Genomic DNA, 55128 nt, shown 5'->3' with positions numbered 1-55128 from the left:
ACACCCATGTGGCCGGTGTCGAAGGTCAGGAACAGCGGCTTGTCGCAGGACGCCGACTGCGCGCTGCCGGCGACCAGCACCAGCGCAGCCACCGCCATACCCTGGGCAATCGGAAACTGCATCACGTCCTCACAGCCGTCCGGCGTGCTCCAGCGTCCAGACCCCGTGCGGCGACTTGCCGACGTTGATCTGGCGCACCACCTTCTTCTGCTCGGTGTCGATCACCGTCAGCTTGCCGGCCCAGCGCGAGGCCACATAGATGAACTTGCGGTCGGGCGAGAGGTCCATGCAGTCCGGGCCGCTCGGCGCCGGGTAGTTGTCGACCACGGTGAGCGTCTGCGTGTCGATGCGGCTGATGGTGTTGGCCACGCGGTTGCTGACCAGCACATGCCGCTTGTCGCCCCAGGCGCGGAAGGCGTGGGCGCCGGCGCCGGTCGGGATGCGCTTGACCAGCTTCGGCGGGTTGACGCTCACGTCATAAGCTTCGACGAAGGCGTCGCCCGTCAGGCCGACCAGCAGCGTCTTGTCATCCGCGCTCAGGAACACGTCGGCGGGCATCTTGCCGGACGGCACCGTCCAGCGCGTGGTCTGGGTCGCCAGGTCGATCGACGTGATCTGGTCATCGTCCTGGATGCTGCCGTAGACCACGGAGGACTTGGTGTCGATGATGACGTGGCTGGGCGTCTTGCCGGTGGAGATGCGCTTGGCCAAGGCCAGCTCGAAGCCGCCCGCGGCCGGGCGCGTGACGCGGTAGATGTCGATGTGGTTGAGCCGGTTCGCCGCGGTGACGAACCACTTCATGTCGGGCGAGAAGCGCAGCTGGTAGGGATCGATGATGTTGGTCATCGTGCGCTGGATCTGGCCCGTGCGCGGATCGACCAGCGTGATGGTGTTGCCGACCGCGTTGGCCACCAGCAGCGATTTTTCGTCCGGCGAGAGGTAGAGGTGGTGCGGCTCCTTGCCGGTGGGCAGGCGGCGCAGCTCGGTCATGCTGACGGGATCGATGACGCTGATGGTGGCGTCGAGCGAATTGAGCACGAAGATCGGCGGGCGGGCCGCGGCAGCGGCCGGTGCGGACGCGGGCGCGGAGGCGGCCCCCTGAGCGCGAACATCACAGGCCAGCGCCAGCAGCGCGGCAGCGGAAGAAGAAAGACAACGGCGACGCGAGATCATGCAGCGGGGAGATCCAGGAAACGGTGCGGCAGTGTACTGGTGGCACCTGAAGCCAGGCCCCCTGTCCTCCCCCTTGCTTGATCGCGGTCACATCGGGGGGACTTTGGTCGCGAATCAGGCCACGCCGTTCGCCTTGAACCAGGCCAGGCAGCGCGCCCAGCCGTCCTGCGCCGCGGCCTGGCGGTAGCTCGGGCGGTAGTCGGCGTGGAAGGCGTGCGGTGCGTCCGGGTAGACAACGAACTCCGAGCGCTTCGCCGCCGCGCTGCCCGCGGCGAGTGCGGCCTTCATCTTCTCGACCGTGTCGAGCGGAATGCCGCCGTCCTGCCCACCGTAGAGCCCAAGCACAGCGCCCTTGAGTTCGCCCGTCAGGTCGATCGGGTGCTTCGGCGTGAGAGCCGTCGCGTTGCCGACGAGCCTGCCGTACCACGCCACACCCGCCTTGATCGCCGGGTTGTGGGCCGCGTACAGCCACGTGATGCGGCCGCCCCAGCAGAAGCCGGTGATGCCGACGCGCGCGGGGTTGCCTCCGTTGGCGGCGGCCCAGGCGACGGTGGCATCCAGATCGCCCATGACCTGCGCGTCGGGCACCTTGCCGATGACCTCGCTCATGAGCTTGGCCATCTCGCCGTAGCTGCCCGCGTCGCCCTGGCGCACGAACAGCTCGGGCGCGATTGCCAGGTAGCCCAACCGGGCAAAGCGCTTGGCGACGTCGGCGATGTGCTCGTGCACGCCGAAGATCTCGCTGATCACCAGCACCACGGGCAGGTTCTTGCCCCCCGCCGGCGCCGCGCGGTAGGCCGGCATCTTGAAGCCGGCCACGTCGATCGTGACCTCGCCAACCACCAGCCCGTCGGACGGCGTGGTGATGACGTTCTGCGCAACGACCGGCAGCACCGCGGCGGCGAAACCGCTGCCGATGGCGGTCTGCACGAAGCTGCGCCGGGAGAAGTCCCGGCTGGGGGTGAGGCTGTCGAAGTCGGCGCGGTTCACGGGATCGGTCATGGTGTCTCCTTTGTGCAGGGCAGGCGGAACGCGCATTCTAGGAAGGGGATCGCCTGCGGTACGCCTGGGTGACATGTCCTCGGCCGGGGCATGGACAATGGGGCCATGCCAGCCCAGACCGCCTCCACCGTGCCCCCCTCTTCCTCTGCCGGTCCCTCCTGGCGCGGCGTGCTCGCGTCGATCGACATCGGCTCGAACAGCTTCCGCCTGGAGATCGGCCAGATCACCCGCGGCCGCTACCGCCGCATCGACTACCTCAAGGACACCGTGCGCCTGGGCGCCGGCCTCGACGCGGACGGCCTGCTGAGCGAGGAAGCCGCGCTGCGCGGGCTGGCCTGTCTGGCGCGTTTCCGCACCCGGCTGGCCGGCATCCCGGCGAAGCAGTTGCGCGCCGTCGCCACGCAGACCCTGCGCGAGGCCACCAACCGCAACGCCTTCCTGGCCCGGGCGGGCGAGGCGCTGGGGCATCCGGTCGAAGTGATCTCCGGCCGCGAGGAAGCCCGGCTGATCTACAAGGGCGTGACGCGGCTGCAGCCCTCGGACCGGCAGCGGCTGGTCGTGGACATCGGTGGGCGCTCGACCGAGATGATCATCGGCGTCGGCGCCACGCCGCTACAGGCCGAGTCCTTCCACATCGGCAGCGTCAGCCTGTCGATGCAGTACTTCCCCGACGGCCAGTTCACCGCCGAGCGTTTCCAGGCCGCGCAGATCGCTGCCGGGGCCGAGCTGGAAGAGGCGCTGGCGCAGTTCTCCCAACAGAACTGGGTCGAGGCGCTGGGCTCGTCGGGCACGGCCGGTGCGGTGTCCCAACTGCTGGCCGCCAGCCACATCACCGACGGTGCGATCACCCCCGAGGGCCTGCAATGGTGCATCCAGGAGTGCATCCGCGCCGGGCACCAGGACGCGCTGAAGCTGCCGGGCCTCAAGCCGGAGCGCCGCGCGGTGCTCGGCGGCGGGCTGGCCATCCTGAGCACGCTGGCGGCGCAGTTCGGCATCGCGGCGCTGCAGCCGGCGCGCGGCGCGCTGCGCCAGGGCGTGATCTTCGACCTCGAAGAGCGCCTGGCCGCCGACCGCGACCCGACCCACCACGACCTGCGCGACGACACCGTGGTCGACCTGCAGCAGCGTTTCCACGTCGACGTGGCCCAGGCCCACCGTGTGCAGGAGATCGCCAGCCACTTGTACCGGCAGGTGCAGCCCCGCGCCACGCTCGACCACCAGCGCGAACTCGGCTGGGCCGCCGCGCTGCACGAGATCGGCATGATGGTCTCGCACCACGACCACCACCGCCACAGCGCTTACCTGATCGGCCACGTCGACGCGCCCGGTTTCTCGCAGAACCAGCAGCGCCGGCTGGCCGATCTGGTGCTCGGCCACCGCGGCGGGCTGCGCAAGATCGACGTGGCGCTGGCCGACCCCGTGCTGGCCATGCAGGTGCTGGCCCTGCGGCTCGCCGTTCTGCTCTGTCACGCCCGCAGCGCGCCCGAGCAGCCGCTGCCGAACCTGTCCGCCGACGGCCGCCAGGTCCGCCTGAGCTACACCGCGGACTGGGCCCGGGAACATCCCCGCACGCTGCACCTGCTGCAGGGCGAGGTCGATGCCTGGGCCAAGGTCAGCGCCGTGCGCTTGCAGACCGTGCAGACCGTGTAGACCGGCCGAGACTTCCGGCGCGGCCACACGCACTTGTCACGAACTGGTCATGCAGCAAGCCTAGGATCGGAGCATGTCCGAACCCTCCACGACCACGTCCGATCCGGTCGCCCTGCTCAGCCGCGAGCGCGCGATCCTGGAATTCAACCGACGCGTGCTCGCGCAGGCCCGCCGGTCCGATGTGCCACTGCTGGAGCGCCTGCGCTACATCTGCATCGTCTCGTCCAACATGGACGAGTTCTTCGAGGTGCGCTTCTCGGACGCGCTCGACGCCGCCCGCCTGCCCGACAGCGGCACGAGCCACACCGATCTGGCCGTCGTCGCCGCCGACGCCCATGCGCTGATCGACGAGCAGTACCGCATCTTCAACGACGAGGTGATGCCCGCGCTGGCCGCCGAGCAGATCGTCATCCTCAACCACGCCGACCGCAACGTCGCCCAGCGACACTGGGTGTCACAGTTCTTTCACCGGGAAGTGCAGCCGCTGCTGGTGCCGGTCGGCCTCGACCCGGCACACCCCTTTCCGCAGGTCGCCAACAAGTCGCTGAACTTCATCGCGCAGCTCAGCGGCATCGATGCCTTCGGGCGCGAGAACACCATTGCCATCGTCAAGGTGCCGCGTGTCCTGCCACGGGTGATCCGCCTGCCCGAGCGGCTGTCGGACGGCCGGCAGGTCTTCGTGCTGCTGACCAGCGTGATCCGGGCGCACCTGGGCGAGCTGTTTCCGGAACGCGAGGTCGAGGCCTTCTCGCAGTTCCGCGTGACCCGCGACTCGGACATGGACGTCGACGAGGACGACGTCACCAACCTGCGCCAAGCCCTGCGCAGCGAGCTGACGACGCGCCACTACGGCCGCGCCGTGCGCATCGAGGTGGTCAACACCTGCCCGGCGCGCCTGTCGGACTTCCTGCTCACGCAGTTCGACCTGCCGGCCGCCGCGCTCTACCGCGTCAACGGCCCGGTGAACCTGGTGCGCATGAACACGCTCATCGACCGCGCCGACGCGCCGGCCCTGCGTTTCCCGCCGCACGAGCCCTCGTGGCCGACCGACCAGCTGCCGCTCGGCCGCCGCGTCATGGACTGCATGGCCGAACGTGACATCCTGACCCACCAGCCCTTCGAGTCCTTCGACCCCGTGGTGCAGTTCCTGCGCGAGGCCGTCGAGGATCCGCAGGTGCTCGCCATCAAGCAGACCATCTACCGCACCGGCAGCGAGTCGGTGCTGATGGACCTGCTGATCGAGGCGGCGCGGCGCGGCAAGGAGGTGCTGGCCGTGGTGGAGCTGAAGGCGCGCTTCGACGAAGAGGCCAACATCAACTGGGCGGACCGGCTCGAAGCCGTGGGCGTGCAGGTGGTCTACGGCATCGTCGGGCTGAAGACCCACGCCAAGCTGCTGCTGGTCACCCGCAAGGAAGGCCGCCGGCTGGTGCGCTACGGCCACCTGTCCACCGGCAACTACAACTCGAAGACCGCGCGGCTCTACACCGACGTCGGCTTCCTCACGACCGATCCCGAGATCACCGCCGACGCCGACGCCGTCTTCCTGCACCTCGCCAGCCTGAACATGCTGCGCCCGACGAAGCAGCTGCTGGTGGCGCCGTTCACGCTGCAGTCCACGATGGTGGCGCTGATCGAGCGGGTCGCGGACGCCGCCCAGGCCGGGCAGCCGGCGCGCATCGTCTGCAAGTTCAACGCGCTCACCGACGCCACGCTGATCCGCGCGCTGATCGCCGCCGGTCAGGCCGGCGCGGAGATCGACCTGATCGTGCGCGGCGCCTGTGCCCTGCCGCCGGGCATTCCGGGGCAGACGGACCGCATCCGGGTGCGCTCGGTGGTCGGGCGTTTCCTGGAGCACACGCGGGTGATGTACTTCCGCTGGGGTGAAAAGGAGTCGGAAGAAGACCTCTACTTCAGCAGTGCCGACTGGATGACGCGCAACATGCTGCGCCGCATCGAGATCGCCTGGCCCATCCGCGACGCCGCGCTGCGCCAGCGCGTGATCGACGAATGCCTGGTGCCCTACCTGCGTGACGAGCGCGATGCGTGGACCCTGGACAGCACGGGCCGCTACCACCGCGTCGACGAGACCGGCGTGAGCGCCCAGCAGGCACTGGCGCAGCGCTACCAGCGTTGACCAGCCGCACGCGGCGGGCCCGTGCGGCGTGACTAGAATCAGGGCCGCCAAGGAGCCCTGATGGACACCCAGACCACTGCCGACAAGGAAATCGACACCCGCGGGCTCAATTGCCCGCTGCCCATCCTGAAAGCCAAGAAGGCGCTGGCCGATCTGACCAGCGGCCAGGTGCTCAGGGTGCTGGCGACCGACCCGGGGTCGCTGCGCGACTTCCAGGCCTTCGCGCGCCAGACGGGCCATGCCCTGCTCGGGCAGGAGACGCTGCCCGGCAACGAGTTCGTGCACCTGCTGCGCAGGCGCTGAACCCGCAAGGACTGAGCCTCAGAGTTCCAGACTCTTCAGGTACTGGCGGAACGAGTCGCCAAGCTCGGGGTGCTTCAGGGCCAGCTCGACATTGGCCTGCAGGAAACCTTCCTTGCTGCCACAGTCGTAGCGGCGGCCTTCGTAGCGGTAGGCGAACACCTTCTCGCGGCGCAGCAGCGCGGCGATGCCGTCGGTGAGCTGGATCTCGCCGCCCACGCCACGCGGCTGCGTGGCGATCTCGTGGAACACACCCGGCGTCAGGATGTAGCGGCCGGCCACCCCCCAGCGCGACGGAGCGTCTTCCGGTGCCGGCTTCTCGACGATCTTGCTGACGTCCATCACGCGGTCGTTGACCAGCGTGCCGGCGACGATGCCGTAGCGCTTCGTGTGCTCGGCCGGCACTTCCTGCACGGCCAGGATCGAGGCGCGCCATTCCTTGTACTGCTCGACCATCTGCGCCAGCACCGGCGGCTCGCCCATCATCAGGTCATCGGCCAGCAGCACGGCGAAGGGCTCGTTGCCGATCAGCCGCTGTCCGCACAGCACCGCGTGGCCCAGGCCCAGCGCCTGCGCCTGGCGGACGTAGATGCACTCCATGTCCTTCGGCTTGACGCTGCGCACGACGTTCAGCAGCTCGGTCTTGTTGGCGTTTTCCAGCGCCACTTCCAGCTCGAAGGTCATGTCGAAGTGGTCTTCGATCGGGCGCTTGTGGCGGCCGGTCACGAAGATCATCTCGCGCACACCGGCCGCATAGGCCTCCTCGACCGCGTACTGGATCAGCGGCTTGTCGACCACCGGCATCATTTCCTTGGGCTGCGCCTTGGTGGCGGGCAGGAAACGTGTGCCCAGACCGGCAACGGGAAAGATGGCTTTCTTGATTTGCATGTGCGGTTGTACCCTGTGAAATGCAGTTGAAGTGACGCTCTAATTTGTCTTATAGGACGCAAAAACTGCGTCGACTGCTTCAATTCTGGCATGGGAAAGTGACATTCCGGCGCGTGATCAGGGGGGGCTAAGCCACGGCACCACTGTTTAACATCAGCCCTTGTACATCTCTCACGAAATCATGGACCTGCTCGTTGCCGAACCCCTGGAAGCCGAGGTGCTGCAATGGCTGCAGACGCGCCATGAGCTGCACTACGCCCCGCGGCTGACCGAGGACCGCAAGCGCTTCGCCGAGGCGCTGGCACAGGCTCGTGCGGTGATCCTGCCGGCGCAGATCCCGGTCAACGCCCGGGTGCTGGCGCGCGCACCCTTGCTGCGCGCCATCGGCCGGGTCGTGGGCGGTCAGGAACACATCGATCTGGACGCCTGCAGCCGCGCCGGTGTCGCCGTGCTGCGCAGCCCGGAGGCCAGCGCCCCGGCCGAGGCCGAGTTCATGCTCGGCGCCCTGCTGACCCTGCTGCGGCCGAATCCTCAAGCGCCACACCGGGTGGTCGGCCGGGAGCTGGCCCACTGCACCGTCGGTCTGGTCGGCATGGACGCCGGCGCCCGCCGCCTCGCCACCGTGCTGCAGGCGCTGGGCACGCAGGTGCGCGGCTACGACCCGGCCTTGCACGCCAACAGCGCGCACTGGAGCCGCTGGGGCGTGCAGCCGGTCAGCCTGCGCGAGCTGTTCGAGCAGTCGGACGCGGTGTGCGTGCAGCTGCCCCTCTACAGCCGCTATGTCGGGCTGCTCGGGGACCGCATCCTGCCGTGGTGCAAGCCGGGGCAGGTGCTGGTGAGCGTGGCGCCGATCGAGCTGTTCGACGAGGCGGTGCTGGCCGACATGCTCAACAGCGGCCGGCTGGCCGCCGCCTGGCTGGACAGCGTCGCCCCCGGGCCACTCGCCCCCGGACAGCCGCTGCACGGCGCCACCGGCCTGCAGACCACCCCCCGGCTGGCGGCCTACACCCGCGAGGCGCGCCTGCGCAGCGCCTGGGGCGTGGCGCGGCAGCTGCACGACGTGCTGCGCCGCGCACCCGCCACGGTGCGAACCGGTGCACGGCAGGGCCTGAACACCCCGCCGGTGCTGCGCGACGGGATCAGCCCAGGCGCGCCAGCTGCGTCTGCAGCTTCGCCAGCGTCTCGCTGAACGACGCGATCCGCGCCCGTTCCTGCTCGACCACCGCGGCCGGCGCGCGGGCCACGAAGCTCTCGTTGGCCAGCTTGGCCGTCGCCTTGGCGATCTCGCCGCTCAGGCGGGCGACTTCCTTGCCCAGACGCTCGCGCTCGGCGGCCACGTCGATCTCGACCTTCAGCGCCAGCCGCGCCGCGCCCTGCACCGCCACCGGCGCCATCTCGGTCGCGGCCGCGAATGCCGCCTCGTCGGCGATCACCTGCACCTCGCCGAGCTTGGCGAGCGCGCGGATCACCGGCGCGGCCGAGCCGATGAAGTCCGCATCGCCGAAGGTCAGCAGCGGCACCCGCTCGGCCGGCGACAGGCCCATCTCGCTGCGCAGCGCGCGCACGACGCCGACCAGCTCCTTCAGCCGCGCGACCCAGGCGTCGGCCACCGGATCGACCTTTTCCAGCTGCGCCTTCGGGTAGGCCACCGTCGCCACCGTCTCGGCGGAATCCGCCGCCTTGCGCCCGGCCACCACCGCCACCGTGTTCCACAGCTCGGCCGTGATGAACGGCGCCACCGGGTGCAGCAGGCGCAGCGTCGTCTCCAGCACGCGGATCAGCGTGCGGCGCGTGCCACGGGCGGCGGCCTCGTCACCGGCGTCCTTGGCGACCTGGAGCTGGACCTTGGCGATTTCGAGGTACCAGTCGCAGTACTCGTCCCAGACGAACTGGTAGATGGCGTTGGCAACGTTGTCCAGCCGGTAGTCGGCGAAACCCCGGGCGACCGTGTCCTCGACGCGCTGCAGCTCGCCCGAGATCCAGCGGTCGGCCTGGCTGAAGCGCAGGTAGCCGTGCGCCTTGCCGCCGACCGCGCAATCCGCCTTGCTGTGCTCCATCAGGCCGCAGTCCTGGCCCTCGGTGTTCATCAGCACGAAGCGGGTCGCGTTCCACAGCTTGTTGCAGAAATTACGGTAGCCCTCGCACCGCTTCGAGTCGAAGTTGACCGAGCGGCCCAGCGTCGCCATTGCCGCGAAGGTGAAACGCAGCGCATCAGCCCCGTAAGCGGGAATGCCGTCCGGGAATTCCTTCTCGGTGGCCTTGCGGACCTTGGGTGCGGTTTCCGGCTTGCGCAGACCCTGCGTCCGCTTGTCGAGCAAGGCCGGGAGCTGGATGCCGTCGATCAGGTCCACCGGGTCGAGCACATTGCCCTCGGACTTGGACATCTTCTTGCCCTGCGCGTCGAGCACGAGGCCGTGGATGTAGACGTGCTTGAACGGCACCTGACCGGTGAAGTGCTTGGTCATCATGATCATCCGGGCGACCCAGAAGAAGATGATGTCGTAGCCGGTCACCAGCACGGACGACGGCAGGAAGAGGTCCTGCTCGATCGTCTTTTCGGGCCAGCCCAGCGTGCTGAACGGCACCAGCGCCGACGAGTACCAAGTGTCCAGCACGTCCTCGTCGCGGGTCAGCGCGCCGGTGTAGCCCGCGGCTGTCGCCTTCGCGCGGGCCTCGTCCTCGCTGCGGGCGACGAACAGCTCACCGCTTTCGCCGTACCACGCCGGGATCTGGTGGCCCCACCAGAGCTGGCGCGAGATGCACCAGTCCTGGATGTTCTTCATCCACTGGTTGTAGGTGTTGACCCACTGCTCGGGCACAAACTTCACGTCGCCCGAGTCCACCGCTTCGATGGCTTCCTCGGCGATGGACTTGCCGTTGGCCCCCGCCTTGGTCATCGCGACGAACCACTGGTCGGTCAGCATCGGCTCGATCACCTGCCCGGTGCGGGCGCAGCGCGGCACCATCAGCTTGTGCTTCTTCACCTCGACCAGCAGGCCCTCGGCCTCGAAGCGGGCCACGAGCTGCTTGCGGGCGGCGAAACGGTCCATGCCGACGTACTCGGCCGGGATGTCGGTGGCTTCATGGGCGCTGACCTTGGCTTCCAGGTCGAAGATGGTCAGCATCGGCAGCTGGTGGCGCAGGCCGACCTGGTAGTCGTTCTGGTCGTGCGCGGGCGTGACCTTGACGACGCCGGTGCCGAAGGTCTTGTCCACGTAGTCGTCGGCGATCACCGGTACGAGGCGGCCGGTGATCGGCAGGCGCACTTGCTTGCCAATCAGGTGCGTGTAGCGCTCGTCTTCCGGGTGAACCATCACGGCGGTGTCGCCGAGCATGGTTTCCGGGCGGGTCGTCGCGACCACCAGCGACTCGTCCGAGCCGTCGATGGGGTAGCGGATGTGCCACAGCGAGCCGTCTTCCTCCTCGCTCTCGACCTCCAGATCCGACACCGCCGACTTCAGGATCGGATCCCAGCTCACCAGGCGCTTGCCGCGGTAGATCAGCCCCTCGTCGAACAGGCGCACGAAGGTCTCGGTCACGACCTTGGACAGCTTGTCGTCCATCGTGAAGTATTCGTGCTCCCACGACACCGAGTCGCCCATGCGGCGCATCTGCTGCGTGATGGTGGCGCCGGACTGCTGCTTCCACTCCCAGACCTTGGCGACGAAGTTCTTGCGGCCGAGGTCGTGGCGGCTGACGCCCTGGCCCTGCAACTGGCGCTCGACGACGATCTGCGTGGCGATGCCGGCGTGGTCGGTGCCGGGCACCCACAGCGTGTTGTCGCCCGACATGCGGTGGTAGCGCGTCAGCGAGTCCATGATGGTCTGGTTGAACGCATGGCCCATGTGCAGCGTGCCGGTCACGTTCGGCGGCGGCAACTGGACGCAGAAACTGGGCTTCGCCGGGTCCAGCGTCGGCGCGTAGACACCGCTGGCCTCCCACTGCGGCGCCCACCGGGCTTCGATCGGGGCGGGCTCAAAGGACTTGGAGAGGGCGTTCAGGGCGTCGGTCATGGCTGTTGTGGTGGTCTCGCGGACAAGGGCGTCATTCTATGAACTGTGGCTGCGCCGGCCCGATGCAAAATCCGGGCGGCCTCTGAATGAACAATCCTCGACGCGCCAGCCACTGGCCGATCGACCACCCCGAAAAGGAACACTCCATGACCACCCAGACCATCCAGACCGTCGGCATCATCGGCGCCGGCACCATGGGCAATGGCATCGCGCAGGTCTGCGCACAGTCCGGCATCGATGTCGTGATGGTGGACATCAGCGACGCGGCGGTCAGCAAGGGCCTGGCCGCCATCGCCGGCAGCTTTGATCGCCTGATCAAGAAGGACAAGCTCACCGCCGAGCAGAAGGCCACCGCGCTCGCCCGCATCACCACCTCGACCGACTACGCCGCACTGAACGCCGCCCAGTTCGTCATCGAGGCCGCCACCGAGAACGAGGCGCTGAAGATCCGCATCCTCGGCCAGCTCGACGCGCTGCTGGCCCCGGAAGTGATCGTCGCCACCAACACCAGCTCGATCTCGATCACCCAGCTCGCCGCGACCACGAAACGCGCCGACCGCTTCATCGGCATGCACTTCTTCAACCCGGTGCCGATGATGGCGCTGGTCGAGATCATCCGCGGCCTGCAGACCTCGGACGCGACGCACGCCGCCGTCAAGGACCTGTCCGTGCGCCTGGGCAAGTCGCCGATCACGGTCAAGAACGCGCCCGGCTTCGTCGTCAACCGCATCCTGGTGCCGATGATCAACGAGGCGTTCTTCGTCCTGTCGGAAGGTCTGGCCACGGCCGAGGACATCGACGCCGGCATGAAGCTCGGCTGCAACCAGCCCATCGGTCCGCTCGCGCTGGCGGACATGGTGGGCCTGGACGTGTGCCTGGCGGTGATGGAGGTCTACCTGGCGCAGTTCGGCGACTCGAAGTACCGGCCCTGCCCGTTGCTGAAGGAGTACGTCGCTGCCGGTTATCTCGGCCGCAAGAGCGGACGCGGTGTCTACACCTACTGATCGGACCCGGTGACGCCGTCCACCGCCGTCGCCTTGCTCAATCCGGGGGCCGGTGCGGGCCGCGCGGCGGAACTGCGCCGCCCCATCGCGGCCTGGCTGATGCGCCACGCGCCGGGGGTGTCGCTGCTGATGCCCGACAGCATCCACGAAGCCCGGGCGCTGCTGACCATCCTCGCGCCGCGCACCCGGGTGGTGCTGATCGGTGGTGACGGAACGGTCAATGCCCTGCTGCCGGCGCTGCTCAAGGGGGGGCTGAAGGTCGGCCTCGTGCCGGCCGGCCGGCACAACCTGCTGGCGCGCACGCTGGGCCTGGACGAACTGAGCTGGACGCAGGCGCTGGTGTTCGCGCTGCGCTCGGCGACCGGGCCGGTGGATGTCGGGCTGCTGGACACCGGCGAGACGGTCACCCACTTCATCTCGCAGGTGCGGGTTGACCGTGCTGGCGGGCTGGGGCGCTACGGCGCCGCCGGGTGGTCGGTGTGGGTGGACGGGCAGCGCCTGCCCACGGGCACGGCGCGGCGGGTCCTGCTCTGCAACACGCTGCCGCAGTGGAGCACGCCCGAGGGCCTCCCGGTCCAGCTCAACGACGGACGCTTCGACGCCGTGGTCGTCGGTGGCGCAGGCCGCTGGATGCGCTGGCTGCGGCCCCTGCGCCCGCTCGGCCTGCCCTCGGCCGCCGCGCCGGTGCCGCACCGGCAGGGCCGCCTGCTCCGGGTCGAGAGCGAGCAGCCGATGTCGCTGCGCGTCGATGGCGAAGTGCTGGCCGACAGCCGGCGCGTGCAGATCGAACTGCTGCCGCGGGCGCTGGATCTGGCGGGCTCGCATGTGGCGATCCTGGATCCGCACCGGTTCGTGGACACGACCTGGTGACCGCCTGACCCCGGGGAGCGTCCGCCATGATCCGGATTGCGGCCGCAACAGCAGGCGCCGACAATCCCCGGATGACCCGTGCCGACGACGCCCCTGCCCCCGACCATCTGCCCTCACCGGACCGCCTGCGCGGGCTGCTCGCCACCCTGGAATCCGGTCTGCTGGAACGCGCCACCGAGGTCCGTCTGGCCTTGCTGGGCGCGCTGGCCGGCGAGCACATCCTGCTGATCGGCCCGCCCGGCACCGCCAAGAGCGAACTGGCGCGGCGCCTGCACCGCGTCTTCGAGGGCGCCCCCTACTTCGAGCGCCTGCTGACCCGCTTTTCCACGCCCGAGGAGCTGTTCGGCCCGCTCTCGCTCAAGGCGCTGGAGGACGACCGCTACGAGCGCCTGACCGCCGGTTTCCTGCCCACCGCCGGCATCGCCTTCCTCGACGAAGTCTTCAAGGCGAACTCCGCCATCCTGAACGCGCTGCTGACGCTGCTCAACGAGCGCGAGTTCGACAACGGCGTCGGCCGCACCCGCACGCCGCTCATCAGCGTGATCGCCGCCAGCAACGAGGTGCCCGCGGACGAGGCGCTGCAGGCCTTCCACGACCGCTTTCTGGTGCGCCTGCCGATCGCGCCCGTCAGCGACGCCAGCTTCGAGGCCCTGCTGCGGCTCACCACCACCGACGACGACACCACGCCCACCGAGGCGCTGACCGCCGCCGAACGGGCCGACATCACCCGCGCCAGCGCCCAGGTGCGGCTGAGCGTCGAGGCGGTCGAGGCGCTGCGGGCGCTGCGCCGCTGGCTCGGTGACCAGCAGATCACGCTGTCGGACCGCCGCTGGCGGCTGTGGGTCGGCCTGATGCGCACGGCCGCCGCCACCGAGGGCCGGGCGCAGGTCGACGCGCTCGACCTGTGGCTGGCGCCGTTCGTGGCCAGCCCGACGCCGGAGCTGGTGCCGAAGCTGACGCAGTGGTTCGACACCGAGATCGCCGGTGCCGTGCCGCAGGACGCGCCGTGGCTGACCCGCGCCGTCGAGGCCTTCGAACACCAGTGGGAACTCGAACGCAGCGCCGAGGCCGAACAAGACGACGGCACCGCCGGCAAGCTGGCGCTGGCCCGCGCCATCAGCGGCAGCCAGGACGACGGCGGCATGGCCCGGCTGATGACCGAGTCGCTCGAAGCGCACACGCGCCGCCGCTACAGCCCGGTCCACATCGCCGCCCGGCTGGCGCAGCTTGACGAGATCACCCAGCCCGCCGCGCGGCACTGGGACACCGTGCACCAGGCCGCGACAGCGCTGGCCGACCGGCTGCGCGACCGCGTGTGGGTGCCGGCCCCGGTGCTGGAGCGCCTGCTCGGCGCCCACACCCACACGCTGGCCACGCTCGACGGTCTGCTGGCCCGGCTGGAGGCCACCCGCGCCGGCTTCGCTGCGCTGCCGGTCGAAACCCCCGCGACCGACGCAACCCCCGCGCCGGCACCGGAACCCGTGGCGCTCTAGCGTGACGCCGCTGCCATCGGCGGACCCGCCGTTCCACCACCTCGCCCCGCTGCCCCGCACGCTCTGGCTGCCGGCGCTGATCGCCAGCGTCGGCTCTGCGGAGGCCCGGCTGCTCGACACGCGCCGCTGGGAACAGGCGCTGCTGGCGGGCGACCTGCCGCCCGCCGACGCCGATTTTGGCGATGCGCAGGCGGCCGAGCCGCTGCGGGCGGCGGTCGGGGAACTGGGCCTGCCGGGCTTGAGCCGCAGTGCGCCGGCGCTGGCGGAGCAGGTCTTGCGCACGCTGCTGTGGCACCTCGACCGCATCGCCGACCACCAGCCCCGCCTCGACCGCGCCGCCGCCATCGCGCAGGTGGTGGACGATTTCCGCGGCGCCTGGCAGATCGAGACGCAGGGCTGGGAGGAACACTTCGTGCTGCTGCAGGGCCTGGGCGACCTGAGCGCGCTGCGCTGGGACGACCTGCGTGGCCACCTGCATTCGCGCCCTTGGGCCGAAGCCCGCCGCGCCGCCGCGTGGCTGGAGAAGCTGCCGCAGCTCGCCGAGCTGATCCGCCAGCTCGGCCGCAGCGAACGCCACGACGCCAGCCTGCCCGCACCCGCCATCGCGCCCGAACCCGACCGCCGCCCGGTGCACGGCCTGCGCGCGGTCGAGACGCGGCTGCCGAACATGCCGGGCGAGCTGACCGGCATCCACCTCTCGGGCCGGATCGAGCGGATGCTGGCCAGCGAGGCGGTGATGCTGCGCCACCCGGTGCTCAAGCGGCTGTGGCAGGCGCGCCATGCCGAGTCGCGGCTGCTGAGCTGGGAGTCGCAGGCCGTGCTGACCGACTGGCGCCACGACCCCGCCGCCCCACCCCGCACCAGCGCCACGCCGCCGCAGCCCGAGCCACGCGCCCGCGGGCCGTTCATCCTCTGCCTGGACACCTCCGGCTCGATGCGCGGCGCCCCGGAAACCATCGCCAAGGCCGTCGTCATCGCCGCACTGCGCGCCGCGCACGCCGAGCGGCGCGGCTGCGTGCTGATCGCCTTCGGCGGGCCGGACGAGGTGATCGAGCGCGATCTGGACCTCAGTCCCGCCGGCCTGCAGGCGCTGATGGACCTGATGGGCCAGAGCTTCGACGGCGGCACCGATGTGCAGACGCCGATCGAGCACGCCATCGAACGCGTCCACCAGGCGCGCTGGCAGCAGGCCGATCTGCTCATCGTCAGCGACGGCGAGTTCGGCTGCATGCCGGCGACGCTGGCGCGGCTGGATGACGCCCGCGCGCGCTTCGGGCTCCGGGTGCAGGGCGTGCTGGTCGGCGACCGCGAGACGATGGGGCTGCTCGACGTCTGCGACCACCTGCACTGGGTGCGCGACTGGCGCCGCTACACCGAAACTGCCCAGGGCAGCGAGGGCCGCGGCTACTCGCCGGTGCACAGCAAGAGCCTGACCGCGCTGTATTTCCCCAATGCCCTGTCCCCGCGTGCGGCCAAGCACCGCGACATACCCTGACAGGTATATAGAATGGCGGTATGAACACCGCCGCCACCGCCACCCCCTCCCGCCTGCAGGTCGAGTCCTTCTTCGATGACGCCTCGTCCACCTTCAGCCACCTGGTGCTCGACCGGGCCACCGGCCAGTGCGCGCTGGTCGACAGCGTGCTCGACTACGACCCCAAGTCCGGCCGCACCCGCACGGCCGGCGCCGCGCGGCTGGTGGCCCGCGTACGGGAACTCGGCGCGCAGGTGCAGTGGCTGCTCGAAACCCATGTCCACGCCGACCACCTCTCGGCAGCCCCGTGGCTGCAGGCGCAGCTCGGCGGCCAGATCGCCATCGGCGCGCAGATCACCACGGTACAGAAGACCTTCGGCACCCTGTTCAACGCCGAGCCCGGTTTCTGCCGCGACGGCAGCCAGTTCGACCACCTGTTCCGGGATGGTGACACCTTCGCCATCGGCGGTCTGCGCGCCACGGCGATGCACACGCCCGGCCACACGCCGGCGTGCATGACCTACCTCGTGGAAGACGGCGATGCCCACGCGGCCTTCGTCGGCGACACGCTGTTCATGCCCGACTACGGCACCGCGCGCTGCGACTTCCCCGGCGGTGATGCAGCCACGCTGTTCCGCTCGATCCGCCGCGTGCTGGCCCTGCCCGGCGACACGAAGCTCTACATGTGCCACGACTACCGCCCCGGCGGTCGCCCGCTGGCGCACGTGAGCACCGTCGCCGAGCAGCGCACCGCCAATGTGCACGTGCACGACGGCATCGCCGAAGCGGACTTCGTCGCGATGCGCCAGGCGCGGGACGCGACGCTGGACATGCCCGTGCTGATCCTGCCCTCGGTGCAGGTCAACATGCGCGCCGGCCACCTGCCGCCGCCCGAGGACAACGGCATTTCCTACCTGAAGATCCCGCTGAACGCGCTCTGAGCCCTGCTGCGGAGGCTGTCACGGAATCTGGCATGGCGTCTGCTAGTCTGCGGACCAGACCACCTTCCAGCCAGAGAACCACCATGCAGTCACTCACCGACGCCGGCCAGCAAGCCGTCCAGCAGATCGCCGCCCGCCACGGCTTCAGCCCCGAGGCCGTCACGCACATGCTGTGGGCCGTCTGGAACGGCAACGGCAGCATGGCGCAGTTCAGCCACTGGGAGTTCGGTGGCTCCGGCCAGTGGATGCGCGGCGGCATGACCATGCTGGGCGACATGTTCAACAACCAGCTGAAGGGCCGCGTCGACAGCCTGTGCAGCGAGCTGAGCCAGTTGCTGGCCAGCCGCAGCGACTTGGTCCCGCCCGCACCGGCGGCGGTGACGTGGTGGCCCGCCTGGCTGGGCAGCCCCAATGCCACCGGCGCGCAGAACAACACCCGCTACGCCTACTTCGCCAACAGCCGCCGGCTGGCGGTGGACACGGGCGGCGACGTCTGGGTCTACGACACGCTCGACCACCAGATCGGCGGCTTCTCGCAGCAGCAGGGCTCGGGCGGTGGCATGACCTTCTCCAGCCAGTACGGCACGGTGAACCTCGGCAGCCTGCCGGTGGTGCTGCGCAACGGGCAGGAGGTGCAGGCCGCGCCCATCGCCGCGCCCGCACCGGCCCCCGCCCACGGTGCACCGGCGTTCAACGCGCCGTCCTCCCAGGCCACGGCGCCCCCGGCTGGAGACGCCACGGCGATCTTCGCCGCCATCGAGCGCCTGGGCGATCTGCAGTCCAAGGGTCTGCTGACGGCGGAAGAATTCGCGGCCAAGAAATCGGAACTGCTCGGCAGGCTCTGACGCCTCGCGGGAACTGGAACAATCCGGCCGCTGCGTGGACAATGACCCATGCCACGCACCGTCATCAACACCCAAAGCTTCACCGACGCCGACGCCGCGCTCGCGCACGCCAAGGCCATCTATGACTCGGGCATCGCCCACCTGCGGCAGTCGCTGAAGGACTTTGTCGGCGGACAGGAAGGCATGGCCCATGTGCGCGCCTGCTACCCGTTCGTGCGGGTCAGGGTCGACACCGTGGAGCGCGCCGACTCCCGGCTGTCCTACGGCTTCGTGGCCGGCCCGGGTGTCTACGAGACGACGCTGACGCGGCCAGACCTGTTCCGCCACTACCTGCGCGAGCAGTTCAAGCTGCTGCTGAAGAACCACGGTGTCGCGCTGGAGGTCGGCCTGTCGAACCAGCCGATCCCCGTGCACTTCAGCTTTGCCGAGCACGACCACATCGAAGGCAACATGCCGCCCGAGCGCCGCTCGCGCCTGCGGGACCTGTTCGACCTGCCCAACCTCGCCGCGATGGACGACGGCATCGCCAACGGCAGCCACGAACCCCACCCCAGCGCCGACGGCCTCACCCGCCACCCGCTCGCGCTCTTCACCGCGCCGCGCATCGACTACTCGCTGCACCGCCTGCGCCACTACACCGGCACCGCGCCCGAGCACTTCCAGAACTACGTGCTCTTCACGAACTACCAGTTCTACATCGACGAGTTCGTGCGCCTCGGCCACGAGCTGATGGCGGACGAGAACGGCGAACACACCGCCTTCGTCGAGCCGGGCAATGTGCTGACCCGCCGCGCCGGCCTGTCCGCCGAAGCCGGCGACGAGCTGGGCGCCCCGCCGCCGCGCCTGCCGCAGATGCCGGCCTACCACCTCAAGCGCCACGGCCACAGCGGCATCACGATGGTCAACATCGGCGTCGGCCCCAGCAACGCCAAGACCATCACCGACCACATCGCCGTGCTGCGCCCGCACGCCTGGCTGATGCTCGGCCACTGCGCCGGCCTGCGCAACACGCAGCAGCTCGGCGACTATGTGCTCGCCCACGGCTATGTGCGCGAGGACCACGTGCTCGACGAGGAGCTGCCGCTGTGGGTGCCGATCCCGCCGCTGGCGGAGATCCAGGTCGCCCTGGAGCAGGCCGTGGCCGAGGTGACGCAGCTCTCCGGCTACGAGCTGAAGAAGATCATGCGCACCGGCACCGTGGCCTCCACCGACAACCGCAACTGGGAGCTGCTGCCGCACCCGGGTCCGGAGCGCCGCTTCAGCCAGAGCCGTGCCGTGGCACTCGACATGGAAAGCGCCACGATCGCGGCCAATGGATTCCGTTTCCGGGTTCCTTACGGTACCCTGCTGTGCGTTTCCGACAAACCGCTCCACGGCGAAATCAAGCTCCCCGGCATGGCCAACCATTTCTACCGCGAGCGGGTCGACCAGCACCTGCGCATCGGCATCCGTGCCATCGAGATCCTGCGCCACCAGGGCCTGGACCACCTGCACAGCCGCAAGCTGCGCAGCTTCGCCGAAGTCGCGTTCCAGTAAATGGAGCTGGATGTCCGCACCCTGATGGTCGTGTTCACGGTGAACGTCTTCGCCGTGGCACTGGCCCTGCCCGCCATCATGGGCTGGCGCGTCGGACCGGCCGCACGCCAGGCCGTGCTGTCGACCGTGCTGCAGGCCGGCGGGTGGTTCTTTCTGGTGCTCTCGACCTTCTGGCGCAACCAGTGGGAAGACCAGGTCTGCTCCGTGCTGGCGATGGCAGGGATGTCGGCCAGCCTCGTACTGCTCTGGCGCTCGATCGGCCTGTGGACCGGGCGCCCGCAGCAGGCCTGGCCGATGTGGACCCTGACGGTGCTGATGACCCTCGGCTACGGGTTCGGCTTCGAGAACTACCCCTGGCGCGTCGGACTGGCCAATGGTGTGCTGGGCACGCAGATGCTGGCGATCGTGCTCGCCGTCAGCCGGCACAGCCAAACCGGCTGGCGCTGGCGGGCGCTGATCGGGCTGTGCATGGGCGCCACCGCGACCGTGACCTTCTGGCGCGGCATCCTCGGCGCCTTCTTCACCGCGTCCTACCCCTTCCTGACCGCGCCGCACCCGGTCAACAAGGCCGCGGCGCTGGTCAGCAACCTCTCGCTGGTGCTGACGACCGCCGCCATCCTGATGGCCTACCGCGAAGAAGCCGAGCGCGAACTGCAGGCCCAGGCCATCACCGACGACCTCACCCGGCTGCTCAACCGCCGCGCCTGGACGGAGCGGGCCGAAGCACAACTGGCCGACGCACGCCGCTACGGCCATCCCCTGGTGGTGGTCATGCTCGACATCGACCACTTCAAGCGCGTCAACGATGCCCACGGCCACGCCAAGGGCGACCACGCGCTGCAGCTGCTCGCCCGCCTGCTGCGCGAGGAGCTGCGCGGCGGCGATCTGGCCGGCCGCTACGGCGGCGAGGAGTTCTGCGTCATCCTGACCCACACCCGCGAAGGGCAGGCGCTCTCGTTCGACCAGCGCCTGCGCCACTGCCTGCGCCTGCAGTCGGAGCAGGAACTGGGCTTCCTGCTCGAATACAGCGCCGGCCTGGCCGCACGCGGCCCGAACGACCAGTCGCTCGACGACCTGCTGCGCCGTGCCGACGCGGCGCTCTACGAAGCCAAGCGGGCCGGGCGCGGGCAGGTCGTGCTGGCTCCGCGGGCGGCCGTCGGCGCGGCCAACATGGCCCTGCCGGCCTGATCCAGATCAAGCCCGAGGCGCACCGCCGCGGCCCTCCACCGAACTTTACGTTCAGCGCACAGACGCGTCACCTCGGCTTGGTACACCCTTGCCGCATGACATGGACTGCGCGCGATGAATTCCGACGATCTGCCTGACAAGCGCCCCGGCGGCGCGCTTCGCCTCCTGCGGCGGCCGTGGCTGGTGCTGCTGCCGCTGGTGCTCACCGCCTGTGCCACGACGGCACCGCAGGCCGACCGCCAGCCCATCGCGGCACCTGCAGCGCCTTCGGCAGACACCGTCCAGCTGCTCGCCCAGACGCCGTGGTGGACCCGCTTCGACGACCCCCTGCTGGGCGCACTGGTCACCGACGCGCTGCAGGCCAACCTGGACCTCGGCATCGCCCGCACGCGGCTGTTGCAGGCCCGTGCGCTGCGCGACCAGACGGCCGCCAGCCGCGCCCCACAACTCGGCAGCAGCGCCAGCGTGTCGCGCAACCGCAGCAGCGACCGGACCACCTCGTCCTTCAGCCTCGGGCTCGATGCGAGCTGGGAAGCCGACCTGTTCGGCGAACTCGCCTCGGCCGAACGGGGCGCCCGCGCCGACATCGCCACCGCCAGCGCCAACCTCGCGGCGACGCGCCTGGCGGTGGCGGGCGAAGTCGGGCTGGCCTATGTGCAGCTGCGCGCCAACCGCGTCCGGCGGGCGCTGACCCTGTCCAGCCTCGCAGCCCAGGACGAGACGCTGCAGCTCACCGGCTGGCGCACGCAGGCGGGGCTGGCCAGTTCGCTGGAGGTCGAGCAGGCCCGCGCCAGCGCCGAGCAGACCCGCGCCCAGATCCCCGCCTACGACACCGCCATCGCGCAGGGCGAACATGCGCTGGCGATCCTGCTCGGCCAGGAACCCGCGGCCCTGCGCACCCGCCTGGGCGACAGCACCCGCGTGCCGGTGCCCGCTGCCGCCACCGGCTTCGACGACCTCGTGCGCCACGGCCTGCCCGCCGACCTGCTGCGCCAGCGTCCGGACGTGCAGGCCGCCGAATCGGCCATCACCGCCGAACTCGCCCGGCTCGACCAGACGCAGGCCGCCCGCCGCCCCGCCTTCCGCCTGAGCGGCGCGCTGGGCTGGCAGGCACTGACGCTGGCGGCTCTCGGCAGCCCCGGCGCGCTGGCGGCGAGCCTGGCTGCGGCGGTCGACTGGCCGATCCTCGACGGGGGCCGCGGCGCCGCGCAGGTGCAGGCGCAGCAGGCCGTGCTCGCCCGCACCCGCCTCAGCTACCAGGCCACGGCGCTGGTCGCGGCGCAGGATGTCGCCGACGCGGTCAGCGCCCTGGACGGCAGCCGCCGCCAGACCACCGCGCTCGACGCCGCCACCGACGCCGCCCGCAACGCCAACCGCATGGCCCGCCAGCGCTACGAGGCCGGCCTGATCGACTTCACCACCCTGCTCGACACCCAGCGCACCCTGCTGAGCGTCGACAGCAGCCGCGCAGCCGCAGCCGCCGACACCAGCCTGAACCTGATCCGCCTGCACAAGGCGCTCGGGGGCGACTGGACTGCCCAGGATCCGGCCGGACACACCGCCCCATGACGACACCCACCTCCGCTTCCCCTGCCCCGCTGGTCCCGGCCTCCGGCAACACCCCGGCCGCGCTGACCGCCCTGCTCGGCGCCGATGCGGTGGCCACGCCGTGGTGGCGCCGGCGCGCCGTCTGGATCGGCGTCGCGCTGCTCGCCGCCGCGGGCGCAGGCTTTCTCTGGTGGCAGAACCGCCAGGTCGCCCAGGCCGCGCCCCGCTACGTCACCGAGCCGGTCACCCGCGGCAATCTGGCGATCACCGTCACCGCCAACGGCACGCTCCAGCCCACCCGCCAGGTCTCCATCGGCAGCGAACTCTCCGGCACGATCAAGCGCGTGCACGTCGACGTGAACGACCCCGTGCGCGCCGGGCAGGTGCTGATCGAGCTGGACACGAGCAAGCTCGACGACCAGCTCACCCGCTCGCGCGCGGCACTCGCCTCGGCGCAGTCCGGCGTGCTGCAGGCCGAGGCCACCGCGGCGGAACAGCGCAGCACCCTCGCCCGCCTCGAGGAGGTCGCCCGGCTCTCCGGCGGCAAGGTGCCGTCCAAGGCGGAACTCGACACCGGCCGCGCCGGCGTCGCCCGCGCCAATGCCGCGCTGGCCATGGCCCGCTCCAGCGTGGCCGATGCGCGCGCGGCCGTCCGCCTCGACGAGACCAGCCTGTCCAAGGCCTCCATCCGCTCGCCGATCAACGGCGTCGTGCTGACCCGCACGGCCGAGCCGGGCAACGCCGTCGCCGCCTCGCTGCAGGCCGTCACGCTGCTGACGCTGGCGGAGGACCTGCGCCAGCTCAAGCTGCAGGTCAAGGTCGACGAGGCCGACGTCGGCATGGTCAAGGCCGGGCAGACTGCCCAGTTCACCGTCAGCGCCTGGCCCGCGCGCACCTGGCCGGCCACCATCCGCCGCGTCGCCTTCGGCTCGACCATCACCGACAACGTCGTGACTTACCCGACCGACCTGCAGGTCGCCAACGACGACCTGAGCCTGCGCCCCGGCATGACCGCCACCGCCACCATCGCCGCCACCGAGCACCGGGGCGTGCTGATGGTGCCCAACGCCGCGCTGCGCTTCACGCCGGGTGTGGCCGCGGGCGCGGCGGCCAGCAGCGGCAGTCTGGTCTCGAAGCTCATGCCACGCCCACCCGGCAACAACGTGCCCAAGCGCGCCGGCAACAGCGCCACCCGCGAAGGCAGCCAGCGCCAGATCTGGATCCTCCAGGGCCAGCAGGCGACGCCGCTCACCGTCACCACCGGCCTGTCCAACGGCCGCATGACCGAGGTCACCGGCGCCGGCCTGAGCGCCGGCCAAGCCGTCATCGTCAGCCAGGCCAGCGCCGCACCATGAGCGGGCCGCTGATCCGCCTGCGCGGCATCGTCAAGGTCTACGGCGAAGGCACGGCCGCCTTCCAGGCGCTGCGCGGCATCGACCTCGATGTCGACGCCGGGGACTTCGTCGCCATCATGGGTCCGAGCGGCTCGGGCAAGTCGACGGCGATGAACCTGATCGGCTGCCTCGACGTGCCCTCGGCCGGCCAGTACCTGTTCGACGGCGTGCACGTCGAACAGCTCGACCGCGACCAGCGCGCCCGCCTGCGCCGGCGCCACCTCGGCTTCGTCTTCCAGGGCTTCAACCTGCTGGCGCGCACCACGGCGCAGGAAAACGTCGAGCTGCCGCTGCTCTACCGCGGCGAGTCGGTCGCCGACCGCCACCGCAACGCCCGCGAGGCACTGGCCGCCGTCGGGCTGGCCGGCTGGGAAACGCACACGCCGGCCGAGCTGTCCGGCGGCCAGCAGCAGCGCGTGGCCATCGCCCGCGCCATCGTCAGCAAGCCGACCGTGCTGCTCGCCGACGAGCCGACCGGCAACCTCGACACCGCCCGCAGCCGCGAGATCATGGACCTGCTGGTCGGCCTGAACCGCGACCGCGGCATCACCGTGCTGATGGTCACCCACGAACCCGACATGGCCGTCTACGCGCGGCGCACCGTGCGCTTCGTCGACGGCCGGGTCGACAGCGATGTACGCCAGAGCGGGATGCCGACATGATCTGGAACACCCTGCTGCTCGCGCTGCGCGAGATCCGCCGCAACCTGCTGCGCTCCTTCCTCACCATCCTGGGCATCGTGATCGGCGTGAGCGCCGTCATCACCATGGTCACGCTCGGCCGTGGTGCCACCAGCGCCGTGCAGGCGCAGATCGCCAGCCTCGGCACCAACCTGCTGCAGGTGCGGCCCGGCCAGCGCCTGGGGGCCGGGCGCGACAGCGCAGGGGCACCCTCGTTCCGCGAGGCCGACCTGGACGCCATCGCCACCCAGGTGGCCGGCATCGCCGCCGTGGCCCCCGAGGCCCGCACCGGGGCCACGGTCGTCGCCGGCGCGCGCAACTGGTCGACCAGCGTGGTCGGCACGACCAACAGCTACTTCCAGACCGGCAACTGGACCCTGGCCGCCGGCCGCAACTTCGAGGACACCGAGCTGCGCTCCGGCGCCGCGGTCTGCGTCATCGGCACGACCGTGCGGCGCGAGCTGTTCGGCGCCACCGTCGACCCGCTCGGCCAGAGCCTGCGCATCAAGCAGTTCTCGTGCACCGTCATCGGCCTGCTCGCCTCCAAGGGCCAGGCCGCGATGGGCAACGACCAGGACGACACCGTGCTCATCCCGCTGCACACCCTGCAGCGCCGCGTCACCGGCAGCCTGAACATCAACACCCTGCTCGTCTCGGTGCAGGACGGTGTCGACACCGCCAGCGTGCAGTCCGGCTTGCGCCAGCTGCTGCGCGAGCGCCGCAAGCTCGGCCCCGCCGACGACGACAACTTCAACGTCCTCGATACCCGGCAACTCGCCGACACCCTGTCCGGCACGACCCAGCTCATGACCTCGCTGCTCGGCGCCGTCGCCGCGGTGAGCCTGCTGGTGGGCGGCATCGGCATCATGAACATCATGCTGGTCAGCGTCACCGAGCGCACCCGCGAGATCGGCGTCCGGCTGGCCATCGGCGCGCTGGAAAACGAGGTGCTGCTGCAGTTCCTGATCGAGGCCGTGGTGCTCTCCAGCTTCGGCGGACTGGTCGGCATCGTGCTGGCCACGGCGGCGTCCATCGGGTTGTCCTCGCTGATGGGCCTGCCCTACACCTTCCAGTGGGGCATCAACCTGCTGTCCTTCGTGTTCTCGGCGGCGATCGGGGTGGTGTTCGGCTATGTGCCGGCGCGGCGGGCGGCGCGGCTGGATCCGATCGAGGCGCTGCGGCACGAGTGAGACGCGTGAAAATGCGGCCATGACACTCACCAACCTCCTCGGCATCGATCTCCCAGTCCTGCAGGCCCCGATGGCCGGCGTGCAAGGCAGCGCGCTCGCGGTGGCCGTGTCGAACGCGGGCGGGCTCGGCGCCCTGCCCTGCGCGATGCTCGGCCCGGATGCACTGCGGCAGGAACTCGCGGCCATCCGCGCCCAGACCGACCGGCCGTTCAACGTCAACTTCTTCTGCCACACGCCGCCCGCGCCGGACGCCGCCCGCGAGGCCGCCTGGCGCGCCACGCTGGCCCCCGCCTACGCCGAGTTCGGCATCGACCCGGCCGGGATCCCCGCCGGACCGGGGCGGCGGCCGTTCGATGCGGAAACGGCCGAGTTGCTCGCGGCGTTCGCGCCGCCGGTGGTGAGCTTCCATTTCGGCCTGCCATCGGCGGAGCTGCTGGCGCGGGTGCGGGGCTGGGGCGCCAAGGTGCTGTCGTCGGCGACCACGGTCGAGGAAGCGCGCTGGCTGGAGGCGCACGGCGTCGATGCCGTCATCGCACAGGGGCTGGAGGCGGGTGGGCACCGCGGCCATTTCCTCTCGGACGACCTGAGCCGGCAGATGGGCACCTTCGCGCTGCTGCCGCAGATCGTGGCCGCCGTGCGCGTGCCGGTGATCGCCGCGGGCGGCATCGCGGACGCGGCGGGTGTGGCCGCGGCGATGACGCTCGGCGCGGCGGGGGTCCAGGTCGGCACGGCCTATCTGCTGTGCCCGGAGGCGAGCACCAGCGCCGTCCACCGCGCCGCGCTGCGCAGCGATGCAGCGCGCCACACGGCGCTCACCAACCTGTTCACCGGCCGGCCGGCACGTGGCATCGTCAACCGGTTCATCACCGAATTCGGACCGTTGCACGGTGATGCCCCGAGGTTTCCGCTGGCCACCGCTGCCTCGGCGCCGTTGCGGGCGGCGGCCGAGGCGCGGGGCAGCGGCGCGTTCTCGCCGCTGTGGGCGGGTCAGAACACCCGCGGTTGCCGCGCCGTTCCCGCCGCGGACCTCACGCGGGCGCTGGCCACCGGGCTGCGCCGCTGATGAGTGGACAATCGACGCCACCGCAGCACCACCGCCCGGAACACGCCATGCACGTCATCATCTTCCGCAGCCGCCTGAAACCCGATGCGGTCGCCGACTACACCGGCTGGGCCGAGCGCATGAGCGCGCTGGCGCGGACCATGCCGGGCTACGTCTCGCACAAGGGCTTCACCGCCGCGGACGGCGAGCGGGTCACCATCGTCGAGTTCGAGTCCGAAGCAGCGATGCGCGGCTGGGCCACCCACCCGGACCACGTCGCAGCGAAGAAAAAGGGCCGCGCCGAGTTCTACACCGAGTACTCGATCCAGATCTGCACCGAGCAGCGCGCTACGCGCTTCACGGCGGACTGATTCAGGCGCGCTTCATGCGCGCTCCTGCCAGGCCGACCAGCCGTACCACGCCAGCGCGGTCCACAGCGCGATGACCAGCGCCGCGCCGAACAGGCTGCGCGGCTGGTCCTTGCGCGCATCGAGCCAGGCGACCGCCTGCGGGCGGCAGTCGGCCAGCACCGCCTCCGGCAGCAGGCGCAGCGTCAGCCAGATCAGGCCCGGCAGCAGCAGCAGATCGTCCAGATAGCCGAGCACCGGGATGAAATCCGGGATCAGGTCGATCGGGCTCAGCGCGTAGGCCACGACCAGCCACGCCAGGGCGCGGGCCAGCCAGGGCGTGCGCGGATCACGCAGGGCGAACCAGAGGGTCAGGCCGTCGCGCTTGATGCGGCCGGCCCAGGCATGGAGAGTGGAGAGGAGGCTCATGGGAGCTGTGATGGTTGCACAGCTCCCGCCGCCTGGTTCAGAAATCGCCGCGCGATCCCTTTTCCAGCATCATCCAGAGGGCTTCGCGCACCTTCAGGGCATCGGCCTTCAGGTCCGGCGGCAGCTTGCGGCCCATCCGGATCATCATGTCCATGTTGAGCGTGTAGAGCCACAAGCCGTCGTCGCGCTCGACCAGCGTCACCCGGCACGGCAGGTAGGCGGCCATGTGCGGCGAGAAGTCGACCATCTTGCGCGCCGTGAAGGGGTTGCAGTAGTTGTAGACCTTCAGCAGCTTCTGGGGCTTGCCGGTGCGTGCCTCGAGTTCCTTGGACAGGGGAAGCTCCCCCACCGCGCGGATGTTCATCTCGCTCGACACGCTGGCCAGCGACTGCTCGATCTGGTCGACGGTCACCCCGGGGCGGACCTTGCGCTCCCAGGTGGTGGCCACGGCGATGTCGCCCTTGCTCTCGACCCACCGGTCCCACATGCGGCCGGCCTCGGCGCCAGCGCCGTCCTCCAGATTGCCGAGGGCACCGATGGTGCCGCAACCCGACAGCAACACGCCCAGCACCAGGGCACCGAGACCGGCGCGCGCCGGGCGTACAAATCGTTGAAAAGTCATGTCGGTTCCCTTCAGAAACGGTGGCTGTACATCAGTTGCAGATTGAGCTGGCGGTGCCGGATCTCGACACCCGAGCCGGACAACACCGTCACCGTCGGGGCATAGGCCACCGAGGTGTTCAGCTCGCCGGCCGCGCTGGTGGCGACGCCGAAACCAGCGGTGTAGTGCCGCTTGACGATGGCCGGGAACAGCGGATTGACGTAGGCGGCCGGCACCGGGTTGGTCGACAGGTTCATCCCGCCGCGCAGCACCAGCGCGTCCGACACCCGCCAGGCCGCGCCCAGGTTGGTGACGGTCTGGTCGTTCCACTGCTGCGGCAGCGCGAAACTGACGTTGCCGCCCATGCCGGCGCTCTCGTAGCGCATCTTGAAACTCGACATCACGTCGGACCAGTAGATGCGCTTCAGGTCGGCCGCGAGCTGCAGCGCCGGCGTGGCTTGCCACGACAGGCCGACACCCAGCTGCGCCGGCATCTGGAAGTCCTCGATCACCATCCGGCCGGTGTCGGAAAAACCGCCCTGCGCGCTGAGTTGCGCGCCGCGCTCCGACGTGCGCATGTCGCGCAGGTGGGTCTTGGTGTGGAAGGCCGCGCCGACGCTCAGGGTCGGGTCGACCCGGTACAGCAGTCCGAGCTTGCCGGCAAGGCCGCTGGACCGTGCCGCGCCGGAGAACTTGTTGTCGTCGGAGAAGTCCAGCCGCGCCCAGCTGGCGCCGCCCAGCGCCGGCAGTGCCGCGGCGAGATTGCCCCCCGCGCCGGTGACCATGCCGCCCAGCTGTGCGCCACTGGCGGCCATGCGCAGGTCCAGGGTCGACCAGACATAGTCGATCGAGCCACCCACCACGAGGTCCGGCGCGGCCGTGAACGCCAGCGGCAGCATCACCCGACCGACACCCAGCTCCGAGCGCACGGGCGACCCGGACCCCATCGCCAGGAAGGAGTCGGCGCCGTAGTCGGTGCCCATGCCCCCTTGGGCGAAGACGGCCAGACCGAAGACCAGATCGCCGTGGCGGCGGGCGTAGCCGATCGCAGGCATCACGTAGCTCGTTCCGCTGGAGTCGGCCACCATGCCGCCGACGCGCGAGGAAACGTGCGGGCCGAGCAGGCCCGCGGCCACGTCCAGCCGCGCACCGTCGCCCATGAGCCCCAGCGTGGCCGGGTTGTTGGCGGCCGCGGCCGTGCCGTTGTCCAGCGCGAGCGAGGTCCCGCCCATGCCGGTGGCCACCGGGCCATAGCCTTCCATCAACATGCCGTTGGTGGCCTGTGCCAACGCAGGGACTGCCACAGCGATCGCGGCGATAAGGTGTTTGTTCATCGCTTGTCTCTTGTCTTCTTGGTCTTGCAGTGGGAATGGGTCGTCCGATGGGGCCCGAATAGCCGCCTTCCGGCTGCCGCCGCTGGTCAGGCCAGGACGATCTCGTCCGTGCGTGTGTCGCCCTTGTTGTCGAGCCAGCGCACGGACACCTTGTCGCCTGCCTTGCAGTCCGTCAGCCGAAACCAGACGAAGGGATTCTGCGATACCGCCACGCCCCATTTGCCGGAGAGCACGACGCGCCCGTTGAGGGAGGCCTCGTAGTTGGTGATGTAGTGCGCCGGCACCAGTTGTCCGGCGTTGTCCTTGCGGACACCGGTTTCCATCGGGTGGGAGACGAGCGTGCGCACGTCAGCGGTGTTGTCCTTGAGCTGGGCACGGATGCGGATCGGGTCGGCCATGGTGGCGGTCTCCTGGAGAGGTCGTCGGGTGGGGTGGAAGGTGCAGGCGGCGAAACGAGGCGGATCAGCCGCCGCAGCCGCCGAGCGTGACCTTGGATTCCTTGCTGGCCGAGTACCAGCGTCCATCGGCCTTCACCAGCGCCCAGACCAGGGTGGACTGGCCCATGCGGACACGGGTCTGCACGAACGGGGCAACGCCCTCGTTCAGCGTGAAGCTGGCCACCAGCGGGTTGACGTTCTTTTCGACCAGCAGGTGGATTTCCTGCGTCGCGGGCAGCTTGCTCTGGACCCCGACCTGCACCACGGCGCCGTTTTCGGCGATGTCGGGCGACGTCAGCAGGATGTCGGCACTGGGGGTGGGCGTGGCGCCGAGCAGCTTCAGCGCGTCCTCCAGCGATTTGGCGGCAAAGGCAGGGTCCGAGGACGCCAGAACCTGCGTCGGGCTCAGCAGGCCAATCCCTGCAAGGACGCCCAGCAGGCCGGAGAATTTCAGCGCCTCGCGCCGGGTAGGGGTACCGGAAACAGACATGTTGATTCCTTGCATAAGGATTTACGGAAGTTATGGCTGGAAAAACACGGCAATGCCCTGCCCCGATGGCGTCAGCGCAGGTGGCTGGCCATCTGGTCAAGACCCTCGCGCAGGTCGCGCACACCATCCAGTTCGCTGGACACTCGCTGGCAGACGCTGCGGCACATCTCCATCAGCGTCGGATCTCCGAGGCGGTAGAAGACCTGGCTGCCTTCGCGGCGCCGCACCAGCGCGCCCCGCTCGTGCATCAGGCCGAGATGGCGGGAAATATTGGTCTGCGTTCCGCCCGTGGACTGGACGATCTCGTTGACCGAACGCTCTTCCTGACACAGCGCGTGGACGATGCGCAGCCGGGTCGGGTCGGCCAGCAGCGCGAAGTAGCGCGCCACCGCCGCATAGACCGGGGCAAAGTCCGTTTCGGAAGAGGCTTCGGGGGTGTCGGGAATCATGTCGGGCCAGTGCTTGATGTACATACCGCAAGGACTGACATGACGATATGCGTTAAAGCGCATACGCTGGCGAGCGTTTACCCGCATCACAGGGAATTCCCGGGCCAGGGCGGGGTGCCCCTCAGGTGCAGCCCCATGCCCTCCGGCCGGCTTGTTACGGCCCGTCAATCGGCGTACGCTGGCGTTTCCCACCCACCCACCCACCCACCCACCCAGACAGTGCTTGACCGCTGTCAGCGGCCCGGCGCTGAGGAGACAGACCATGTCAAGCCCAGCCCACGGCGGCCCCGTGTCCGGTGTCGCCGTTTCCTCTGCCGCATCCGCATCCCCCACCTCCCCGGTTCCCCACCTCCGCACCCTCGCGCTCGTCGGCCCCGCCGCGGCCGGCAAGACCACCCTCGCTGAAGCGCTGCTGGTGCAGGCCGGCATGGTCGGCGCCGCCGGCAGCGTCGAGCGCGGCAGCACCACCAGCGACTTCGACCCGATCGAGCGCCGGATGCAGCACTCGCTCAACACCAGCGTGCTGCACCTCGACCACCAGGGCCTGCGCATCCACCTGCTCGACACGCCCGGCAGCGCCGATTGCCTAGGACAGTCGCTGCCCGCGCTCGAAGCGGTGGAGACCGCCGCCATCGTCATCAACGCCACCTCGGGCATCGAGCCGATGGCGGTGCGGATGATGGCCTGGGCCGCCGAACGGCAGCTCGACCGGATGCTCATCGTCAACCGCATCGACGCCCCCGGCTTCGACGCCGCCGCGCTGCTGGCCCAGATCCAGGCCACCTTCGGCCGCGAATGCCTGCCGCTGAACCTGCCGGCCAACGGCGGCCGCGAGGTGGTGGACTGCTGGTTCGCGCCCGAGGCGACGCCGGGGCACGAGGCGGACTTCTCCTCGGTGGCGGCCGCGCACCGGGCGCTGGTCGAGCAGGTCGTCGAGGTCGACAGCGCGTTTGTCGAGCGTTACCTGAAAGAAGGCGATGTCGACGCCCGCGAGTTGCACGCGCCGCTGGAGCAGGCGCTGCGCGAGGGACACTTGATCCCCGTCGTGTTCGTCTCGGCCAAGCTGGGCACCGGGGTGTCCGCACTGCTGGACGTGATCGCGCAGCTGCTGCCCGATCCGTCCGAGGGCAATCTGCCGGACTTCTACAAGGGTGAAGGCGCAACGGCCCGGCTGATGCACGCCCGGGTCGATCCGCACGCGCATGTGCTGGCGCAGGTCTTCAAGGTGACGATCGACCCCTACGTCGGCAAGCTCGGCATCTTCCGCATCCACCAGGGCACGGTGACGCCCAGCAGCCTGCTCTACGTGGGCGACGGGCGCAAGCCGTTCAAGGTCGGGCACCTGTTCCTGCTGCAAGGCAAGACGCACACCGAGATCCCGAGCGCCGGACCGGGTGACATCGTGGCGGTGGCCAAGGTGGACGAGATCGCCTTCGACGCGGTGCTGCACGACGCCGCCGAGGACGACCACATCCACCTGAAGCCGCTGCCCTTCCCGGTGCCGGTGCACGGTCTGGCGCTGAAGCCCAGGCGCCACGGCGACGAGCAGCGGCTGTCGGAGGTGCTCGCCAAGCTGGCGGCCGAGGATCCCTGCCTGCGCGTGGAACACGCCGCCAGCACCCATGAAACCGTTGTCTACGGCCTGGGCGAGTTGCACCTGCGGGTGCTGCTGGAGCGGCTGCGCGAGGGCTACCGGGTCGAGGTGGAGACGGCGCCGCCGCGCATCGCCTACCGGGAGACGATCACCACCACCGCGCAGGCCCAGTACCGCCACAAGAAGCAGAGCGGCGGCGCGGGCCAGTTCGGCGAGGTGCACCTGCAGGTGGAACCGCTGGCGCGGGGTGCGGGCTTCGAGTTCGTCGACGTGGTCAAGGGCGGCGCGATCCCGGGGCAGTTCATTCCCGCGGTGGAAAAGGGCGTGCGGCTGGCCATGGACGCCGGCGTGGTCTCCGGACACCCGGTGGTGGATGTGCGCGTGACCGTGCTCGACGGCAAGCACCACAGCGTGGACAGCAAGGAAATCGCCTTCGTCACCGCGGGCAGGAAGGCCTTCATCCTCGCGATGCGCGAGGCGCAGCCGGTGGTGCTGGAGCCGGTGGTCGATGTGGAGATCTCGGCACCCGAGGCCATGATTGGCGACATCACTGGCGATCTGGCGGCGCGGCGCGGCGAGGTGCGCTCGACGACGCCGCAGCTGGGCGGGCGGGCCAGCGTGAAGGCGCGGGCGCCGCTGTCGGAGCTGTCGGGCTACCAGTTGCGGCTGAACGCGCTGACCCGGGGCGAAGGGAGCTACACGCTGGCCATGTCACACCACGACGCGGTGCCACCGAGCGTGCAGGCAGAGATGGTCAAGGGCTGGCAGCTGCGCGACGAGGACTGAACTGTCCGCTCAGAAGTACCCGGGCTGGCGGTAGCCGCGCGACACGAGTTCGCCCTGCACCGAGACCGAGGGCGATGCCGGCGCATCCAGCGCCGGCAGCGTGCCCTGCCCTTCACCGCCGGCCAGTGTGCCGTCGGCGTTGGCGTCGAACACGGTGGTGGTGGACGCGCAGGCCTTGGTCGGCGCATAGCCGAGATGGCTGGCCGTGGCGACGAAGGTGGAGGCCAGGCCGGCGAGCGTGGCGGTCTGCGACTGGAAGCGCGCGGCGGGCGTGTGCACCGCGCCCGGCCCGGCCCAGTTGCAGACCATGCCGAGCAGGCTGCCGTCGGTGGTGGCCAGCGCGTCGGTGAAGGCGAAGTAGCCCTGCACGGTGCGGCTGTCGGCGGCGCTGTCGTAGGTGCTGCTGACGGCCAGCGCGCGGGCGTGGCTGTCGCCGGTACCTGCCTGCCAGGCGTAGAGGAACTGGCCTGCGCCGGTCGTGCGCTCGTAGCGGCCGCCGAAGCGGTCGAAGTTGCCGCGCCAGCCGGTGGAGGTTCCCGCCACCACGGCGCTGCCGGGCGCACCGGCCGGGAGCTGCACGGCCGGATCGAGTTCACCCGCGGAAATGCTGGCCACCTGGCGGGCGTAGTCGGTGTCGGCGAGGTCGGCCGGTGCGCCGCAGTACTGGCCGGAGCGGGCGCCGAAGTCGATCTGGTAGCCGTGGCGGCTGTAGCGCACGGTGGTGACGCGGGCGCGCTGGTAACGGCCACCGGTCATGCGGTCGCTGCAGCCGAAGGTGGCATCGGTCCCCAGATCGAAGCCGGCCACGCGCAGCACGCCGCTGTAGGCCGCGGCCGTCGCGCCGGGTCGGTGCTGCAGCACGATTTCGCCGCTGCGCCCGGCCGAGGTGCCGGCGTTCCTGCTCACGGCGAGGCGGTAGGTGTAGGTCTTGCCGAAGGGGTCGAGCGACACCGTGGCGGCGTGCACGGTCAGGCCTGTCAGTGCCGGCACCGCGGCCAGCACGGTGGAGAACGGCGTGCTCAGGTCGGTGCGGAAGCCGGCTGCCGGCAGCGCCAGCACACCGCCGGAGCCAGCGATCGTCGCGCGCATCACGGCCATCAGCAGCAGGCCCTGGCGGGTGGCGTGTTTCACTCCGGCCGTGCGTTCGTTGAGCTGCGCCACCACACAGGGCTGGCCGCTGGCCGCGTCGGTGGGAAGCCACAGGCCGAGGTCCCCGCCGGGTAGCAGGCCGGATTCGGTGCCGCTGCCGTCCTCGTGGTTCGCGTAGAGCAGCTGCGGGCCGTAGCAGCCGGCGTTGCCACCCTGCAGGAAAAGGTTGCCGAAACTCAGCAGCCCGCCCAGTGACACGCTGGTGTCGCCGGCCAGCACCGCCTCGATGCGGGCGGCCATGTCGGTCAGCTCGGCGCGTCCGGCACCCGCACCCAGCGGCACCGCGAGGGCGCGGGCCGTGGTCGAGGCGGCTGCCGCCGAGGCGCCACCCAGCTCGGCTGGCGAAGCCACGACGAGGCCGGTCGGGAAGCTCTCGCTGGCGCTGACACTCGCCTGCGCGGTCGTCGTGTTGGTCACCAGCGCCAGGGCCAGCTCGCCGCCGCTGCCGCCACCGCCGCCACAGGCGGTCAGCAGCAGGGGAAACGCCAGCGCCAGCACCGGGCGCACAAAAGAAGGCAAGGACGACGACATGCATGGACTCCGCAAGACTGAGCAGCCCATCTGAGCAGCCCGAGTCGCCACTGTCGTCCTTCATCCCGGGGGCTAAAGTCCGAAAACAGGCCCCATCTGCGGTCAATTGCGCGAACGGCGTGCCTCTCGTGCATCCTTCCACCAGGCACTGGCCTTCTCCCGCAGCGTCAGCCGCTCGTCGGAGAGCACGTCCAGGAAATCCGACAGCCGCTTGGACTTGACGATGGTGTAGCCCGTCACCAGCAGCGAGGCCACCACCGTGCCGAGGAAGATGAGCCCACGCTGCCACACCGGCGAGTCGGCCTCGGCGAGCAGGTTCATGCCGAGAAAGCCGGTGGAGAGCGTGCCGATCAGCCCGGCGATGGTCACCACCGTGAGCCGCACGACGGTGTTGGCCTGGCGGCGCAGGCTGTCGGTGTCGAGGTAGGTGTTCATCTCGCTGACCCGCTCGCGCACCTCGGGGTAGAGCGTGTTCAGCCCCAGGTGCCCGACGCAGAGGTGGTGCAGCGCGCGGGTCTGCACCTGCTCGGAGATCTCGTGGAACCAGTAGCGGTGCGTGAAGCGCAGGAAGGTCTCGAAGTTGCCGCGCACCGCCCGCTTGAAGCGCTTGACCGAGCCGGCGTCCGCGATGCTGAGCGCGTCCAGCGCCACCACCAGCCGGTCCGAGAACATCAGCAGCGCCGCCTTCTGGAAGTGGGCGATCAGGAAGAGCAGGAAATGCTGGTGGCGGAACTGCGCCAGCACGCCGCGCTCCCGGTCGGTGAAAAACGGCGCGCCCGCACAGCCGACCACGACCAGCGCGTGGCCGCAGCCGAGGTAGCGCGTGTGCGGCGCCGCACCGCCTGCGCACCAGAAGCGGTCGTAGCAATAGCGCGATTCGAAATCCGCCAGATGCTGCTCGGCGAAGGGCAGCAGCTCGTCGCCGCCGCCGCGCCCGGACACCAGCCCGAGCCGCACGAAGTCGGCGCGGCTGAGCTGCGTCGGGTCGTCCACCGCGAGGTAGCCCATCACCGGCATGCGGTGGTATTCGATCTGGCGGAAGCGCAGCGGGCCGATGGCGTCTTCCTCCTGGTCCGGCACCAGCGGCTGCAGCAGCCAGCGCCAGTGCGCCGCCAGCCGTGGCGCGCGGTGGCGGGCGACGAAGGCGAGGAAGGCCTCCCGATCACCCGCGTCCGAGGCGGCCAGCACCTGCGCGTCGGCGCCCAGCCATTCGACCGCGGCCGCGCAGTGCAGACCGCGGCCTTCGCCATCCCAGCCCGGCGGGTAGCCGCGGCCGAAGCGGTAGAGCACCTCCTGCGCCACCGCCAGCGGCAGATCCTCGGCGCAGACCTCGACGTTGAGCATCACCACGTCGACGTCGTAGAAAAAGTAGAGGTCGATGTGCTCCACCTGCAGCGCGACCGGCGCCTGCCCCGCCTGCAGCGTCACGCGCACCTGCCGCACGTCGTCCCGGCGCAGCACCTGCATCGACGAGGCGCCGCCCGTGCGGCCACGGGTCGAGCCGTCGCCGTAGAGAAAGCGCTGCACATAGGGCAGGAAGGTGACGAACTCGTTGTAGTGGCGTTCGTGGAAGCCGCTGGCCTCGCCGGTGTACTCGTCCACCACCGCGCGCCAGGGCTGGTCGCCACCGGCATCGAGCAGTTGCTCCCAGGGCCGGCGCCCGGAGCGCTCCTCCTCGCGCGGCATGAGTTGCAGCGGCCAGAGCAGGCTCTGCCGGAAATGTCGGACAGTGGTCATGCCGGCGATTGGAGCCCCCGATCCGCCGACTGACCATGCGGATCGTCCCGATCGCGTCTGCCGATCGCACCGGAATTCCGGTGATCGTTCCTTTCTTGCACCTCGGGCAGCGCCGGATACTCGCTGTCACCATGCGCCTGCTCTTTGTCCACCAGAACTTCCCCGGCCAGTACCTGCACCTCGCGCCGGCCCTCGTGCAGGCCGGCCACGAGGTCCGCGCGCTGATGCTGGAGCCCACGGCCCGCGACCTGCCCGGGGTCGCCGGCACCCGCTACCAGGTCCCGCGCGGCAGCACGCCCAATGTCCACCCCTGGGCCGGCGAGTTCGAGACCAAGATCCTGCGCGGCGAAGGCGCCGCTCGGGCGGCGCTGGCGATGCGCCAGCAGGGCTTCACGCCGGACGTCATCTGTGTCCACCCGGGCTGGGGCGAGGCGCTGTTCCTGCGCGATGTCTGGCCCGAGGCGCGGCAGTTGCACTTCGTCGAGTGGTACTACGGCTGGGAAGGCCACGACGTCACCTTCGACCCCGAGTTCCCGCCCGCCAGCATCGCCGCGCGCATGCGTGTCCGCACCAAGAACACCCACCTGCTGCACGGCCTGATGGACATGGACGCCGGCATCTCGCCGACCGAGTGGCAGCGCTCGACCGTGCCGGAACTCTTCCGCACGAAGGTCGACGTGGTCCACGACGGCGTGGACACGCAGCTCATCCAGCCCAACGCGGACGCGGTGTTCGAGTGCGCCCTGCCCGGCTCGGCCGCGCGGCTGCGCCTGACGCGCCAGGACCAGGTCATCAGCTTCATCAACCGCAACTTCGAGCCCAACCGCGGCTACCACGCCTTCCTGCGCGCGCTGCCGGCCCTGCTGGAACGCTGCCCCCAGGCACAGATCGTGCTGGTCGGCAGCGACGGCGTCTCCTACGGCGCGAAGTCCGAGGACGGCCGCTCCTGGCGCGACCGCTTCCTCGACGAAATCCGCCCGCAGCTCACCCCCGCGCAGCTCGCCCGGCTGCACTTCGTCGGCCGCCTGCCGCACGGGCAGCTGATCCGGCTCTACCAGGTCACACGGGCCCACGTCTACCTGACCTACCCCTTCGTGCTGTCCTGGTCGATGCTGGAGGCGATGTCGGCCGGCGCGCTGGTGATCGGCTCGCGCACCGCGCCGGTCGAGGAAGTGATTGAACACGGCCGCAACGGCTGGCTGGTCAACTTCTTCGACCGCGACGGTCTGGCGCGCGCCATGTGCGATGCCCTGCTGGCCCCGCCCGGCGCCCACGACGCGCTGCGCAGCAACGCCCGCGAAACCATCGTCAGCCGCTATGACCTGGAGCGCATCTGCCTGCCCAGGCAGATGGCGCTGGTGGAGCGGCTCGCGCTGGGCTGACCCGACGGAGAGGCTCCAGGAGCGCATCCCCGTATCATCATTGACATCGGTACACGGAGTGATTCATGGACGTCAAGCAAGCAGTCGCTTTGGCCAAGCAACACATCTTTGATCTGTTTGGCGATGAGAATCTGAGCAACATGGGACTGGAGGAAGTGGAATTCGAAGCCCAGGCGCGCGAGTGGCGCGTCACCATCGGATTCTCCAGGCCTTGGGACGAAACCCCTCGCAACGCCCTTTCATCGCTAGCTGGAGGGGCGCCGATGCGCCGGACCTACAAGGTGGTCCGGCTCTCGGACGACTCCAGAGACGTCCTGTCCGTGAAGGAGCGTGAGGCCGCACATTGAGAGGGTCCACCGTCCTGCTGGATACCAATCTGCTGCTCTTGCTGGTCGTCGGGCATGCATCCAAGGCCTACATCGCCAGACACAAGAAGCTGACCGAATTCACGGAAGAGGACTACGACACCCTGGTTCGTCTGCTGTCGTCTGCCTCGCAACTGCTGCTGACACCGCACACGCTCACCGAGACGTCGAATCTGGCCGCCTACATCCAGGAGCCGGCCAAGGGACAGATCCTCGCCACCCTGCAGCGTCTCGTCATGGGTACGCCCGAGCAGCATGTGCCCGGTGCCACCGCCGTACAGCGACGGGAGTTCCTGCGCCTTGGATTGACGGATGCCGGTCTGATCGAGGCCGCGCAAGCCGACACCATCGTGCTGACGGCCGATCTCGACCTCTACCTGGCCGTGCTATCGAAGGGCGCACCCGCCGTGAACTTCAATCACGTTCGGGACCAGTACCTGTGACCGCGAACGGCGGGTCTTCACCCGCACGGATCCGGTGTGCCAGACCTGCAAGCGCACGGTCTCCACACCGTCGCACTCGATCACCACCGCGCCCTCGCCGCACAGCAGCCAGTCCTCGCCCGCGGCGATGAAATGGTCGCCGGGGTCGCCCGACTGGGTCAGCCAGATGCGGCCGGCATCGACCTGCACCCGGGTATAGCCGTCGTGCGGCCGGGCCAGCGTCAGCACCGCGCCGGGGCGCAGGCTGAGCGGGGACGAGGGGGTGAAGTGCAGGGTGGTGTCCATGGGGTCCACCTTAGGTCGCCAGCACAGCCGGCGACAGCCACAGCGTGGCACCAGTACAGACACCACAACGCCGGTTAGCCGGCCGCTGTACTGGTCGGAATCGGGAGCGCTTGTATTGGTACGCGGACTGCATCCAGTTCGCGGAGGCCTGCGTAGAAGACAGTGCGACCCGATGAATGCCGCACCCCAGACCCCCTTCCACCCCCCCAGGAGCCCCTCATGCAAGCCACCGCCACCACCGCCCGCCGCCTGTTCCTGTCGCGCTCGGGCCAGATGACCCTGTCGGCTTCGGCCATCGGCCTGCTCGCCGGCTGCGGCGGCATGGCCAAGGCCCAGTCGTCCGAGGCGATGGGCGCCGATGTCGGCATCCTCAACGTCGCGCTCGGCCTGGAACACGAAGCCATCAACGCCTACCAGCTCGGCGCCGGCAGCGGCCTGCTGCAGAAGCCGGTGCTGGACATCGCCGTGCAGTTCCAGTCGCACCACAAGGCCCACCGCGATGCGCTGGTCGCCACCATCCGCCAGATGGGTGGCCAGCCGGTGGCCGAGAAGTCGCTCGACGACTACGCCCGCGCCCTGAACGCCGGCACGCTGAAGAGCCAGGCCGATGTGCTGTCGCTGGCGGCCAAGCTCGAACTGGGCGCCACCAACGCCTACCTCGGCGTGATCCCGGCCTTCAAGGACCACAAGCTCGGCCAGGTCGCCGCCCGGCTGGCCGCGGACGAGACCATGCACTGGACCGTGCTGTCGCAGGCCCTCGGCCGTGCACTGCCGACCAGCGCGCTGTCCTTCGGGGCCTGAGATGCACCCGCGCGACGCCGCGGCGGGGATGCTCTTCGGCCTGTGGCTGGCGGGCGCGGCGTCTGCGGCAGGTGCGGCCCCTGCGGCGGGCGACGCTGTCCGCGGCGCGCAGGTCTACGAGGCCCGCTGCAGCGGCTGCCACTCGGTCGACGCCGACCGGGTCGGGCCGCGGCACGCGGGGATCGTCGGCCGGCGGGCGGGCAGCGTGGCGGGCTTCGACTACTCGCCCGCGCTGCGCGGCAGCCGCCTCGTCTGGGACGCTGCCCTGCTCGACCGCTGGCTCACCGACCCCGAAGCGCTGCTGCCCGGCCAGCGCATGGGCTACCGGCTGGGCGACGCGGCCGAGCGCGCCGATGTGATCGCCTTCCTCGCCACCCTGCCGGCGCGCCCCTGAGCCGGGGGGTCGCGGGTGAGCGCCTGTGATGGTCACCTTCACCCGCCTCTGTACTGGTCACCCGCACCGCGCCGCAGACAGAATGGGGCCATGGACGCCGCCCCTTCCACCACCGACACCCTGTACCTGCAGATCGCCGAACGCATCGCCCACCCGATCCGCTCGGGCACGCTGGCGCGCGGCGAGCGCATTCCCTCGGTGCGCGAGCTGGCGCGGCAGCAGGGCGTGTCGCTGTCCACCGTCGTGCAGGCCTACCGCACGCTCGAAGACGCCCGGCTGATCGAGGCCCGTCCGCGCTCCGGCTACTTCGTCGCCGCCCGCGCGCCCCGCCCGCCCGAGCCGGAGCCGTCGCGCCCGCCGGTCGATTCGCAGCCCGTCGATGTCAGCTCGCTCGGCGCGCAGGTGATGCAGCTCGCCACCGACCCGCGTTTCATCTCCTTCGGCGCTGCGTGCCCGAGCGGCGAGCTGTTCGCGCAGGACCGCGTGCGCCGCGCCGTCAGCCGCGCCGCGCAGCGCCACCGCGCGACGCTGTGCCAGTACCCGATCGGCCCCGGCAACGAGCAGTTGCGCCGCGCCATCGCCCGCTACGCGATGGGGCTGGGCTGCCAGCTCGATCCCCGCGAGCTGCTCATCACCAACGGCTGCCATGAGGCCATCAGCCTGTGCCTGCGGACGGTGACACAGCCCGGTGATGTGGTGGCACTGGAATCGCCCACCTCTTTCGGTTTTCTGGAGCTGCTGGAAAGCATGCACTTGCGCGCACTGGAGATCCCGACGCACCCGCGCACCGGGATGTCGCTGGACGCGCTGCAGCTCGCCTTCGACACCCAGCCGGTCAAGGCGGTGCTGGCAGTACCGACGCTGTCGAACCCGATCTGCGCCTCGATGCCACTGGCCGAGCGCAAGCGGCTGGCGAAGATGGTGGCCGAGCGCGGCATCCCGCTGATCGAGGACGTGCTCTACAACGACCTCGCCGAGCAGGACGACCGCCGCCGCGCCGTCAAGTCCTTCGACACCACGGGCCACGTGATGGTCTGCGGCTCGTTCTCGAAGACGGTGGCGCCGGGCATCCGCCTGGGCTGGGTCGAGGCGGGGCGCTGGGGCGCGCAGGTGCGGCGGCTGAAGGCGGTGCACTCGGGCGGACACACGGAGCTGCTGGAGCTGGCGATGGCCGATCTGCTCACCCAAGCCGGCAGCGAATCCGCGTTCCGCCAGCTGCGCACCACCATCGCCGCCCGGGTGGACGAGGCGCGCGGCCTGATCGCCGAGAGCTTTCCGCGGGGCACGCGGGTGACCGACCCGGCGGGTGGCTACATCCTGTGGGTCGAACTGCCACCCGGCAGCGACTCGCTGGCGCTGTTCCAGGCTTGTCTGGCCGAGCACATCTGCTTCGCGCCGGGGACGATGTTCAGCGCGACCGACCGGTATCGGCACTGCCTGCGGCTGGGCGTCGGCGGGCGGTGGAACGAGGTGCAGCGGCAGGCGCTGCGGCGCATCGGTGCGCTGGCGCATGACGCGCTGGTGGCCCGCTGACCCGGTGCGCTACCGGCCAAGCGGCAAGTACAGCGTCAACGCGGCGTCCCGCAGCGGCGTGAACCCGAACCGCAGGTAGAAGGACTTCGCCGCCTCGTCCTTGGCATCGACCAGCAGCGCATACGCCGCCACCTGCTGCCGCGCCTTCAGGCAGCGATCGACGGCGCAGCCCAGCAGCAGCCGACCAAGACCGCGCCCCTGCTCATCCGCCCGGCAAGCGAGCCGCCCCATGCGGAAACTGGGCACCGGGTAACGCGGCAGCTTCTTGCGCGCCGCGTCGGACAGCCGCACGACATCGACCTCGGCGGCGCTGAGCGTGTAGTAGCCCAGGATGCGCTCGGGTTGCGCCGGATCGGTCAGCACGTAGACCGACGTGACGCCCCGGCGGCGCTGCTGGTCCGCCAGGCGGTGGAGGTAGTCGTCCAGCGCCGGCACGCCGCACGCAAAACCCTGTCGGTCATGGACAGCGGTGTCCAGCGGCAGATCATCCAGCACGCCGAACCTCGCGGCCCACCTGGTCCAGCGCCTCCTGCAGTGCGGGGTTGGGGGCGAACGCCGAGTCCAGCGCCTGCGCGAACGCACTGAAATCGCGCTCGGTCAGCGTCAGCCGCATCTCGCGTTCCAGCAGCGACTGGGCCTTTTCCTTGGCCGCCGCACGCACGAAACCCGCCATGGTGGTGCCCATCAATGCAGCAGCCTTGGTCACGAGGGCCTTCTCGTCAGCGTCCATCTTGAGGTCGAAGCGGGCGGCAGCAGCGGCCATGTCAGGCTCCAGAGTTCAGTCTATTGATACGGTATTATGCCGTACTGAACCCGTACCCCATGCCAGAATCTTCCCACACACCCACGTTGACCGTCGCCGTGCGCACGCTGTGCGAGTTCACCGCGAAGGCGGGCGACCTCGACGTGCGCTTCACCCCGGCGCCGACATCCATCGAAGGCATCGAGGGCCACGCCGTGGTCGCCGCCCGGCGTGGCGCGGCTTACCAGAAAGAGATCCCGCTGTCCGGCCGCCACGGCGAGCTGCTGGTGCGGGGCCGCGCGGACGGTTTCGACGCGGACAAGGGCCGGCTGGAAGAGGTGAAAACCCACCGCGGCGCCGGTGCCCTCGCCCGCCAGCCCGCCAACCACCGCGCGCTGCACTGGGCGCAGGCGATGGTCTACGGCTGGCTGCTGTGCGAGCGCGACGGCCTCGAACAGCTCGAACTCGCGCTCGTCTACTACGACATCGGCAGCCGCCAGGAGACCGTGTTCACGCAGACGCTGGACGCCGAGGCGCTGCGCCAGCACTTCGTCCAGCGCTGTGACGCCTACATCGCCTGGGCGCGGCTCGAACACGCGCACCGCCACGCCCGCGACGCCGCGCTGGCCGTGCTGCGCTTCCCGCACTCGGATTTCCGCACCGGCCAGCGCCCGCTCGCCGAAGCCGTGTTCAAGGTCGCCCGCGCCGGCCGCCCGCTGATGGCGCAGGCGCCCACCGGCATCGGCAAGACCATTGGCACGGTGTTCCCGCTGCTGCGCGCCCTGCCCGGCCTGCAGGGCCAGCCGATCGACCGCGTGTTCTTCCTCACCGCCAAGACCTCCGGCCGCGCGCTGGCGCTCGACGCGGTGGCGACGCTGCGCCGCGCCGAGCCGGACCTGCCGCTGCGGGCGCTGGAGCTGGTGGCGCGCGAGAAGGCCTGCGAGCACCCGGACAAGGCGTGCCACGGCGAGTCGTGCCCGCTGGCGGAGGGTTTCTACGACCGTCTGCCCGCCGCGCGCGAGGCGGCGCTGACGGTTCCGGTCTGGCACCGCGAGGGCGTGCGTGCGGTGGCGGCGGCGCACGGCGTCTGTCCCTACTACCTCGGGCAGGAGCTGGCGCGCTGGGCTGATCTGGTCATCGGCGACTACAACCACTTCTTCGACCTGAGCGCCATGCTGCACGCCCTCACGCAGATCAACGGCTGGCGCGTGGCGCTGCTGCTCGACGAGGCGCACAACCTCGTGGACCGCGCGCGGCTGATGCACACCGGTGAACTCGACCAGCTCAGCGTGCGCGGCCTGCGCCACACGGTGCCGAAGGCGCTGCAGAAGCCGCTCGACAAGCTCAACCGCGTCTGGAAAGCGCTGAACGCCAGCGAGTCGAATGACGGCGAGGACAACGCCTACCGCATGCTGCCCGCGCTGCCGGATGAGCTGATGACCGCCATCCAGCAGGCCGCCACCGCCGTCATCGACCACCTCGTCGACCACCCGACCACCGTGGACGCGGCGCTGCAGGGCTTCCTGTTCGACGCGCTGCACCTGACGAAGCTGGCCGAGTCGTTCGGAGCGCATTCGCTATGTGATCTGACCCCGTCGCGGGACGGGCGGACCTCGGTGCTGTGCCTGCGCAATGTCGTGCCGGCGCCGTTCCTCGGGCCGCGCTGGCAGGTCGCGCACACGGCGACGCTGTTCTCGGCGACGCTGCAGCCGCCGGCCTTCCACCGCGAGCTGCTCGGTCTGCCGGACCACACCGCGTGGATCGACGTGGATTCACCCTTCGAGCGGGCGCAGCTCGACATCCACATCGCCCGCGACATCTCGACCCGCTGGCAGCACCGGGACGCCTCGGTCGCGCCCATCGTCGCGCTGATTGCCGCGCAGTACGCCGAGCGGCCGGGCAACTACCTCGCCTTCTTCAGCAGCTTCGACTACCTCGACCGGATGGCGGTGGCGTTCGAGGCGGCGCACCCGGACGTGCCGGTGTGGAAGCAGGCGCGGCGCATGAGCGAGCCGGAGCAGGCCGCCTTCCTAGCCCGGTTCGTGGCGGGCGGGCGCGGCGTGGGCTTCGCGGTGCTGGGCGGCGCGTTCGCGGAAGGCATCGACCTGCCCGGCGACCGGCTAATCGGCGCGTTCATCGCCACCCTCGGCCTGCCGCAGGTCAACCCGGTCAACGAGCAGATCCGCCGCCGCCTCGACACGCTGGTCAGCCGCGACACGGGCAGCGGGTTCGACTGCGCCTACCTGTTCCCGGGCGTGCAGAAGGTGGTGCAGGCGGCGGGCCGGGTGATCCGCACGCCGCAGGACCGCGGCGTGGTGCACCTGATCGACGACCGGTTCGCGGGGGCGCAGGTGCAGGGGCTGATGCCGCGGTGGTGGGGGCTGGGGGGACCGGGATCAGCCGACGGCGAGTGAACGCACCGCGTCGGCGATGGCCGCACCGAGCCGCGCATGAACACCACCACGTCGAGCGGCCGGTGCGCCTGCAGGCTGGCCGGCAGGGTGCGCATCGCGTTGCGGTCGGCGCCCTCGACCGGGTCGTCACGGCCGATGGTGCGACCGGGCAGGCCGTCCTCGATGGACGTGCCAGTCCGGGCCGAGCGCGGCCTGCAGCACGCCGGGCCAGCGCTCGCCGCGGCCGAGGCGGCGGGCGTCGTCGCGGGAGCGCATCGGCTGGGTGCCGTGGGTGTTGGAGTCGCCGAAGCAGAGGAGCGTGCGGGGTGTGGTCATCTGGCGAATCCCATGGTTCAAGGCCGTGCAGGAGGTGTCATGGCAGCAGGCGCAAGACCTGCCCGTTGGCGCCATCGGTCAACACGTACAACCAGCCATCCTGCCCCTGCCGCACGTCGCGGATGCGCGCCTGGCCTTCCAGCAGCCGCTGCTCGGCCGTGACGCGCCGACCGTCCACCGTCAGCCGCACCAGCGCCTGGCCGCGCAGGGCACCGATGAACAGGCTGCCCTTCCAGTCGGGCTGGCGGGCCTGGTAGCGGTCGCTGCTCAGGAAGACCATGCCGCTGGGCGCGATGGAGGTGGGGGCCCAGTGGTGCAGCGGCTGCTCGAAGCCCGCCTTCGGCCCGGTTTCGCCGATGCGCGTGCCCACGCCATAGTTGCGGCCGTAGGTCACCAGCGGCCAACCGTAGTTGCGCCCGGCCTCGACCACGTTGATTTCGTCGCCCCCTTGCGGCCCGTGTTCGCTGGCCCACAGCTCTCCCGTCACCGGGTGCAGCGCCGCGCCCTGGATGTTGCGGTGGCCCAGGCTGAACACCTCGGGCGCCGCACCCGCGCGCCCGACGAAGGGGTTGTCCGCCGGCGCCCTGCCCTCGGTGGTGAGGCGCACCACCTTGCCGAGGTGGTTGCCCGGGTTCTGCGCCTCGTCCTTGCCGCTGAAGCGGTCGCCCAGCCCCACCAGCAAGTGGCCCTGGCGGTCGATCACGATGCGCGAGCCGCAGTGGCTGCCGCTGTCCATCTTGGGTTTCTGGCTGAACAGGGTGCGCACCTCGCGCAGTTGGTCATCCACCAGGCGCGCACTGCCCACGGCCGTGCTGTTGCCGCCCGGGCCGGGCTCGGCAAAGGTGAAGAACAGGCGGCGGTTCTCGCTGAACTGCGGGTCGAGCACGACATCCAGCAAGCCGCACTGCCCGGTCGCCGCCACCGCGGGCAGGCCGGCCAGCGGTGCCGACAAGCGGCCGTCCGCGGTGGCGATGCGCAGCTGCCCCGCCTTTTCGGTGATGAGCATCCGCCCATCCGGCAGGAAGGCCATCGCCCACGGGTCCGTCAGACCGCGCACCACGACGGCAGTGCCCGCCGGTGCGGCAGGGGCAGCAGGCGCTTGCGCGAAGCCGGGGGCGCTGACGACGCCGAGGGCCATCACGACGACCGAGCGGAGGAGGTTCGTGCGCATGGGATTCCCAGGATTCAAGGGTTCAGCGGGATGCCGTGCAGGGCCTTCGCCATCTCGGCCGCTTGCCACAGGGTCAGCTTGTGTTCGCGAACAAAGGGACGGGTGTTGTCGGTGAACTCGCCCAGGGCGATGCAGATCGCCTCCTGCGCATCGGCCGCCTCCCGGGCCGCCTGCAGTTCGCGCAGCGGCTCCAGCCCGATGCGCGCGGCTTTCCAGCGGCGCGCGCTCACCAGCGTGGTGCGGCCCTGGCGCTCCAGCACGAAGTCCACGCCCGGCGCCGCGCCGCGCTGCACCTGGTAGCCGTCGCGCTGGAACACGGTTTCCAGGACGCGGGCGAAGGCGGGCCACGCCATGGCGCTCACCGTCTGCAGGGTCTGCGCCACCTGGGCCGCGCTGGGCTGGCCCCGCTGGCGGTACGCGGCCATGATGCTGATGACGAAGAACGGGAACCCCGACACGGCGCCTGCCACGCGGAAATCCGGCGGCAGCGCGGCGGCCGCCACCAGGCCGATGACCGCGGCGATGCACAGGCTGATCCACCAGGGTGAGCGCAGCAGGACCGCGAACAGGGACTTCTCGGCCATTTTCAGTTTCAAGCGACATGCTCCAGACGGGACCAACCCGGTCACGCAGTCTACGGGGTCCCCGTGGACAATCTCCCCCATGCTGCGCTACCACACCCACCCCGTCACCGCCTTCGCCCAGAACTGCTCCATCGTCTGGGACGACGAAACGAAGCAGGCCGCCGTCATCGATCCAGGCGGCGATCTGCCCAAGCTGCTCGCCGAGATCGACCGCCGCGGCCTGAAGCTCGAACAGATCTGGCTGACCCACGCCCACATCGACCACGCCGGCGGCACCGGCCAGCTCGCCCGCGAGCGTGGCCTGCCCATCATCGGCCCGCACCCGGGCGACCAGTTCTGGATCGACGGCCTCGCGCAGCAGAGCAAGATGTTCGGCTTCCCGCCCGCCGAGCCCTTCACGCCGACGCGCTGGCTGCAGGACGGCGACACCGTGACGCTCGGCGCCCACACGCTGAACGTGCGCCACTGCCCCGGCCACACGCCCGGCCATGTGGTCTTCCACAGCCCGGAGATCCAGCGCGCCTTCGTCGGCGACGTGCTCTTCGCCGGCAGCATCGGCCGCACCGACTTCCCCGGCGGCCACCACCAGACGCTGATCGACTCCATCACCCAGCGCCTGTGGCCCATGGGCGATGACACCGTCTTCATCCCCGGCCACGGCCCGGAGAGCAGCTTCGGCGAGGAACGGGTCACGAACCAGTACGTCGGCGGCACCTGACCGGGCCACCGGACGGGCAGATTCAGTCGGTAACGCCTGTAACCTCAAAAATGGCAATAGATCACGCCTCTTGCGTGCATGGACACGACTTAAGTGGCGTGACAGCGCGATAACGTCAGTGGGTCGATTCTGGTGAGTTCGGGGGGATTCACAGGGTCGATCAGGAGTACCGCCATGCTGACTGTCGCTTCCGTCCTGAACCGCGAACGTCTCGACCGGCCCCGCGTCGATCCGTGCGCCCCACCCCAGGTCCACAGCGCCCAATGGCTGCTGCACATGCTGACCGGTGCCCTGGATGAGCTGGACTACGGTCTGCTCATCCTCGATGCCGCCGGCTATCTGATGCAGGCCAACCAGATGGGCCACCAGCATTGCACCACGCAGCACGGCTCCTGCCGCCTGCAGGACGGCCAGCTGCACGCCCGTGCCAGCGCCGACGAACCGGTGCTGCTGCGCGCCCTGACGCAGGCCGCCTCCGGCCGCCGCAGCCTGCTCAAGCTCGGCGAAGGACCGCATGTGGAAACGGTGGCCATCGTGCCGCTGAGCAATCCGCTGGGCGGCCGCACGGACGGGGCGATCCTGCTGGTCTTCGGCAAGCTGCAGGTCTGCGAGGCCCTGAGCGTCGAGCACTTCGCGCGCGTGCACAACCTCACCCACGCGGAAGGCATGGTGCTCACGGCGCTGTGCAGCGGCGACGACCCGAGCGCCATCGCCCGCCGCTTCGGCGTGGCCGTCTCCACCGTGCGCACGCAGATCGCCAGCGTGCGCCAGAAGACGCAGGCCACCAGCATCCGCGACCTCGTGCGCCAGGTGGCGATGCTGCCGCCCATCGTGTCGGTCCTGGGTCACGACACGGCGCACTGAAGATGCACCACCGCACAGACGGGCGATTTTTGCTATTGCAGTTGCTTACTGCATGTCCTATTGTCAAGGTCGATGCCCAAATCGACCCGAACGGCCACCTCTGCAGACACTGTCCTGGATGATCTGCAACTCTCTCCTGCCCTGCTGGCCCTGGCACGGCGGGCGGTGCCGCGCCGTTACCGCAAGGGCGTCATCCTGATCCAGGAAGGCGAGTTCGGCGACACGCTCTACATCGTGCTGTCGGGCCGGATCAAGGTCTTCTCGATCGGTCCGAACGACCGCGAGATCACCTTCGGCCTCTACGGCAGCGGCGAATTCGTCGGCGAGATGAGCCTGGATGGCGGTCCACGCGCAGCCAGCGTGATCACGGTCGAGCCGACCAGCTGCGTCGTCATCACCCGACCGACGCTGCTCGAACACATCGCGCAGTACCCGGAATTCGCCTTCGAGCTGCTCTCCAAGGTCATCACCCGCGCCCGCACCGCCACCCGCGATGCCCGCAACATGGCGCTGATGGACAGCTACGGCCGCCTCGTCGCGCTGATCGACGATCAGGCGGTACCGCTGGAGGACGGCACGCGCCGCCTCGTCAGCCGCGTCACCCACGCCGAGATCGCCAGCCGCATCGGCTGCTCGCGCGAGATGGTCAGCCGCCTGCTCAAGGACCTGGAGCGCGGCGGCTACACGAGCACCATCGGCCGGGCCCTGCACATCCTCAAGCCCCTGCCCAACCGCTGGTGAGCCGCGGCGCTGGCGGGCCTCAGCCCTCGGAGCCGCGCAGCGACGGCGGGCCGTACACCCGCGGGGGCCGCTGCGCGCGGACGTAGAGCGGCTCGACCTTCGGCAGATTCGCCTCGATGTCCTGGATGCGGGTGCTGCTGGACGGGTGGGTGGAGAGGAACTGCGGCGGCGCGCCCTTGCTGGCCTCGGCCATCTTGTTCCACAGCGACACCCCGGCGCGCGGGTTGTAGCCGGCCCGCGCGGCCAGCTCCATCCCGACCAGATCGGCCTCGGACTCGTCGTCACGGCCGTACTTGAGCGTCAGCAGCTGCCCGCCGATGTCCGCTGCCGAGCGCGCCAGCCCGCCCAGCCCGAAGATCGCCGCGCCCAGCTCGATGACACCGCGGGTCGCCGTCTGCTTGCCCATGCGCTCGCGGGCGTGTTCGCGCAGCGCGTGGGCCATCTCGTGGCCCATGATCATCGCGACCTCGTCGTCCGTGAGCTGCAGCGTCTGCAGGATGCCCAGGTAGAAGGCGATCTTGCCACCCGGCATGCAGAAGGCGTTCAGCTCCTTGCTGCCGATCAGGCTGACCTGCCAGGCCCAGTTGCGCGCCCGTGGGTTCCACTCGTAGGTGTAGGGGATCAGCCGGTCCGCGATGGCCTGCAGGCGCAGCTGCTGCGGATGGTTGGCCGGCGCCAGCGCGCGCTTGCCGTTGGCCTCCTGGCGCAGTTGCAGATACTGCTGCTGCGCGGCGGACTCGATCTGCTCGGCCGACACCAGCTTGGTGAACTTGGAGTTGCCGCCCACCTCCACGCCATCGCGGGCCAGGGCCGGAAACGCCGCGGTCGCCGCAGCGCCGGCGAGCAGGCCGGTGAACAGGCGCCGGCCATGCAGCGCACAACCGCAGCCCTGCCGGTGCAGATCGATGCGGGTGGTGATGGTGGCGTCTTCGACAAGGTCCTGGTGCAGGGTGGTAGACATCAGAGCATCCCAATTTGAACAAGAATTCGACCGGATTCAGTCGCCAGATTCAGTCGTCGAGAGCGACCGTGGCCGGATCGACCTCCAGTGCCTGCACCGTCGCGCGCAGGCCCCAGAGCATCCATAACGCCGGCAACGCGGCGAACGTGGACACGATGAAAAAGCTCGGCCAGCCGATCGACTCGGCCAGCACCCCCGCCAGCGGCCCGACCCAGACCCGCCCGACCGAGGCAAACGCGGACAGCAGCGCGTACTGCGTGGCCGAGAAGCGCTGGCTGGTCAGGCTCATCAGGAAGGCGACAAAGGCCGCTGTGCCCATGCCGCTGGAGAGGTTCTCGAAGGCGATCACCATCAGCAGGCCGCCGTCGACCGGTGTCGCCTGTGCCAGGTGCAGGAAGCCCCAGTCGAAGGCCGGCACCGTCAGCCCCGGCAGCACGCCCTTGCCGTTGACCGCCAGCCACCAGAAGCCGATGTTGCTCAGCATCTGCAGCACGCCGAACAGCAGCAGCGCCCGCCACAGCCCGAGCCGGATCATCAACGCCCCGCCCAGCAGCGCGCCGCCGATCGTCAGCCACAGGCCGAGCACCTTGTTGACCACGCCGACCTCGGCCGAGCCATAGGCCATCGCCTTCAGCAGGAAGGGCGTCATCAGCGAGCCGGCGAAGGCGTCGCCCAGCTTGTAGAGCACGATGAAACCGAGGAAAGCCCACGCCCCCGGCTGGCTGAAATAGCTCTGCAGCCCGCCCAGCAGCGTGTCGAAACGCGCCTTGCGCGCCGCCCACGCCGCTAGCGGCAGCGTGACGCCGATGCCCAGCACGAGGCCCAGCAGATCCACCCAGCGCTGGCGCAGCGGCGCCGGCAGCGTGGTGTGCTCCAGCACGGGCTGCAGCAGCGCGCTCGCCACCGACCCCAGCACCTTGTCCGTCAGCACATAGCCCGCCGCGACCGCCACCAGCACCGCCGCGAAGCCGATCAGGTCGTTGCGCGCCACGCTCTCGGGCTGCACCATCCCCTTCAGCCGCGGCATGGCCAGCGCCGACACCACCGCCGCGCCCACCATCAGCGCGGCCATCAGCCGGTAGACCTCGGGCCAGGTCCAGCCGGTGCCGGTCCCGGCGGCGGCGCCAGCGATCACATTGGCCGGATCGGTCCAGATCAGCGCCACACCGCCCGACAGGATCATCGCCAGCCGGTAGCCCAGCACCGCCATCGACGAGCCCAGCCCGCGCTCGGCGGCCGGCAGCACGTCGGTGCGGTAGGCGTCGATCACGACGTCCTGCGAGGCCGACAGAAAGGCCACCGCCACCGCCAGCAGCGCGAACAGCTGCATGGAGGTCTTCGGCGAGGTGTCCGCCATCAGCATCAGCACGCCCGCCAGCGCGAGCTGCGTCAGCACCAGCCAGCCGCGCCGCCGCCCGAGGAAAGGCGGATCGAACCGGTCCATCAGCGGCGCCCAGAGGAACTTGAAGGTATACGGCAGCCCGACCAGGCTCAGGAAGCCGATCGTCGCCACATCCACGCCCTCCAGGCTGAGCCAGGCCTGCATCGCCTGCCCCGTGAGCGCCAGCGGCAGCCCCGAGGCGAAGCCCAGCACCAGCACCGCCAGCAGACGCCACCAGCGCAGCCGCCACTGGGTGGCAGAGGCGGCACCGGACGGACGGGCGGGCGGCAGGGAAGCGGAAGCGGGGCTGGACATGGGGCCGGATTCTAGAAGGCGGGCATCGCTTCCTGCGGCCACAGGACTGCGGGTAATCGCTGACAATGCCCGCCATGCAAGCCTCCCCCTTCACCCGACAGGATTTCCGCGCAGCGCTCGGCCTGTTCGCCACCGGTGTCACCATCGTCACCGCCCGGGCCGCCGACGGCACCCCGGTGGGGCTCACGGCCAATTCCTTCAACTCCGTCTCGCTGACACCGCCGCTGGTGCTGTGGAGCCTGTCGCTGCAGGCCGGGTCGATGGCGGCGTTTGCCACCGGGTCGCACTACGCCATCCACATCCTCGCCGCCGAGCAGCGGGAGCTGGCCGAACGCTTCGCCACCCGCGGCGCGGACCGCTTCGCCGGCCTCGACTGGCGCCCTGGCGTCGGCGGCGTGCCGCTGCTGGAGGGCGCTGCGGCGGTGCTCGAATGCCACAACCGCAGCCGCTACGAGGAAGGCGACCACGTCATCTTCGTCGGCGAGGTCGAGCAGTGCCGCTACCGGGCCGACGCCTCGCCGCTGATCTTCCACGGCGGGCGCTTCTACACCGAACTGCCGCTCTAAGCCGCCACGCCGGTCCGGCGTCAGCCCCACCAGCGCAGCAGCCACGGCACGGCCAGCGGCATAAGCACCGAGGACAGCAGCGCCTGCAGGCTCAGCGCCAGCCCGGCATAGGCGCCCGCTTCCGGGTGGACCTGCATCGCCCGGGCGGCGCCGATGCCATGGGCGGCACTGCCCAGCGCAAAACCGCGCACCGCCCAGTCGCGCAGCCCCAGCGCATCCAGCACGGACTTGCCCATCAGCGCCCCGGCGACCCCGGTGATCAGCACGAAGGCCGCGGTCAGGGCCGGCACCCCGCCCAGCCGCTCGGAGATGCCCATCGCCACCGGCGCCGTCACCGACTTGGGCGCCAGCGAGCGCAGCACCTCGCCGTCCAGCCCCAGCAGGTAGCCGATCCCCACGGCACTCGCCGCCGAGGCCGTGCCGCCCGCCAGCGCGGCCAGCACCAGCGCCACCCCGCGCCGGCGCAGTGCGTGGCGGCGCTGCCACAGTGGCCAGCCCATCGCCACCACCGCCGGCCCCAGCAGCACGTGCACGAACTGCGCACCGGCAAAGTAGGTGGCATACGGCGTGCCCGTCATCCACAGCACCGTGCCCAGCAGCACCACCGAACCCAGCACCGGATTGGCCCACGGCGTGCCGCCCAGCCGCTGCGACAGCGCGTGTGCGGCGACGTAGGTCACCAGCGTCGCCGTCAGACCGAACAGCGGGCTCGCCGCCAGATACACCCAGAGTTGCACCACCTCATTCATGCGCGTCTCCTGGTCCGGCGTGGTCGCCGGCGGCCGTGTGGCGCAGCAGCACGTCCAGCACCCAGCCGGTCACCGCGATGCCGACCGCCGTCGACACCAGGATCGTCGCCATCAGCGCCACCCCATAGCGCGCCAGCAGCCCGAGGTGGACGATGATGCCCACCCCCACCGGCACGAACAGCAGCGACAGATGCCCCAGCAGCGTCGTCGCGGCCGCCTCGACCGGTGCGCGCAGCGGCGCCCAGAACAGCGCCGCGAACAGCAGCAGCAAGCCCGTCACCGGCCCCGGCACCAGCAGCCCGAGCCCCCGGGTCAGCACATCCCCCAGCGCCTGGCACAGCAGCAGCAGGGCGAATCCTCTCAAGGCAATCATCGGCGGCACTCCGGTCGGTCCACAGGTGCAAACGATTGGAACAGAGCGCCGCCATCGGCGTCCGCCCTGCCCGGCCCTGCTCGGCCCTGCTCGGCGCTACCGGCCTTGAAAGCGGCTGCCCCGGCACAACCTGCAGTCGGCATACACCAACCCGTATCCACTGCGTTCACCGCTGCCAAGGACTCCCACCATGCACATCGCCTGCCCCCATTGCCTGGCCGTCAACCGCGTTCCCGACGAGCGCCTGCGCGACGACCCCACCTGCGGCCGCTGCGGCAAGCCGGTGCTGGACGGTCACCCGGTCGAGCTGAACGACCAGTCCCTGGCCACCGTCGCGGCCAAGACCGAACTGCCGGTGGTGGTCGACTTCTGGGCCCAGTGGTGCGGACCGTGCCGCCAGATGGCGCCGCAGTTCCAGGCCGCCGCGGCGCAACTCAAGGGCCGCGTGCTCTTCGCCAAGGTCAACAGCGACGACAGCCCGGCCGCGTCCAGCCAGTACGCGATCCGCAGCATCCCGACGATGGTGCTGCTGCGCGGGGGCCGCGAAGTGGCGCGCCAGAGCGGCGCGATGAGCGCGGGGCAGATCGCACAGTGGGTGGAATCACACACCGGCTGAGTCCGCCGCGGTACCGCGGATTGCCAATAGTTGCCGAATTTATCAAATTCACCTTTGGGTACTATTCACGCCCTTCAATTGGGGGAGATACGATGCAGGTCAAACCGCAGTATTGCCTTGACAGATGGCAATACCCAGCCTTGACCTAACCCGGGCATGAAAACTAATTCATGCCTACTACAACAATAAATTCATGTCACGCATCGAACACCCCCCAAATGCGGGGGGGGAACTCTCCTCCAAACCTTCCATTGCCATCCGTCGCAAGCTGGGCAAGGTGCCACCAGTGGCCCCGGGCATGCTAGGCAGCCGCTCGATCACCTGCAGCATGTGTCAGCGCAAGATCCTCTCCAACCTCCTGCTGGCACACAAGCAGGAAGCCCACGGCGACGCCATCTACAGCCGCACCGCCACGGGCCGTCCCAAGAGCATCTGGTTCCGTCCGCCGCCGCCGTCGCCGGCACCTGCATGGCGTCGGCCTGCGGCCTTGCGGCCGGTATTCACTCGTTGATGTATCTGGCTTGGTATGCGCCACCCCCTCATTCGAGGGATTGTGTTTTGCGCATATTCAAAAAATACATTCAGGTCGTCTGAATAAATCCAGATCCTGAATATCCGGCCGGATTCAGACCGGCCGCGGCCACCAGTCCCAAAGCATTGGCGTGTTGACATCCTCCCCGCCCTAAAGGACGGGGATTCCTCCTGCGAGACGCGCATGCCCGCGCGCGGCGATGTTCTTGGCTGCGTTCACGTCGCGGTGGTGTTCCGCGCCGCACTCGCAGCAAGTCCATCGCCTCATTCGCAGACCTGTCCTACCTTTCGGACTGCTGGCGGGAATGACCCCGCAGCTCGAACAGGTCTGGGTTGTGTAGGCTTCGTTCACCTCTTCGAACACGATGCCGGCCTGATGGCTCTTGTATTCCAGCATCGTCTTCAGCATTGACCATCCGGCGTCCAACGTGGACTTCGCCATCCTGGTCTTCACCATCGCACAGGCCTGCACGTTGCCGACGAAGATCGCCGCGTTGCGCTCGACCAGCCCGGTGCTGAACTTGTGCATCGCGTCCTTGCGCGTGTTGGCGATCTTGGCGTGGATTGCGCGGACCCGGCCTTTCTTGCGCGCCCGCTGGGCGATCCCCAGCGCGCCCTCGTGCTTGCGGTACAGG

At 70.0% G+C, this 55128-nt stretch carries 56 protein-coding genes (1 of these 56 only partly in view); 32 read left to right on the top strand and 24 right to left on the bottom strand.

The window, feature by feature from the left end:
• The 3 genes from AABN02_RS13680 to AABN02_RS13670 form a co-directional block, all read right to left on the bottom strand.
• Positions 1-122, bottom strand: partial view of a polysaccharide deacetylase family protein gene (locus AABN02_RS13680; protein WP_338415484.1) — the 5' end (the start) only. Its footprint begins 673 nt before the window's first position; the window shows 122 of its 795 coding nt (coding positions 1-122); its start codon is at positions 120-122; its stop codon lies off the left edge, out of view.
• A gap of 7 nt (positions 123-129) precedes the next feature.
• Entirely contained in the window at positions 130-1173 is a 1044-nt protein-coding gene (locus AABN02_RS13675) for a YncE family protein (RefSeq protein WP_338415483.1), read from the bottom strand.
• A gap of 114 nt (positions 1174-1287) precedes the next feature.
• On the bottom strand, positions 1288-2175 hold the full coding sequence (locus AABN02_RS13670) for a dienelactone hydrolase family protein (RefSeq protein ID WP_338415482.1): 888 nt from the start codon (positions 2173-2175) through the stop codon (positions 1288-1290).
• A 105-nt stretch (positions 2176-2280) separates the two neighbouring features.
• Between AABN02_RS13670 and AABN02_RS13665 the strand changes: the two genes are divergently transcribed.
• From AABN02_RS13665 to AABN02_RS13655, 3 genes are all read left to right on the top strand, one after another.
• Positions 2281-3825, top strand: coding sequence for a Ppx/GppA phosphatase family protein (locus tag AABN02_RS13665; RefSeq protein ID WP_338415481.1), 1545 nt, complete (start codon positions 2281-2283; stop codon positions 3823-3825).
• Positions 3826-3898: 73 nt separating this feature from the next.
• On the top strand, positions 3899-5959 hold the full coding sequence (gene ppk1 / locus AABN02_RS13660; RefSeq protein WP_338415480.1) for a polyphosphate kinase 1: 2061 nt from the start codon (positions 3899-3901) through the stop codon (positions 5957-5959).
• Positions 5960-6019: 60 nt separating this feature from the next.
• Positions 6020-6262, top strand: coding sequence for a sulfurtransferase TusA family protein (locus tag AABN02_RS13655; protein ID WP_179632952.1), 243 nt, complete (start codon positions 6020-6022; stop codon positions 6260-6262).
• A gap of 18 nt (positions 6263-6280) precedes the next feature.
• On the opposite strand, the gene galU is transcribed toward AABN02_RS13655, so the two are convergent.
• Complete coding sequence (galU, locus tag AABN02_RS13650; protein ID WP_338415479.1) at positions 6281-7147, bottom strand: UTP--glucose-1-phosphate uridylyltransferase GalU; 867 nt, start codon at positions 7145-7147, stop codon at positions 6281-6283.
• A 181-nt stretch (positions 7148-7328) separates the two neighbouring features.
• On the opposite strand from galU, the gene AABN02_RS13645 reads away from it, so the two are divergent.
• A complete protein-coding gene (locus AABN02_RS13645) occupies positions 7329-8336 on the top strand; it encodes an NAD(P)-dependent oxidoreductase (protein WP_338415478.1) in 1008 nt (335 codons plus the stop codon).
• Here AABN02_RS13645 and AABN02_RS13640 read toward each other — a convergent pair.
• Complete coding sequence (locus AABN02_RS13640; RefSeq protein WP_338415477.1) at positions 8287-11160, bottom strand: valine--tRNA ligase; 2874 nt, start codon at positions 11158-11160, stop codon at positions 8287-8289. The two genes, AABN02_RS13645 and AABN02_RS13640, sit on opposite strands and share 50 nt — an antisense overlap.
• Before the next feature lie 146 nt (positions 11161-11306).
• On the opposite strand from AABN02_RS13640, the gene AABN02_RS13635 reads away from it, so the two are divergent.
• From AABN02_RS13635 to AABN02_RS13570, 14 genes are all read left to right on the top strand, one after another.
• Positions 11307-12164 (top strand): 3-hydroxybutyryl-CoA dehydrogenase, encoded by an 858-nt coding sequence (locus tag AABN02_RS13635; protein ID WP_338415476.1) that lies wholly within the window; start codon positions 11307-11309, stop codon positions 12162-12164.
• A gap of 9 nt (positions 12165-12173) precedes the next feature.
• Entirely contained in the window at positions 12174-13034 is an 861-nt protein-coding gene (locus AABN02_RS13630; protein WP_338415475.1) for a diacylglycerol kinase family protein, read from the top strand.
• Positions 13035-13105: 71 nt separating this feature from the next.
• Entirely contained in the window at positions 13106-14527 is a 1422-nt protein-coding gene (locus tag AABN02_RS13625) for an AAA family ATPase (RefSeq protein WP_338415474.1), read from the top strand.
• A 1-nt stretch (position 14528) separates the two neighbouring features.
• A complete protein-coding gene (locus AABN02_RS13620) occupies positions 14529-16022 on the top strand; it encodes a VWA domain-containing protein (RefSeq protein WP_338415473.1) in 1494 nt (497 codons plus the stop codon).
• A 20-nt stretch (positions 16023-16042) separates the two neighbouring features.
• On the top strand, positions 16043-16942 hold the full coding sequence (locus tag AABN02_RS13615) for an MBL fold metallo-hydrolase (protein ID WP_338415472.1): 900 nt from the start codon (positions 16043-16045) through the stop codon (positions 16940-16942).
• Between the two features lie 83 nt (positions 16943-17025).
• Positions 17026-17787: an SHOCT domain-containing protein gene (locus AABN02_RS13610; RefSeq protein ID WP_338415471.1), complete on the top strand. Its 762-nt coding sequence runs from the start codon at positions 17026-17028 to the stop codon at positions 17785-17787.
• A 48-nt stretch (positions 17788-17835) separates the two neighbouring features.
• Entirely contained in the window at positions 17836-19323 is a 1488-nt protein-coding gene (locus AABN02_RS13605; protein ID WP_338415470.1) for an AMP nucleosidase, read from the top strand.
• The gene (locus AABN02_RS13600) at positions 19324-20511 is read left to right on the top strand and encodes a GGDEF domain-containing protein (protein ID WP_338415469.1); all 1188 of its coding nucleotides are present in this window, start codon (positions 19324-19326) and stop codon (positions 20509-20511) included.
• 114 nt (positions 20512-20625) lie between these two features.
• Entirely contained in the window at positions 20626-22080 is a 1455-nt protein-coding gene (locus AABN02_RS13595; RefSeq protein ID WP_338415468.1) for an efflux transporter outer membrane subunit, read from the top strand.
• A complete protein-coding gene (locus AABN02_RS13590; protein WP_338415467.1) occupies positions 22077-23414 on the top strand; it encodes an efflux RND transporter periplasmic adaptor subunit in 1338 nt (445 codons plus the stop codon). The genes AABN02_RS13595 and AABN02_RS13590 overlap by 4 nt, the downstream gene beginning before the upstream one ends.
• Entirely contained in the window at positions 23411-24115 is a 705-nt protein-coding gene (locus AABN02_RS13585) for an ABC transporter ATP-binding protein (RefSeq protein ID WP_338415466.1), read from the top strand. The genes AABN02_RS13590 and AABN02_RS13585 overlap by 4 nt, the downstream gene beginning before the upstream one ends.
• The gene (locus tag AABN02_RS13580; RefSeq protein ID WP_338415465.1) at positions 24112-25323 is read left to right on the top strand and encodes an ABC transporter permease; all 1212 of its coding nucleotides are present in this window, start codon (positions 24112-24114) and stop codon (positions 25321-25323) included. Before AABN02_RS13585 ends, AABN02_RS13580 begins: the two co-directional genes overlap by 4 nt.
• 19 nt (positions 25324-25342) lie before the next feature.
• The gene (locus AABN02_RS13575) at positions 25343-26386 is read left to right on the top strand and encodes a nitronate monooxygenase (RefSeq protein WP_338415464.1); all 1044 of its coding nucleotides are present in this window, start codon (positions 25343-25345) and stop codon (positions 26384-26386) included.
• Between the two features lie 47 nt (positions 26387-26433).
• Positions 26434-26736 carry an antibiotic biosynthesis monooxygenase gene (locus tag AABN02_RS13570; RefSeq protein WP_338415463.1) on the top strand — a complete coding sequence of 101 codons (303 nt, stop codon included), beginning with the start codon at positions 26434-26436 and terminating at the stop codon, positions 26734-26736.
• 12 nt (positions 26737-26748) lie between these two features.
• Here AABN02_RS13570 and AABN02_RS13565 read toward each other — a convergent pair whose 3' ends face one another.
• The 6 genes from AABN02_RS13565 to AABN02_RS13540 all read right to left on the bottom strand — a co-directional run bounded on the left by AABN02_RS13565 (position 26749) and on the right by AABN02_RS13540 (position 30476).
• Entirely contained in the window at positions 26749-27141 is a 393-nt protein-coding gene (locus AABN02_RS13565; RefSeq protein WP_338415462.1) for a DUF1232 domain-containing protein, read from the bottom strand.
• A 37-nt stretch (positions 27142-27178) separates the two neighbouring features.
• Positions 27179-27763 carry a DUF302 domain-containing protein gene (locus tag AABN02_RS13560; RefSeq protein WP_338415461.1) on the bottom strand — a complete coding sequence of 195 codons (585 nt, stop codon included), beginning with the start codon at positions 27761-27763 and terminating at the stop codon, positions 27179-27181.
• 11 nt (positions 27764-27774) lie between these two features.
• Positions 27775-29076 (bottom strand): outer membrane protein transport protein, encoded by a 1302-nt coding sequence (locus AABN02_RS13555; RefSeq protein WP_338415460.1) that lies wholly within the window; start codon positions 29074-29076, stop codon positions 27775-27777.
• A gap of 86 nt (positions 29077-29162) precedes the next feature.
• Positions 29163-29474, bottom strand: coding sequence for a thiosulfate oxidation carrier complex protein SoxZ (soxZ, locus tag AABN02_RS13550; RefSeq protein ID WP_338415459.1), 312 nt, complete (start codon positions 29472-29474; stop codon positions 29163-29165).
• 64 nt (positions 29475-29538) lie between these two features.
• Positions 29539-30003, bottom strand: coding sequence for a thiosulfate oxidation carrier protein SoxY (gene soxY, locus AABN02_RS13545; protein ID WP_338415458.1), 465 nt, complete (start codon positions 30001-30003; stop codon positions 29539-29541).
• A gap of 71 nt (positions 30004-30074) precedes the next feature.
• Positions 30075-30476 (bottom strand): metalloregulator ArsR/SmtB family transcription factor, encoded by a 402-nt coding sequence (locus tag AABN02_RS13540; protein ID WP_338415457.1) that lies wholly within the window; start codon positions 30474-30476, stop codon positions 30075-30077.
• 238 nt (positions 30477-30714) lie between these two features.
• Between AABN02_RS13540 and fusA the strand changes: the two genes are divergently transcribed.
• The gene (fusA, locus tag AABN02_RS13535; RefSeq protein WP_338415456.1) at positions 30715-32832 is read left to right on the top strand and encodes an elongation factor G; all 2118 of its coding nucleotides are present in this window, start codon (positions 30715-30717) and stop codon (positions 32830-32832) included.
• Positions 32833-32841: 9 nt separating this feature from the next.
• Here fusA and AABN02_RS13530 read toward each other — a convergent pair whose 3' ends face one another.
• A complete protein-coding gene (locus AABN02_RS13530) occupies positions 32842-34512 on the bottom strand; it encodes a hypothetical protein (protein WP_338415455.1) in 1671 nt (556 codons plus the stop codon).
• 102 nt (positions 34513-34614) lie between these two features.
• Positions 34615-36249: a hypothetical protein gene (locus tag AABN02_RS13525; RefSeq protein WP_338415454.1), complete on the bottom strand. Its 1635-nt coding sequence runs from the start codon at positions 36247-36249 to the stop codon at positions 34615-34617.
• A 131-nt stretch (positions 36250-36380) separates the two neighbouring features.
• Between AABN02_RS13525 and AABN02_RS13520 the strand changes: the two genes are divergently transcribed.
• The 3 genes from AABN02_RS13520 (at position 36381) to AABN02_RS13510 (ending at position 38439) form a co-directional block, all read left to right on the top strand.
• Positions 36381-37631 carry a glycosyltransferase gene (locus AABN02_RS13520; RefSeq protein ID WP_338415453.1) on the top strand — a complete coding sequence of 417 codons (1251 nt, stop codon included), beginning with the start codon at positions 36381-36383 and terminating at the stop codon, positions 37629-37631.
• 65 nt (positions 37632-37696) lie between these two features.
• Positions 37697-37978 (top strand): hypothetical protein, encoded by a 282-nt coding sequence (locus AABN02_RS13515; RefSeq protein ID WP_338415452.1) that lies wholly within the window; start codon positions 37697-37699, stop codon positions 37976-37978.
• Complete coding sequence (locus AABN02_RS13510) at positions 37975-38439, top strand: PIN domain-containing protein (RefSeq protein WP_338415451.1); 465 nt, start codon at positions 37975-37977, stop codon at positions 38437-38439. The genes AABN02_RS13515 and AABN02_RS13510 overlap by 4 nt, the downstream gene beginning before the upstream one ends.
• Here the strand turns inward: AABN02_RS13510 and AABN02_RS13505 are convergent.
• Entirely contained in the window at positions 38383-38724 is a 342-nt protein-coding gene (locus tag AABN02_RS13505) for a DUF2917 domain-containing protein (RefSeq protein WP_338415450.1), read from the bottom strand. The genes AABN02_RS13510 and AABN02_RS13505 overlap by 57 nt on opposite strands.
• A gap of 219 nt (positions 38725-38943) precedes the next feature.
• Between AABN02_RS13505 and AABN02_RS13500 the strand changes: the two genes are divergently transcribed.
• The 3 genes from AABN02_RS13500 (at position 38944) to AABN02_RS13490 (ending at position 41452) form a co-directional block, all read left to right on the top strand.
• The gene (locus AABN02_RS13500) at positions 38944-39525 is read left to right on the top strand and encodes a ferritin-like domain-containing protein (RefSeq protein ID WP_338415449.1); all 582 of its coding nucleotides are present in this window, start codon (positions 38944-38946) and stop codon (positions 39523-39525) included.
• 28 nt (positions 39526-39553) lie between these two features.
• Complete coding sequence (locus AABN02_RS13495; RefSeq protein ID WP_338415535.1) at positions 39554-39919, top strand: c-type cytochrome; 366 nt, start codon at positions 39554-39556, stop codon at positions 39917-39919.
• Between the two features lie 90 nt (positions 39920-40009).
• Entirely contained in the window at positions 40010-41452 is a 1443-nt protein-coding gene (locus tag AABN02_RS13490) for a PLP-dependent aminotransferase family protein (RefSeq protein WP_338415448.1), read from the top strand.
• Between the two features lie 9 nt (positions 41453-41461).
• On the opposite strand, the gene AABN02_RS13485 is transcribed toward AABN02_RS13490, so the two are convergent.
• Together AABN02_RS13485 and AABN02_RS13480 are read right to left on the bottom strand one after the other, a co-directional pair.
• Positions 41462-41947, bottom strand: a complete 486-nt coding sequence (locus tag AABN02_RS13485) for a GNAT family N-acetyltransferase (RefSeq protein ID WP_338415447.1) — start codon at positions 41945-41947, stop codon at positions 41462-41464.
• The gene (locus tag AABN02_RS13480) at positions 41937-42215 is read right to left on the bottom strand and encodes a DUF1778 domain-containing protein (protein WP_338415446.1); all 279 of its coding nucleotides are present in this window, start codon (positions 42213-42215) and stop codon (positions 41937-41939) included. The genes AABN02_RS13485 and AABN02_RS13480 overlap by 11 nt, the downstream gene beginning before the upstream one ends.
• A gap of 59 nt (positions 42216-42274) precedes the next feature.
• Between AABN02_RS13480 and AABN02_RS13475 the strand changes: the two genes are divergently transcribed.
• Complete coding sequence (locus AABN02_RS13475) at positions 42275-44608, top strand: ATP-dependent DNA helicase (protein WP_338415445.1); 2334 nt, start codon at positions 42275-42277, stop codon at positions 44606-44608.
• Positions 44609-44734: 126 nt separating this feature from the next.
• Here the strand turns inward: AABN02_RS13475 and AABN02_RS13470 are convergent, their stop codons facing one another.
• From AABN02_RS13470 to AABN02_RS13460, 3 genes are read right to left on the bottom strand one after another with little or no spacing between them, the layout of a single operon-like run.
• Positions 44735-44944: a hypothetical protein gene (locus AABN02_RS13470; protein ID WP_338415444.1), complete on the bottom strand. Its 210-nt coding sequence runs from the start codon at positions 44942-44944 to the stop codon at positions 44735-44737.
• A gap of 16 nt (positions 44945-44960) precedes the next feature.
• Positions 44961-46094: a PQQ-dependent sugar dehydrogenase gene (locus tag AABN02_RS13465; protein WP_338415443.1), complete on the bottom strand. Its 1134-nt coding sequence runs from the start codon at positions 46092-46094 to the stop codon at positions 44961-44963.
• Between the two features lie 14 nt (positions 46095-46108).
• On the bottom strand, positions 46109-46690 hold the full coding sequence (locus AABN02_RS13460) for a restriction endonuclease (protein ID WP_338415442.1): 582 nt from the start codon (positions 46688-46690) through the stop codon (positions 46109-46111).
• Positions 46691-46757: 67 nt separating this feature from the next.
• Between AABN02_RS13460 and AABN02_RS13455 the strand changes: the two genes are divergently transcribed.
• The 3 genes from AABN02_RS13455 (at position 46758) to AABN02_RS13445 (ending at position 49001) form a co-directional block, all read left to right on the top strand.
• Positions 46758-47396, top strand: coding sequence for an MBL fold metallo-hydrolase (locus AABN02_RS13455; protein ID WP_338415441.1), 639 nt, complete (start codon positions 46758-46760; stop codon positions 47394-47396).
• Positions 47397-47570: 174 nt separating this feature from the next.
• Positions 47571-48260 (top strand): LuxR C-terminal-related transcriptional regulator, encoded by a 690-nt coding sequence (locus tag AABN02_RS13450; protein ID WP_338415440.1) that lies wholly within the window; start codon positions 47571-47573, stop codon positions 48258-48260.
• A gap of 72 nt (positions 48261-48332) precedes the next feature.
• Positions 48333-49001: a Crp/Fnr family transcriptional regulator gene (locus AABN02_RS13445; protein WP_338415439.1), complete on the top strand. Its 669-nt coding sequence runs from the start codon at positions 48333-48335 to the stop codon at positions 48999-49001.
• Positions 49002-49020: 19 nt separating this feature from the next.
• Here the strand turns inward: AABN02_RS13445 and AABN02_RS13440 are convergent, their stop codons facing one another.
• Together AABN02_RS13440 and AABN02_RS13435 are read right to left on the bottom strand one after the other, a co-directional pair.
• On the bottom strand, positions 49021-49962 hold the full coding sequence (locus tag AABN02_RS13440) for a M48 family metallopeptidase (RefSeq protein ID WP_338415438.1): 942 nt from the start codon (positions 49960-49962) through the stop codon (positions 49021-49023).
• 49 nt (positions 49963-50011) lie between these two features.
• A complete protein-coding gene (locus AABN02_RS13435) occupies positions 50012-51658 on the bottom strand; it encodes an MFS transporter (protein ID WP_338415437.1) in 1647 nt (548 codons plus the stop codon).
• 74 nt (positions 51659-51732) lie between these two features.
• Between AABN02_RS13435 and AABN02_RS13430 the strand changes: the two genes are divergently transcribed.
• Positions 51733-52224: a flavin reductase family protein gene (locus AABN02_RS13430; RefSeq protein WP_338415436.1), complete on the top strand. Its 492-nt coding sequence runs from the start codon at positions 51733-51735 to the stop codon at positions 52222-52224.
• 20 nt (positions 52225-52244) lie between these two features.
• On the opposite strand, the gene AABN02_RS13425 is transcribed toward AABN02_RS13430, so the two are convergent.
• Both AABN02_RS13425 and AABN02_RS13420 read right to left on the bottom strand, forming a co-directional pair.
• Positions 52245-52973 (bottom strand): LrgB family protein, encoded by a 729-nt coding sequence (locus AABN02_RS13425; RefSeq protein WP_338415435.1) that lies wholly within the window; start codon positions 52971-52973, stop codon positions 52245-52247.
• Complete coding sequence (locus AABN02_RS13420) at positions 52966-53346, bottom strand: CidA/LrgA family protein (protein WP_338415434.1); 381 nt, start codon at positions 53344-53346, stop codon at positions 52966-52968. Before AABN02_RS13420 ends, AABN02_RS13425 begins: the two co-directional genes overlap by 8 nt.
• 190 nt (positions 53347-53536) lie before the next feature.
• Here AABN02_RS13420 and trxC point away from each other — a divergent pair, with 190 nt between their 5' ends.
• On the top strand, positions 53537-53962 hold the full coding sequence (gene trxC / locus AABN02_RS13415) for a thioredoxin TrxC (protein WP_338415433.1): 426 nt from the start codon (positions 53537-53539) through the stop codon (positions 53960-53962).
• A 193-nt stretch (positions 53963-54155) separates the two neighbouring features.
• On the top strand, positions 54156-54473 hold the full coding sequence (locus AABN02_RS13410) for a hypothetical protein (protein ID WP_338415432.1): 318 nt from the start codon (positions 54156-54158) through the stop codon (positions 54471-54473).
• Positions 54474-54644: 171 nt separating this feature from the next.
• Here the strand turns inward: AABN02_RS13410 and AABN02_RS13405 are convergent.
• On the bottom strand, positions 54645-55128 hold a 484-nt coding region (locus AABN02_RS13405), incomplete at its 5' end, for a transposase (protein WP_338415431.1).

The sequence above is a fragment of the uncultured Sphaerotilus sp. genome (genome assembly GCF_963924895.1).
Taxonomy (GTDB): Bacteria; Pseudomonadota; Gammaproteobacteria; order Burkholderiales; family Burkholderiaceae_C; genus Sphaerotilus.
The sequence above is the reverse complement of the archived record's forward strand: the minus strand, read 5'-3'. Positions and strand labels throughout refer to the sequence as shown.

Excerpts from the sequence above, each read along its gene's own strand:
- AABN02_RS13515 (WP_338415452.1), top strand. The coding sequence starts at position 37,697 with ATGGACGTCAAGCAAGCAGTCGCTTTGGCCAAGCAACACATCTTTGAT.
- AABN02_RS13520 (WP_338415453.1), top strand. The coding sequence starts at position 36,381 with ATGCGCCTGCTCTTTGTCCACCAGAACTTCCCCGGCCAGTACCTGCAC.
- AABN02_RS13670 (WP_338415482.1), bottom strand. The coding sequence starts at position 2,175 with ATGACCGATCCCGTGAACCGCGCCGACTTCGACAGCCTCACCCCCAGC.
- AABN02_RS13465 (WP_338415443.1), bottom strand. The coding sequence starts at position 46,094 with ATGCGCACGAACCTCCTCCGCTCGGTCGTCGTGATGGCCCTCGGCGTC.
- AABN02_RS13580 (WP_338415465.1), top strand. The coding sequence starts at position 24,112 with ATGATCTGGAACACCCTGCTGCTCGCGCTGCGCGAGATCCGCCGCAAC.
- AABN02_RS13560 (WP_338415461.1), bottom strand. The coding sequence starts at position 27,763 with ATGACTTTTCAACGATTTGTACGCCCGGCGCGCGCCGGTCTCGGTGCC.
- soxY (WP_338415458.1), bottom strand. The coding sequence starts at position 30,003 with ATGTCTGTTTCCGGTACCCCTACCCGGCGCGAGGCGCTGAAATTCTCC.
- AABN02_RS13655 (WP_179632952.1), top strand. The coding sequence starts at position 6,020 with ATGGACACCCAGACCACTGCCGACAAGGAAATCGACACCCGCGGGCTC.
- AABN02_RS13530 (WP_338415455.1), bottom strand. The coding sequence starts at position 34,512 with ATGTCGTCGTCCTTGCCTTCTTTTGTGCGCCCGGTGCTGGCGCTGGCG.
- soxZ (WP_338415459.1), bottom strand. The coding sequence starts at position 29,474 with ATGGCCGACCCGATCCGCATCCGTGCCCAGCTCAAGGACAACACCGCT.
- AABN02_RS13430 (WP_338415436.1), top strand. The coding sequence starts at position 51,733 with ATGCAAGCCTCCCCCTTCACCCGACAGGATTTCCGCGCAGCGCTCGGC.
- AABN02_RS13450 (WP_338415440.1), top strand. The coding sequence starts at position 47,571 with ATGCTGACTGTCGCTTCCGTCCTGAACCGCGAACGTCTCGACCGGCCC.
- fusA (WP_338415456.1), top strand. The coding sequence starts at position 30,715 with ATGTCAAGCCCAGCCCACGGCGGCCCCGTGTCCGGTGTCGCCGTTTCC.
- AABN02_RS13495 (WP_338415535.1), top strand. The coding sequence starts at position 39,554 with ATGCTCTTCGGCCTGTGGCTGGCGGGCGCGGCGTCTGCGGCAGGTGCG.
- AABN02_RS13525 (WP_338415454.1), bottom strand. The coding sequence starts at position 36,249 with ATGACCACTGTCCGACATTTCCGGCAGAGCCTGCTCTGGCCGCTGCAA.
- AABN02_RS13590 (WP_338415467.1), top strand. The coding sequence starts at position 22,077 with ATGACGACACCCACCTCCGCTTCCCCTGCCCCGCTGGTCCCGGCCTCC.
- AABN02_RS13480 (WP_338415446.1), bottom strand. The coding sequence starts at position 42,215 with ATGGCCGCTGCTGCCGCCCGCTTCGACCTCAAGATGGACGCTGACGAG.
- AABN02_RS13410 (WP_338415432.1), top strand. The coding sequence starts at position 54,156 with ATGTCACGCATCGAACACCCCCCAAATGCGGGGGGGGAACTCTCCTCC.
- AABN02_RS13645 (WP_338415478.1), top strand. The coding sequence starts at position 7,329 with ATGGACCTGCTCGTTGCCGAACCCCTGGAAGCCGAGGTGCTGCAATGG.
- AABN02_RS13615 (WP_338415472.1), top strand. The coding sequence starts at position 16,043 with ATGAACACCGCCGCCACCGCCACCCCCTCCCGCCTGCAGGTCGAGTCC.
- AABN02_RS13625 (WP_338415474.1), top strand. The coding sequence starts at position 13,106 with ATGACCCGTGCCGACGACGCCCCTGCCCCCGACCATCTGCCCTCACCG.
- AABN02_RS13425 (WP_338415435.1), bottom strand. The coding sequence starts at position 52,973 with ATGAATGAGGTGGTGCAACTCTGGGTGTATCTGGCGGCGAGCCCGCTG.
- AABN02_RS13635 (WP_338415476.1), top strand. The coding sequence starts at position 11,307 with ATGACCACCCAGACCATCCAGACCGTCGGCATCATCGGCGCCGGCACC.
- AABN02_RS13605 (WP_338415470.1), top strand. The coding sequence starts at position 17,836 with ATGCCACGCACCGTCATCAACACCCAAAGCTTCACCGACGCCGACGCC.
- AABN02_RS13665 (WP_338415481.1), top strand. The coding sequence starts at position 2,281 with ATGCCAGCCCAGACCGCCTCCACCGTGCCCCCCTCTTCCTCTGCCGGT.
- AABN02_RS13490 (WP_338415448.1), top strand. The coding sequence starts at position 40,010 with ATGGACGCCGCCCCTTCCACCACCGACACCCTGTACCTGCAGATCGCC.
- AABN02_RS13610 (WP_338415471.1), top strand. The coding sequence starts at position 17,026 with ATGCAGTCACTCACCGACGCCGGCCAGCAAGCCGTCCAGCAGATCGCC.
- AABN02_RS13570 (WP_338415463.1), top strand. The coding sequence starts at position 26,434 with ATGCACGTCATCATCTTCCGCAGCCGCCTGAAACCCGATGCGGTCGCC.
- AABN02_RS13500 (WP_338415449.1), top strand. The coding sequence starts at position 38,944 with ATGCAAGCCACCGCCACCACCGCCCGCCGCCTGTTCCTGTCGCGCTCG.
- AABN02_RS13440 (WP_338415438.1), bottom strand. The coding sequence starts at position 49,962 with ATGTCTACCACCCTGCACCAGGACCTTGTCGAAGACGCCACCATCACC.
- AABN02_RS13435 (WP_338415437.1), bottom strand. The coding sequence starts at position 51,658 with ATGTCCAGCCCCGCTTCCGCTTCCCTGCCGCCCGCCCGTCCGTCCGGT.
- AABN02_RS13600 (WP_338415469.1), top strand. The coding sequence starts at position 19,324 with ATGGAGCTGGATGTCCGCACCCTGATGGTCGTGTTCACGGTGAACGTC.
- AABN02_RS13445 (WP_338415439.1), top strand. The coding sequence starts at position 48,333 with ATGCCCAAATCGACCCGAACGGCCACCTCTGCAGACACTGTCCTGGAT.
- AABN02_RS13640 (WP_338415477.1), bottom strand. The coding sequence starts at position 11,160 with ATGACCGACGCCCTGAACGCCCTCTCCAAGTCCTTTGAGCCCGCCCCG.
- AABN02_RS13540 (WP_338415457.1), bottom strand. The coding sequence starts at position 30,476 with ATGTACATCAAGCACTGGCCCGACATGATTCCCGACACCCCCGAAGCC.
- AABN02_RS13555 (WP_338415460.1), bottom strand. The coding sequence starts at position 29,076 with ATGAACAAACACCTTATCGCCGCGATCGCTGTGGCAGTCCCTGCGTTG.
- AABN02_RS13505 (WP_338415450.1), bottom strand. The coding sequence starts at position 38,724 with ATGGACACCACCCTGCACTTCACCCCCTCGTCCCCGCTCAGCCTGCGC.
- AABN02_RS13585 (WP_338415466.1), top strand. The coding sequence starts at position 23,411 with ATGAGCGGGCCGCTGATCCGCCTGCGCGGCATCGTCAAGGTCTACGGC.
- galU (WP_338415479.1), bottom strand. The coding sequence starts at position 7,147 with ATGCAAATCAAGAAAGCCATCTTTCCCGTTGCCGGTCTGGGCACACGT.
- trxC (WP_338415433.1), top strand. The coding sequence starts at position 53,537 with ATGCACATCGCCTGCCCCCATTGCCTGGCCGTCAACCGCGTTCCCGAC.
- AABN02_RS13475 (WP_338415445.1), top strand. The coding sequence starts at position 42,275 with ATGCCAGAATCTTCCCACACACCCACGTTGACCGTCGCCGTGCGCACG.
- ppk1 (WP_338415480.1), top strand. The coding sequence starts at position 3,899 with ATGTCCGAACCCTCCACGACCACGTCCGATCCGGTCGCCCTGCTCAGC.
- AABN02_RS13575 (WP_338415464.1), top strand. The coding sequence starts at position 25,343 with ATGACACTCACCAACCTCCTCGGCATCGATCTCCCAGTCCTGCAGGCC.
- AABN02_RS13595 (WP_338415468.1), top strand. The coding sequence starts at position 20,626 with ATGAATTCCGACGATCTGCCTGACAAGCGCCCCGGCGGCGCGCTTCGC.
- AABN02_RS13455 (WP_338415441.1), top strand. The coding sequence starts at position 46,758 with ATGCTGCGCTACCACACCCACCCCGTCACCGCCTTCGCCCAGAACTGC.
- AABN02_RS13420 (WP_338415434.1), bottom strand. The coding sequence starts at position 53,346 with ATGATTGCCTTGAGAGGATTCGCCCTGCTGCTGCTGTGCCAGGCGCTG.
- AABN02_RS13565 (WP_338415462.1), bottom strand. The coding sequence starts at position 27,141 with ATGAGCCTCCTCTCCACTCTCCATGCCTGGGCCGGCCGCATCAAGCGC.
- AABN02_RS13675 (WP_338415483.1), bottom strand. The coding sequence starts at position 1,173 with ATGATCTCGCGTCGCCGTTGTCTTTCTTCTTCCGCTGCCGCGCTGCTG.